General features: G+C 72.5%; 51 protein-coding genes, 1 tRNA gene, 1 pseudogene and 1 riboswitch (2 of these 54 only partly in view). Of the genes and pseudogenes, 31 read left to right on the top strand and 22 right to left on the bottom strand.

Annotated elements, in window-relative coordinates; translation table 11 throughout:
* The 5 genes from ABZ471_RS17305 to ABZ471_RS17325 form a co-directional block, all read left to right on the top strand.
* Window positions 1-121, top strand: the final stretch of a protein-coding gene (locus tag ABZ471_RS17305) for a sugar ABC transporter substrate-binding protein (protein WP_359067280.1). The gene continues 899 nt to the left of window position 1, outside the view; 121 of the gene's 1,020 nt are visible here — the last part of the coding sequence; the start codon falls outside the window, past its left edge; it ends in the stop codon at window positions 119-121.
* On the top strand, window positions 121-1,197 hold the full coding sequence (locus ABZ471_RS17310; protein ID WP_359067282.1) for an ABC transporter permease: 1,077 nt from the start codon (window positions 121-123) through the stop codon (window positions 1,195-1,197). The genes ABZ471_RS17305 and ABZ471_RS17310 overlap by 1 nt, the downstream gene beginning before the upstream one ends.
* A gap of 5 nt (window positions 1,198-1,202) precedes the next feature.
* Entirely contained in the window at window positions 1,203-2,114 is a 912-nt protein-coding gene (locus ABZ471_RS17315; RefSeq protein ID WP_359067285.1) for an ATP-binding cassette domain-containing protein, read from the top strand.
* Window position 2,115: 1 nt separating this feature from the next.
* Window positions 2,116-3,024 (top strand): sugar phosphate isomerase/epimerase, encoded by a 909-nt coding sequence (locus tag ABZ471_RS17320; RefSeq protein WP_359067287.1) that lies wholly within the window; start codon window positions 2,116-2,118, stop codon window positions 3,022-3,024.
* Window positions 3,025-3,115: 91 nt separating this feature from the next.
* Complete coding sequence (locus ABZ471_RS17325) at window positions 3,116-3,313, top strand: hypothetical protein (protein ID WP_359067289.1); 198 nt, start codon at window positions 3,116-3,118, stop codon at window positions 3,311-3,313.
* Here the strand turns inward: ABZ471_RS17325 and ABZ471_RS17330 are convergent.
* The 4 genes from ABZ471_RS17330 to ABZ471_RS17345 all read right to left on the bottom strand — a co-directional run bounded on the left by ABZ471_RS17330 (window position 3,301) and on the right by ABZ471_RS17345 (window position 6,661).
* On the bottom strand, window positions 3,301-3,450 hold the full coding sequence (locus ABZ471_RS17330) for a hypothetical protein (protein WP_359067291.1): 150 nt from the start codon (window positions 3,448-3,450) through the stop codon (window positions 3,301-3,303). The genes ABZ471_RS17325 and ABZ471_RS17330 overlap by 13 nt on opposite strands.
* 193 nt (window positions 3,451-3,643) lie before the next feature.
* Window positions 3,644-4,648 (bottom strand): Gfo/Idh/MocA family oxidoreductase, encoded by a 1,005-nt coding sequence (locus ABZ471_RS17335; RefSeq protein ID WP_359067293.1) that lies wholly within the window; start codon window positions 4,646-4,648, stop codon window positions 3,644-3,646.
* A gap of 42 nt (window positions 4,649-4,690) precedes the next feature.
* Window positions 4,691-5,479, bottom strand: a complete 789-nt coding sequence (locus tag ABZ471_RS17340; protein WP_359067295.1) for an SDR family oxidoreductase — start codon at window positions 5,477-5,479, stop codon at window positions 4,691-4,693.
* Between the two features lie 15 nt (window positions 5,480-5,494).
* A complete protein-coding gene (locus ABZ471_RS17345; RefSeq protein ID WP_359067297.1) occupies window positions 5,495-6,661 on the bottom strand; it encodes a phytanoyl-CoA dioxygenase family protein in 1,167 nt (388 codons plus the stop codon).
* 110 nt (window positions 6,662-6,771) lie between these two features.
* Here ABZ471_RS17345 and ABZ471_RS17350 point away from each other — a divergent pair, with 110 nt between their 5' ends.
* Complete coding sequence (locus tag ABZ471_RS17350) at window positions 6,772-7,803, top strand: LacI family DNA-binding transcriptional regulator (RefSeq protein ID WP_359067299.1); 1,032 nt, start codon at window positions 6,772-6,774, stop codon at window positions 7,801-7,803.
* Here the strand turns inward: ABZ471_RS17350 and ABZ471_RS17355 are convergent.
* Window positions 7,784-8,944, bottom strand: a complete 1,161-nt coding sequence (locus tag ABZ471_RS17355) for a Gfo/Idh/MocA family oxidoreductase (RefSeq protein WP_359067301.1) — start codon at window positions 8,942-8,944, stop codon at window positions 7,784-7,786. The genes ABZ471_RS17350 and ABZ471_RS17355 overlap by 20 nt on opposite strands.
* A 143-nt stretch (window positions 8,945-9,087) precedes the next feature.
* Between ABZ471_RS17355 and ABZ471_RS17360 the strand changes: the two genes are divergently transcribed.
* Window positions 9,088-10,092, top strand: a complete 1,005-nt coding sequence (locus ABZ471_RS17360; RefSeq protein WP_359067303.1) for a LacI family DNA-binding transcriptional regulator — start codon at window positions 9,088-9,090, stop codon at window positions 10,090-10,092.
* Here ABZ471_RS17360 and ABZ471_RS17365 read toward each other — a convergent pair.
* Window positions 10,082-10,426 carry a cupin domain-containing protein gene (locus ABZ471_RS17365; RefSeq protein WP_359067305.1) on the bottom strand — a complete coding sequence of 115 codons (345 nt, stop codon included), beginning with the start codon at window positions 10,424-10,426 and terminating at the stop codon, window positions 10,082-10,084. The two genes, ABZ471_RS17360 and ABZ471_RS17365, sit on opposite strands and share 11 nt — an antisense overlap.
* A 129-nt stretch (window positions 10,427-10,555) precedes the next feature.
* Between ABZ471_RS17365 and ABZ471_RS17370 the strand changes: the two genes are divergently transcribed.
* Window positions 10,556-11,071, top strand: a complete 516-nt coding sequence (locus ABZ471_RS17370; RefSeq protein ID WP_359067307.1) for a hypothetical protein — start codon at window positions 10,556-10,558, stop codon at window positions 11,069-11,071.
* A gap of 52 nt (window positions 11,072-11,123) precedes the next feature.
* Here ABZ471_RS17370 and ABZ471_RS17375 read toward each other — a convergent pair whose 3' ends face one another.
* Window positions 11,124-11,702, bottom strand: a complete 579-nt coding sequence (locus tag ABZ471_RS17375; protein ID WP_359067309.1) for a helix-turn-helix domain-containing protein — start codon at window positions 11,700-11,702, stop codon at window positions 11,124-11,126.
* 264 nt (window positions 11,703-11,966) lie between these two features.
* Between ABZ471_RS17375 and ABZ471_RS17380 the strand changes: the two genes are divergently transcribed.
* The 5 genes from ABZ471_RS17380 to ABZ471_RS17400 all read left to right on the top strand — a co-directional run bounded on the left by ABZ471_RS17380 (window position 11,967) and on the right by ABZ471_RS17400 (window position 16,061).
* Window positions 11,967-13,394 carry an MFS transporter gene (locus ABZ471_RS17380; RefSeq protein WP_359067311.1) on the top strand — a complete coding sequence of 476 codons (1,428 nt, stop codon included), beginning with the start codon at window positions 11,967-11,969 and terminating at the stop codon, window positions 13,392-13,394.
* A gap of 45 nt (window positions 13,395-13,439) precedes the next feature.
* Window positions 13,440-13,513: transfer RNA gene (locus ABZ471_RS17385), tRNA-Pro, on the top strand.
* Between the two features lie 391 nt (window positions 13,514-13,904).
* Window positions 13,905-14,333, top strand: coding sequence for a VOC family protein (locus ABZ471_RS17390; RefSeq protein WP_359067313.1), 429 nt, complete (start codon window positions 13,905-13,907; stop codon window positions 14,331-14,333).
* A gap of 62 nt (window positions 14,334-14,395) precedes the next feature.
* Entirely contained in the window at window positions 14,396-15,028 is a 633-nt protein-coding gene (locus ABZ471_RS17395) for a DUF1345 domain-containing protein (protein ID WP_359067315.1), read from the top strand.
* Between the two features lie 100 nt (window positions 15,029-15,128).
* Complete coding sequence (locus ABZ471_RS17400) at window positions 15,129-16,061, top strand: Dyp-type peroxidase (RefSeq protein ID WP_359067317.1); 933 nt, start codon at window positions 15,129-15,131, stop codon at window positions 16,059-16,061.
* Window positions 16,062-16,086: 25 nt separating this feature from the next.
* On the opposite strand, the gene ABZ471_RS17405 is transcribed toward ABZ471_RS17400, so the two are convergent.
* From ABZ471_RS17405 to ABZ471_RS17430, 6 genes are all read right to left on the bottom strand, one after another.
* On the bottom strand, window positions 16,087-16,773 hold the full coding sequence (locus ABZ471_RS17405) for a GntR family transcriptional regulator (protein WP_359067319.1): 687 nt from the start codon (window positions 16,771-16,773) through the stop codon (window positions 16,087-16,089).
* Between the two features lie 29 nt (window positions 16,774-16,802).
* Window positions 16,803-17,804, bottom strand: coding sequence for a proline racemase family protein (locus ABZ471_RS17410; RefSeq protein WP_359067321.1), 1,002 nt, complete (start codon window positions 17,802-17,804; stop codon window positions 16,803-16,805).
* Between the two features lie 58 nt (window positions 17,805-17,862).
* On the bottom strand, window positions 17,863-18,759 hold the full coding sequence (locus tag ABZ471_RS17415; RefSeq protein ID WP_359067323.1) for a dihydrodipicolinate synthase family protein: 897 nt from the start codon (window positions 18,757-18,759) through the stop codon (window positions 17,863-17,865).
* Between the two features lie 94 nt (window positions 18,760-18,853).
* On the bottom strand, window positions 18,854-20,251 hold the full coding sequence (locus tag ABZ471_RS17420) for an NAD(P)/FAD-dependent oxidoreductase (RefSeq protein ID WP_359067325.1): 1,398 nt from the start codon (window positions 20,249-20,251) through the stop codon (window positions 18,854-18,856).
* The gene (locus ABZ471_RS17425; protein WP_359067327.1) at window positions 20,244-20,546 is read right to left on the bottom strand and encodes a (2Fe-2S)-binding protein; all 303 of its coding nucleotides are present in this window, start codon (window positions 20,544-20,546) and stop codon (window positions 20,244-20,246) included. Before ABZ471_RS17425 ends, ABZ471_RS17420 begins: the two co-directional genes overlap by 8 nt.
* Window positions 20,543-21,721 carry an FAD-binding oxidoreductase gene (locus ABZ471_RS17430; RefSeq protein WP_359067329.1) on the bottom strand — a complete coding sequence of 393 codons (1,179 nt, stop codon included), beginning with the start codon at window positions 21,719-21,721 and terminating at the stop codon, window positions 20,543-20,545. The genes ABZ471_RS17425 and ABZ471_RS17430 overlap by 4 nt, the downstream gene beginning before the upstream one ends.
* 162 nt (window positions 21,722-21,883) lie before the next feature.
* On the opposite strand from ABZ471_RS17430, the gene ABZ471_RS17435 reads away from it, so the two are divergent.
* From ABZ471_RS17435 to ABZ471_RS17485, 11 genes are all read left to right on the top strand, one after another.
* Window positions 21,884-22,006 (top strand): putative leader peptide, encoded by a 123-nt coding sequence (locus tag ABZ471_RS17435; RefSeq protein ID WP_359067331.1) that lies wholly within the window; start codon window positions 21,884-21,886, stop codon window positions 22,004-22,006.
* A gap of 120 nt (window positions 22,007-22,126) precedes the next feature.
* On the top strand, window positions 22,127-23,014 hold the full coding sequence (locus ABZ471_RS17440; protein ID WP_359067334.1) for a glutathione S-transferase C-terminal domain-containing protein: 888 nt from the start codon (window positions 22,127-22,129) through the stop codon (window positions 23,012-23,014).
* Window positions 23,015-23,092: 78 nt separating this feature from the next.
* Window positions 23,093-23,203, top strand: a riboswitch (SAM riboswitch).
* A gap of 341 nt (window positions 23,204-23,544) precedes the next feature.
* Window positions 23,545-24,525: an amino acid ABC transporter permease gene (locus ABZ471_RS17445; protein ID WP_359067336.1), complete on the top strand. Its 981-nt coding sequence runs from the start codon at window positions 23,545-23,547 to the stop codon at window positions 24,523-24,525.
* A complete protein-coding gene (locus ABZ471_RS17450; protein WP_359067338.1) occupies window positions 24,522-25,358 on the top strand; it encodes an amino acid ABC transporter ATP-binding protein in 837 nt (278 codons plus the stop codon). Before ABZ471_RS17445 ends, ABZ471_RS17450 begins: the two co-directional genes overlap by 4 nt.
* A gap of 68 nt (window positions 25,359-25,426) precedes the next feature.
* On the top strand, window positions 25,427-26,452 hold the full coding sequence (locus ABZ471_RS17455; protein WP_359067340.1) for a transporter substrate-binding domain-containing protein: 1,026 nt from the start codon (window positions 25,427-25,429) through the stop codon (window positions 26,450-26,452).
* A 58-nt stretch (window positions 26,453-26,510) separates the two neighbouring features.
* Complete coding sequence (locus ABZ471_RS17460; RefSeq protein ID WP_359067342.1) at window positions 26,511-27,320, top strand: GNAT family N-acetyltransferase; 810 nt, start codon at window positions 26,511-26,513, stop codon at window positions 27,318-27,320.
* A gap of 68 nt (window positions 27,321-27,388) precedes the next feature.
* On the top strand, window positions 27,389-27,499 hold the full coding sequence (locus tag ABZ471_RS17465) for a putative leader peptide (protein ID WP_359067344.1): 111 nt from the start codon (window positions 27,389-27,391) through the stop codon (window positions 27,497-27,499).
* A 140-nt stretch (window positions 27,500-27,639) separates the two neighbouring features.
* Window positions 27,640-28,848: an LLM class flavin-dependent oxidoreductase gene (locus ABZ471_RS17470; protein WP_359067346.1), complete on the top strand. Its 1,209-nt coding sequence runs from the start codon at window positions 27,640-27,642 to the stop codon at window positions 28,846-28,848.
* Between the two features lie 19 nt (window positions 28,849-28,867).
* The gene (locus ABZ471_RS17475) at window positions 28,868-30,244 is read left to right on the top strand and encodes an NtaA/DmoA family FMN-dependent monooxygenase (RefSeq protein ID WP_359067348.1); all 1,377 of its coding nucleotides are present in this window, start codon (window positions 28,868-28,870) and stop codon (window positions 30,242-30,244) included.
* The gene (locus ABZ471_RS17480; RefSeq protein WP_359067350.1) at window positions 30,241-31,332 is read left to right on the top strand and encodes an LLM class flavin-dependent oxidoreductase; all 1,092 of its coding nucleotides are present in this window, start codon (window positions 30,241-30,243) and stop codon (window positions 31,330-31,332) included. Before ABZ471_RS17475 ends, ABZ471_RS17480 begins: the two co-directional genes overlap by 4 nt.
* Before the next feature lie 177 nt (window positions 31,333-31,509).
* Window positions 31,510-33,291 carry a LuxR C-terminal-related transcriptional regulator gene (locus tag ABZ471_RS17485; protein ID WP_359067353.1) on the top strand — a complete coding sequence of 594 codons (1,782 nt, stop codon included), beginning with the start codon at window positions 31,510-31,512 and terminating at the stop codon, window positions 33,289-33,291.
* Between the two features lie 12 nt (window positions 33,292-33,303).
* Here ABZ471_RS17485 and ABZ471_RS17490 read toward each other — a convergent pair whose 3' ends face one another.
* Window positions 33,304-35,868, bottom strand: a complete 2,565-nt coding sequence (locus ABZ471_RS17490) for a CHAT domain-containing protein (RefSeq protein ID WP_359067399.1) — start codon at window positions 35,866-35,868, stop codon at window positions 33,304-33,306.
* 185 nt (window positions 35,869-36,053) lie between these two features.
* On the opposite strand from ABZ471_RS17490, the gene ABZ471_RS17495 reads away from it, so the two are divergent.
* Genes ABZ471_RS17495 through ABZ471_RS17505 form a run of 3 tightly spaced genes read left to right on the top strand, consistent with a single transcriptional unit; the run spans window position 36,054 to window position 38,598 of the window.
* Entirely contained in the window at window positions 36,054-37,481 is a 1,428-nt protein-coding gene (locus tag ABZ471_RS17495; protein WP_359067355.1) for a S8/S53 family peptidase, read from the top strand.
* A complete protein-coding gene (locus tag ABZ471_RS17500; protein WP_359067358.1) occupies window positions 37,478-38,116 on the top strand; it encodes a sigma-70 family RNA polymerase sigma factor in 639 nt (212 codons plus the stop codon). Before ABZ471_RS17495 ends, ABZ471_RS17500 begins: the two co-directional genes overlap by 4 nt.
* Window positions 38,113-38,598: a hypothetical protein gene (locus ABZ471_RS17505; protein WP_359067360.1), complete on the top strand. Its 486-nt coding sequence runs from the start codon at window positions 38,113-38,115 to the stop codon at window positions 38,596-38,598. The genes ABZ471_RS17500 and ABZ471_RS17505 overlap by 4 nt, the downstream gene beginning before the upstream one ends.
* A 177-nt stretch (window positions 38,599-38,775) precedes the next feature.
* Here ABZ471_RS17505 and ABZ471_RS17510 read toward each other — a convergent pair.
* From ABZ471_RS17510 to ABZ471_RS17520, 3 genes and pseudogenes are all read right to left on the bottom strand, one after another.
* Window positions 38,776-38,943, bottom strand: a pseudogene (locus ABZ471_RS17510) (cytochrome P450); the annotation flags it as partial.
* Between the two features lie 77 nt (window positions 38,944-39,020).
* Window positions 39,021-39,812: an N-formylglutamate amidohydrolase gene (locus ABZ471_RS17515; protein WP_359067362.1), complete on the bottom strand. Its 792-nt coding sequence runs from the start codon at window positions 39,810-39,812 to the stop codon at window positions 39,021-39,023.
* Between the two features lie 122 nt (window positions 39,813-39,934).
* Window positions 39,935-42,154 carry an NADP-dependent isocitrate dehydrogenase gene (locus tag ABZ471_RS17520; protein WP_359067364.1) on the bottom strand — a complete coding sequence of 740 codons (2,220 nt, stop codon included), beginning with the start codon at window positions 42,152-42,154 and terminating at the stop codon, window positions 39,935-39,937.
* Window positions 42,155-42,372: 218 nt separating this feature from the next.
* Between ABZ471_RS17520 and ABZ471_RS17525 the strand changes: the two genes are divergently transcribed.
* Together ABZ471_RS17525 and ABZ471_RS17530 are read left to right on the top strand one after the other, a co-directional pair.
* The gene (locus ABZ471_RS17525; protein WP_359067366.1) at window positions 42,373-43,917 is read left to right on the top strand and encodes a M1 family metallopeptidase; all 1,545 of its coding nucleotides are present in this window, start codon (window positions 42,373-42,375) and stop codon (window positions 43,915-43,917) included.
* A gap of 111 nt (window positions 43,918-44,028) precedes the next feature.
* Window positions 44,029-47,175 (top strand): amidohydrolase family protein, encoded by a 3,147-nt coding sequence (locus ABZ471_RS17530; protein WP_359067368.1) that lies wholly within the window; start codon window positions 44,029-44,031, stop codon window positions 47,173-47,175.
* A gap of 27 nt (window positions 47,176-47,202) precedes the next feature.
* Here the strand turns inward: ABZ471_RS17530 and ABZ471_RS17535 are convergent, their stop codons facing one another.
* The 5 genes from ABZ471_RS17535 to ABZ471_RS17555 all read right to left on the bottom strand — a co-directional run bounded on the left by ABZ471_RS17535 (window position 47,203) and on the right by ABZ471_RS17555 (window position 53,330).
* Window positions 47,203-47,583 (bottom strand): VOC family protein, encoded by a 381-nt coding sequence (locus tag ABZ471_RS17535; protein WP_359067371.1) that lies wholly within the window; start codon window positions 47,581-47,583, stop codon window positions 47,203-47,205.
* Between the two features lie 149 nt (window positions 47,584-47,732).
* On the bottom strand, window positions 47,733-48,824 hold the full coding sequence (locus ABZ471_RS17540; protein WP_359067373.1) for a mechanosensitive ion channel family protein: 1,092 nt from the start codon (window positions 48,822-48,824) through the stop codon (window positions 47,733-47,735).
* A gap of 217 nt (window positions 48,825-49,041) precedes the next feature.
* Window positions 49,042-50,655, bottom strand: a complete 1,614-nt coding sequence (locus tag ABZ471_RS17545; RefSeq protein ID WP_359067375.1) for a phospholipase D-like domain-containing protein — start codon at window positions 50,653-50,655, stop codon at window positions 49,042-49,044.
* A gap of 48 nt (window positions 50,656-50,703) precedes the next feature.
* A complete protein-coding gene (locus tag ABZ471_RS17550; RefSeq protein WP_359067377.1) occupies window positions 50,704-52,272 on the bottom strand; it encodes an amino acid permease in 1,569 nt (522 codons plus the stop codon).
* Between the two features lie 65 nt (window positions 52,273-52,337).
* Entirely contained in the window at window positions 52,338-53,330 is a 993-nt protein-coding gene (locus tag ABZ471_RS17555; RefSeq protein WP_359067379.1) for a hypothetical protein, read from the bottom strand.
* Between the two features lie 302 nt (window positions 53,331-53,632).
* On the opposite strand from ABZ471_RS17555, the gene ABZ471_RS17560 reads away from it, so the two are divergent.
* Both ABZ471_RS17560 and ABZ471_RS17565 read left to right on the top strand, forming a co-directional pair.
* Window positions 53,633-55,063 carry an FGGY family carbohydrate kinase gene (locus ABZ471_RS17560; RefSeq protein ID WP_359067381.1) on the top strand — a complete coding sequence of 477 codons (1,431 nt, stop codon included), beginning with the start codon at window positions 53,633-53,635 and terminating at the stop codon, window positions 55,061-55,063.
* Window positions 55,060-56,283, top strand: partial view of an FAD-dependent oxidoreductase gene (locus ABZ471_RS17565; protein WP_359067383.1) — the 5' portion only. 180 nt of this gene lie beyond the right edge of the window; 1,224 of the gene's 1,404 nt are visible here — the first part of the coding sequence; the start codon lies at window positions 55,060-55,062; its stop codon lies off the right edge, out of view. The genes ABZ471_RS17560 and ABZ471_RS17565 overlap by 4 nt, the downstream gene beginning before the upstream one ends.

The following is a 56,283-nucleotide window of genomic DNA, read 5'->3' on the forward strand; positions in this document are numbered from 1 at the left end:
GTACAAGAACAACGGGAACTACAGCGGCGGCGGCGAGCAGCCGGTGCTCACCGGCCCGGCCTTCGTCGACAAGTCCAACGTCGACCAGGTCGCCCAGTTCGCCGAGAAGGGCACCCGGTGATGAGCATGACCCAGCAGGCTGAGCCGGCGATCGGGGGGCCGCCGGCGTCCGGACCCAAGGAGCGGGACGGCCGCACCGCCCGGCGCCCCCTGGCGCTCCGGCTGCTGGCCCGGCCCGAAGTCGGTGTCTTCCTGGGTGCCCTGGCCGTCCTGGTCTTCTTCCTGATCGTGGCGCCCTCGCTCCGCCAGGGCAGCTCGATCGCGACGGTCCTCTACCAGTCCTCGACCATCGGCATCATGGCCCTCCCGGTCGCCCTGCTGATGATCGGCGGCGAGTTCGACCTCTCGGCCGGCGTCGCCGTGATCACCTCCGCGCTCACCGCGAGCATGCTCAGCTACCAGCTGACCGTGAACGTGTGGACCGGAGTGATCGTCGCCCTCTTCCTCTCGCTCGCCATCGGCGCCTTCAACGGCTGGATGGTGGTGAAGACCGGGCTGCCCAGCTTCCTGGTCACCCTCGGCACCTTCCTGATCCTCCAGGGCGTGAACCTGGCCGTGACCAAGCTGGTCACCGGCAACGTCGCCACCGACGACATCAGCAACATGGACGGCTTCGACCAGGCCAGGAAAATCTTCGCGTCCTCCGTCGACATCGGCGGCGTCCAGGTGAAGATCACGGTCTTCTACTGGCTGGTCTTCGCGGCCCTGGCCACCTGGGTGCTGCTGCGCACCAAGTACGGCAACTGGATCTTCGCGGTCGGCGGCAACAAGGAGAGCGCCCGCGCCGTCGGTGTCCCCGTGAACTTCACCAAGATCACGCTGTTCATGCTGGTCGGCTTCGGCGCCTGGTTCATCGGCATGCACAATCTGTTCTCCTTCAACACCGTGCAGTCCGGCGAGGGCGTCGGGCAGGAGCTGATCTACATCGCCGCGGCGGTCATCGGCGGCTGTCTGCTCACCGGCGGCTACGGCTCCGCGATCGGCCCGGTCTTCGGCGCGTTCATGTTCGGCATGGTCAACCAGGGCATCGTCTTCGCCGGCTGGAACCCCGACTGGTTCAAGGCCTTCCTCGGCGTGATGCTGCTCGGCGCCGTCCTGATCAATCTGTGGGTCCAGCGCACGGCGACGCGGAGGTGACACCGATGACCACGAACGGAACCGGAACCCACGGCGCCGTCCTCAAGGACACCGCGCCCGCCCAGGACGGCCCGATCGTCGAACTGCGCGGCGCGGGCAAGTCCTACGGCAACATCCGCGCCCTGCACGGCGTCGACCTCAAGGTCCGCACGAGCCAGGTGACCTGTGTCCTCGGCGACAACGGCGCCGGCAAGTCCACCCTCATCAAGATCATCTCCGGGCTGCACCAGCACACCGAGGGTGACTTCCTGGTGGACGGCGAGCCGGTGCGCTTCAGCACCCCGCGCGAGGCCCTCGACAAGGGCATCGCGACCGTCTACCAGGACCTCGCCACCGTCCCCCTGATGCCGGTGTGGCGGAACTTCTTCCTCGGCTCCGAGATGACCAAGGGCCCGTGGCCGGTCCGCCGCCTGGACATCGCCCGCATGAAGGCCACCGCCGACCGGGAACTGCGCAACATGGGCATAGTCCTGGACGACCTGGAACAGCCCATCGGCACCCTCTCCGGCGGCCAGCGCCAGTGCGTGGCCATCGCCCGCGCCGTCTACTTCGGCGCCCGCGTCCTCATCCTGGACGAGCCGACCGCCGCGCTCGGCGTCAAGCAGTCCGGCGTCGTGCTGAAGTACATCGCCGCCGCCCGCGACCGCGGCCTCGGCGTCATCTTCATCACCCACAACCCCCACCACGCCTACATGGTCGGCGACCACTTCAGCGTCCTGCGCCTCGGCACCCTCGAACTCAGCGCCGAGCGCAGCCAGATCACGCTGGAGGAACTGACCAACCACATGGCGGGCGGCGCCGAACTCGCCGCCCTCAAGCACGAGCTGGCCCAGGTGCGCGGCGTGGACGTCGAGGAACTCCCCGAGGAGGAGGACCTCACCGCACCGGTGGCGACCCCCCAGGAAAGGACCACCTGACATGGCCAACCCGTCTCCTCTGGACCGCATCCGGGTCGGCTCGGCCCCCGACTCCTGGGGCGTCTGGTTCCCGGACGACCCGCAGCAGGTCCCCTGGGAACGCTTCCTCGACGAGGTGGCCGAGGCCGGCTACGACTGGATCGAACTGGGCCCGTACGGATACCTGCCCACCGATCCGGCACGACTGACGGACGAGCTGGTGCGGCGGAACCTGAAGGTGTCGGCCGGCACGGTCTTCACCGGCATGCACCGCGGCCCGTCCGTGTGGGAGGAGACGTGGGCCCACGTCAGCCAGGTGGCCTCCCTCGCCCAGGCGACGGGCGCGCGGCACCTGGTCGTCATCCCCTCGTTCTGGCGGGACGACAAGACCGCCGAGATCCTGGAGCCGCCGGAGCTGACGGCCGAGCAGTGGGCGCACCTGACCAAGGGCATGGAACGGCTCGGCCACGAGGTCGGCGAGACGTACGGCCTCGAACTCGTCGTCCATCCGCACGCAGACACGCACATCGACACCGAGGACCACGTCGAGCGCTTCCTCGACTCCACCGACTCCGAACTGGTCAACCTCTGCCTGGACACCGGGCACTACGCCTACTGCGGCGGTGACAGCGTCAAGCTGATCGAGACCTACGGCGAGCGCATCGGCTACCTGCACCTCAAGCAGGTCGACCCGGCGATCCTCGCCGAGGTCGTGGCGAACGAGGTGCCGTTCGGGCCCGCCGTGCAGCGGGGCGTGATGTGTGAACCGCCGTCCGGGGTCCCGGAGCTGGGTCCGGTCCTGCAGGCGGCGCAACGGCTCGGCGTGGACCTGTTCGCGATCGTCGAACAGGACATGTACCCGTGCGAGCCGGACAAGCCGCTGCCGATCGCGGTCCGGACGCGCAGGTTCCTGAGGTCGTGCGGGGCCTGAGGGTTCGGTCGGACGCGGGGCGGGAACGAACGGGGGCGTGCGGGCGTTCTGAGTTCGACGGGGGAACGCTCGCGAGGACGGGGAGGACACCATGACAGACCGTACGGAACTCCGCGAGACGCCCCAGCAGGCAGCCGAGCCGGCCGCCACCGAGCGCCACAGCCGCTTCGGGCGCCTGCCCGAGCGGATACGCCCGCAGGACATGGTGGAGACCAGGCCGGCGACCCTGCCCGACCCGGCCCGCGACCGCTACAGCGCGGACGAGTGGCTGGTGCGCTACTGCCTCTGAGCCGCACCGGGCGGGACGGTGCCGCGGTGCTCGTAGCCGGTGGCACCCTCGGTGGCGTACGACGAGGGGCTCGCGGCGTTCGCGGCGGCCGTCGTCACCACCCGGGCGGCCCCGGCTGCCGGCGCGGCCCGCGGCACGCAGGGTGCTGTCCCGCGCCGGTGTGACGAGGTCCCCCGAAGCCGTCGCCCGAGTGCTACGGGCAGTACGGCCAGGCCCGCGCAGCTCCTGGCCGGGTCCGCGCGGCTGCTGGCCAGGCATGCGCATGTCCTGGCCGGGCCGGCGGACCGATCCGCCGGCCCGGCCAGGACCCGGGCCACGTGCCGCATAGGGTCAGGCCCCGCGCACCTCCGCGAGCGTCACCGGACGGTGCTCGTGCAGGGACAGCGTGCAGGCCTCGGCGATCCAGCCGGCCTCCAGGGCGTCCTCGATGGTGCAGGGGGAGGGCCGGCTGCCCGCGACGACCTCCGTGAACGCGATGAGTTCGGCGCGGTAGGCCTCGGTGAAGCGGTCCATGAAGAAGTCGTGCGGGGTGCCGGAGGGGAAGGCCACGCCGGGCTCGACCGAGCGCAGCGGCAGCTTGTCGTCCAGACCGACGGCGATCGAGTCCTTGAAGCCGTGCAGCTCCATGCGGACGTCGTAACCGCGGGCGTTGTGGCGGGAGTTGGAGACCACCGCGATCGTGCCGTCGTCCAGTGTGAGGATCGCGCCGGTGGTGTCGGCGTCGCCCGCCTCCTTGATGGAGGCGTCGCCCCGGTTGCCGCCCACCGCGTACACCTCGGTGACCTCGCGGCCGGTGACCCAGCGGATGATGTCGAAGTCGTGGACGGAGCAGTCGCGGAAGATGCCGCCCGAGGCGGCGATGTACGCGGCCGGCGGCGGCGCCGGGTCCAGGGTCGTCGACCGGACGGTGTGCAGCGTGCCCAGCTCACCCGCCAGGACCGCGGCCCGCGCGGCGACGAAGCCCGCGTCGAAGCGGCGGTTGTAGCCGATCTGGATCGGCACGTCACTGCCCCGCACCGCCTCCAGGACCGCGACGCCCTCCGCCATGGTGCGGGCGACCGGCTTCTCGCAGAAGACGGGGATGCCCGCGTCGACGCCGGCCCGGATCAGCGCGGGGTGGGCGTCGGTCGCGGCCGCCACCACGATGCCGTCCACGCCGGCGGCCAGCAGCGCCTCCGGCGAGTCGGCGACCTCGGCCCCGAACCGCTCGGCCGCGGCCTTGGCCGCGTCCGCGAACGGGTCGGTCACGACGAGGGACCGGACGGCGTCGAGCCCGGAGAGTGTCTCGGCGTGGAAGGTGCCGATGCGGCCGAGGCCGAGGATTCCGATACGCATGGGGGTGCAGCTCCTAAGGTGCGAGGGTGCTGAAGGGGAGAACTAGTCGAGGCCGCCGAGCACGTTCTGGTCCCAGTCGATCACCGAACCGGTGACCACCCCGGACCGGTCGGAGAGCAGGAAGACCACGAAGTCGGCGATTTCGTCCGGCTGGCCGAGCTTGCCCATCGGCAGCCTGGCGGCGGCCTGCTCCCGCCAGTCGTCGCCGGCGGCGTGGAAGGCGCGCTGGGTGGCGTCCTCGCCCTCCGTCGCCGTCCAGCCGATGTTCAGGCCGTTGATCCGGATCCGGTCCCAGCGGTGGGCGTGGGCGGCGTTGCGGGTCAGCCCGACCAGCCCGGCCTTGGCGGCGACGTACGGCGCCAGGAAGGGCTGTCCGCCGTGTGCCGAGGACGTGATGATGTTGACGATCGTGCCGGGCGCCTTCCGGGCCACCATGTCGGCCACCGCCGCCTGCATCGCGAAGAACGGCCCCTTGAGGTTGATCGCGATGTGCGCGTCGAACAGCTCCGGTGTCGTGTCCAGCAGGGTGCCCCGCGAGGTCAGCCCCGCCGAGTTCACCAGGCAGTCGATCCGGCCGTACGCCTCGACCACCTCGGCCACGGACCGCTGTGCCTGCCCGGCGTCGGCCAGGTCGGCACGGACGTACATCGCCTCGCCGCCGGCCGCCGCCAGCTCGGCCACCAGCGCCCCACCGGGTTCGGGGCGGCGCCCGGTGACGGCCACGACGGCGCCCGCCCGGACGGCGGCCCGCGCGATCGCGGCGCCCACCCCCTGACTGCCGCCGTTGACGAGGACGACCTTGTCGCGCAGCAGTCCCTCGTGAAGTCCCATGATGTCCCTGCCCTTTCAGCTCTCGCGCCGCTCGGTGCCGGCCCGCAGTTCCTCCCTCAGGCGGCGCGGCGTCCACTCCTCGCGCACCGCTCGCCGCACGACGTCGGCCTGCGACGGCGGGGCCAGGCCGTCGACCGGCGGGTCGTTGTCGAGGTTGGTGGGGAAGGGGTAGCCCTCGGTGCTCGCGGCGATCACGTTCTCCAGCCAGTCCTCGCCCACGCCCTCGGCCCGCCGCTTCAGCAGCACCGGGAAGACCGCGTTCGCCACCGCCTCCCGGTCCACCGTCTCCATGGCGCGTCCGAAGGCGGAGGACACCTGGAGGAGGTTGGCCATGCGCCGGACGCCGGCGGTGCGGTTCGTCCCGGCGGCATGGAAGAGGGCGGGGTTGAAGAAGGCCGCGTCGCCCTTGGCCAGCGGGAGCTGGACGTGGTGCGCCTCGAAGTAGGCCTGGAACGCGGGGAGCCGCCAGGCCAGGTAGCCGGGCTCGTACCGCTGCGAGTACGGCAGGTACAGGGTCGGCCCGGACTCCACCGGCATGTCGCAGTGGGCGACCGCGCCCTGGAGCGTGAGCACGGGGGAGAGGCGGTGCACGGGGGCGGGGTAGGCGGCCGCGACCTCGTTGGTGAGGAAGCCGAGGTGGTAGTCGCGGTGCGCGGTCTGGCCCGCGCCGCCGGGGTTGACCACGTTGATCTGCGAGGTGACCTGGTAGGCGGGGCCGAGCCAGGCGGACGAGACCAGGGCCAGGACGCTGTTCGCGTAGTAGTCGGCGAAGGCCTCGGGATCGTACAGGGCCGCCTTCTCCAGGGCGTTCCACACCCGGTCGTTGGCGCCGGGCCTGGCGAAGTGGTCCCCCGCGCCCGCGCCCGAGGCACGCTGCTCGGCGATCAGCGTGTCGAAGACGACCGTGGCCCGGTCGACCACCGACGGGTCGGGAAAGGCGCCCTGGAGGACGACGACGCCGGGTCCGTCGGCCAGGGCGCGGAACAGCTCGGCCCGCACCTCGCGCCGGTCACCGGACGCCAGGAGCCGCTCGCTGTCGTACACGAGGACGTTCCGCTCCACCGACGAGGCGTGCGGGTAGTCCGCGAGACCGGTGCCCCGTTCGACGAGGGCACGGAAGGCATCGAGGTCGCAGTCCTGCTCGGACAGCCAGAGGGGGCCGTGTGCGGCGGTGAGGGACATCGGCGTCCTTCTTTCGGTCACGGGCGTGACGTGGTGGTGTCATTCTTGTCAGTACAAACCCCTCGAACAACCAGCAGGAAGCCATCAAAAACCCCTCAAGGAGCCGGTCCATGGGCCACCCGTTCCCCCTCCGGGAAATCGCACGTCAGGCAGGACTCAGCGAGGCCACCGTCGACCGGGTGCTGAACGGCAGGGGAGGGGTGCGGGAGAGCACCGCCCGGGAGGTGCACCGGGCCATCGCCGACCTGGACCGGCAGCGCACCCAGGTCCGGCTGGTGGGCAGCACCTTCATGGTCGACATCGTGGTGCAGGCACCCGAACGGTTCACCACGGCCGTGCGGGCCGCCCTGGAGGCCGAGCTGCCCTCGCTGCACCCGGCCGTGGTCCGCTCCCGCTTCCACTTCCGCGAGACCGGTCCGGCGGCGGAGCAGGCCGCGACGCTGGACCGGATCGCCCGCCGGGGCTCGCAGGGCGTGATCCTCAAGGCGCCGGACGTCCCCGAGGTCACCGCCGCCGTGGGCCGGCTCACCGCGGCCGGCATCCCGGTCGTCACGCTGGTCACCGACCTGCCCGCCACCGGCCGCCTCGCCTACGTCGGCATCGACAACCGGGCCGCGGGCGCCACCGCCGCCTACCTGACGGGCCAGTGGCTCGGCGATCGGCCCGGCAACGTCCTCACCAGCCTCAGCAGCGGCTTCTTCCGTAACGAGGAGGAGCGCGAGATGGGCTTCCGCAGCGTCATGCGGGTGCGGCACCCGGAGCGCACGCTGGTGGAGATCGCCGAGGGACAGGGCCTGGACGCCACCCAGTACGATCTCGTCCGCGCCGCCCTGGAACGCGACCCGGAGATCCGGGCCGTGTACTCCATCGGTGGCGGCAACAACGCCACCCTGCGCGCCTTCGCCGACCTCGGCCGCGACTGCGCGGTGTTCGTCGCGCACGACCTCGACCACGACAACACCCGCCTGCTGCGCGAGCACCGCCTGTCCGCCGTCCTCCACCATGATCTGCGCCACGATCTGCGCGAGGCCTGCCACGAGGTGATGCGCTTCCACGGCGCCCTGCCGCCGGCCGGCCCGGTCCTGCCGTCCGCGATCCAGGTCGTCACCCCCTACAACATGCCTACGACACCGGCAGGTTGACCCACGTCCCGGTCCCGGCCGACACCGTCATCGCGTCGAGCACGGCCGCGCTGTGCACCGCGTCGGCCAGGGTGGCGCCACAGGGCCTGCCCTCGGCGATGGAGCGCAGGAAGCGGTACGCCTCGATGACCTTCAGGTCGTCGTAGCCCATCGCGTTGGCCGCGCCCGGCTGGAACGCGGCGAACTCGCCGTCGCCCGGGCCGACGTACACCGTGCTCACCGGCTGGTCCTGGTACGTCGTACCGCGGCTGACCGCCAGCTCGTTCATCCGGCGGAAGTCCCAGAACACCGCGCCCCGGGTGCCGTGCACCTCGAAGCCGTAGTTGTTCTGCTCGCCGACCGAGACCCGGCAGGCCTCCAGGACACCGCGGGCGCCGGAGGCGAAGCGCAGCAGGCAGCTGACGTAGTCCTCGTTCTCGACCGGGCCCGGCTCGCCGCCGGAGGCCAGCGCATGACCTGCGGTGGCGCCCGTCGGGCGGGCCCGCTCCGGGACGAAGACCGCCGTGTCCGCGGTCAGGGAGGCGATGTCGCCGAGCAGGAAACGGGCCAGGTCGGCGCCGTGCGAGGCCAGGTCCCCGAGCACCCCGCTGCCGCCGCGCTCACGCTCGTACCGCCAGGTCAGGGCGCCGTCGGGGTGGGCCGCGTAGTCGCTGAACAGACGGATGCGGGCATGCGTGACCGTGCCGATCTCCCCGGCGGCGATCAGGTCGCGGGCGGCCTCCACGGCGGGTGCGTTGCGGTAGTTGAAGCCGACCGTGCCCTGCACGCCGGCCCGGGCGACCGCGTCGGCCACCGCCCGCGCGTCCGCACCGGTCAGGCCCACCGGCTTCTCGATCCAGAGGTGCTTGCCCGCCTCGGCCATCGCGACACCGATCTCCCGGTGCAGGAAGTTGGGCGCGGTGATGCTGACGGCCCGCACCCGCGGGTCGGCGGCCACCTCGCGCCAGTCGCGGGTGGCGGAGGCGAACCCGAACTGCTCGGCGGCTTCCTCCGCGCGGTCCGGCACCTCCTCGGCGACCGTCACCAGCTCGGGACGCAGGGGCAGCCGGGGAAAGTGGTGCCGGACGCGGGCGTAGGCCTGGGTGTGCACCCGCCCCATCCAGCCGAACCCGACGACGGCGACACCGAGCGCATCCACCATGACAGCCCCTCTTTGGACCGGTCCATATTTCTTCCGGGCCACCTTTGTACTGACATAGCTTGCCCGTCAACCCCTCGGCGAGGGGGAATGGTGTCGTGTCAACCCTTTGACAGTCCGGCCCGTCACATGGAACGGTCCACCCCATGAGACCGCCGACGATCCGTGACGTGGCCGAACGTGCCGGAGTGTCCAAGTCGCTGGTCTCGCTGGTGCTGCGCGGCTCGGGCCAGGTGCGCGCCGAGAAACGGGACGCCGTCCTGAGGGCCGTACGGGAGCTGGGCTACCGGCCGAACACGGCCGCCCGCAGCCTCAGTGAACAGCGCACCCGTACCGTCGGCGTTCTCCTCGACGACCTGCGCAACCCCTGGTTCGTCGACCTGCTCGACGGCCTGAACTCCCTGCTGCACGCGGCCGGCCTGCACATGCTGCTCGCCGACGCCCGCCTGAACCGGCGGATGGGCCACGACCTCGCCGAACCGTTCCTGGAACTGCGTGCCGACGGCCTCGTGGTCGTGGGCACGGTCCCGGGTGCGGGCGGGCTCGGCGCGCTCGCGCAGCGGATACCGGTGGTCGTGGCGGGCGCCCGCGAGCCGCAGCCGCCGGGCGTGGACGTCGTCGCCGGGGACGACGAGCACGGGGCCCGACTGGCCACCGAGCACCTGCTGGGCCTCGGCCACCGCCGGATCGCCCACCTCGCGGGGCACGGCGCCGTCGGCGAGCTGCGGCGGCGCGGCTTCGAGACGGCCATGCGGGCACACGGCGCCGAGCCGCTGGTCGAGCCCGGCGACCTGACCGAGGAGGGCGGCTACCGGGGCACCGTACGGCTGCTCAGCCGCCCCGACCGGCCCACCGCCCTCTTCGCCGTCAACGACATGGCCTCCGTCGGCGCGCTGTCGGCGGCCGGGGAGCTGGGTCTGCGCGTGCCGTACGACCTTTCGGTGGCCGGATACGACAACACCAGCATCTCCCGGCTCCGGCACGTCTGGCTGACCACCGTCGACACCGCCCCGCACGAGGTCGGCCGGCGCGCCGCCCGCTGTCTCCTCGACCGCTTCGAGACGCCCGGGGGAGCGGGCCGGGTCCACCTCGCCGTACCCACGCTGGAGATCCGGGGCACCACCGCGGCGCCCCCGGCCCTCACAGGTTGATCGCGTAGGCCTTGCGCAGTGTCTCGTGCACGGTCCACGTCGTACGGTCGCCCGCGCGCAGCACCGCCATGTCACCGGGTCCCACCCGGAGCGTCGGCCCGCCCTCGACCTCGATCGTCGCCGAACCGCTGACCACCACGAACAGCTCGTCCGCCTCGGTGTCGGTGACCACGCCCGGCGTGATCTGCCAGATACCGCGGACCTGTCGGCCGTCCGCCGACTCCCAGACCACCTTCCCGGTCACCTCCGGGTTCCCGGAGACGATCTGCTCCGGGTCGAGGGGCTCGGGTTCGAGGGCGGCGTCAGGGATGTGGAGCGCGAAGCTGTGCGTCATGGGGCGACCCTAACCAGCGTCGGCGCCGCCTCGCCGTCGACAGAGTGTGCGGCATCGGGCCTGGTGGGAGGACATGTCGTCGGGTCGCGCGGACTGGCGGCGGCGTGGGGCGCGGGTGATCGTGGGTGCATGGCTGAGTCCACGGCGGCCGCGGCCGAGCCGCACCGGCAGCACGACACGCACGAGGCCGTCCTGTTCGGCGGGGTCTACGGCGCCGTCCTGGCCAGTTCGATGGTCGCCGCCCTCACCCAGTACGGGCACAGCTCCGCCGCCAGCCGCCGCTACGACGCCCTCTGGCTGCTGGTCACCGCATGCGCCTCCGCCCTGGCCCACGGCTACGCCCACTACATCGCCGAGCGGGGGCCGCACCGCCGCTGGGACGTCGTGCACACCCTCGTCGACGAGTGGCCGCTGGTCACGGCCGTCCTGCCGACGGTCTTCCTGCTCTTGGGCGCGGGCTGGGGCTGGTGGCCCCCGAACGGCGTCGAGTATCCGGTGTTCGCCCTGAACATCACCCTGCTCTTCGCCCTCGGGCTGGTCACCGCCCGTCGGTCGGCGCGCAGTTGGCCGGCCGGCGTCCTCATCGGGCTGATGGACGCGGTGCTCGGGGTGGTCGTGGTGGTGGCCAACGCGCTCATCAAGTAGGCGACCGGGGTGCGGCCGGGCAGGGGGTCGGTGTCCGGCTGGAGGGCCGGACTCAGCGGACGGTGCGCACCCCGTCCAGCGCGATGGACAGCACGCGGTCGCGCTGGGCGTCGTCGTCGAACGCCGTCGCCGTGATGCCGGAGACCATCCGCAGCAGGTCGCCGATGTCCATGTCCGCCCGGGCCACGCCCGCCTCCTGGGTGCGCTCCAGCAGCGGGCCGCCGGCCGCGAACATCGACTCGCGGCAGGCCATGAAGATGTCCGACTCGTCGTTCAGCGCCTCGCGGACCGCGCGCTTGGTGACCATGTAACCGGCGAACCGGTCCAGCCATGCGGTGAGCGCCTCCCACGGCTCCCGGCCGGCCAGCTCGACGGCGGCCTGGCACAGAGCGTTCACCTCGTCCGCGTAGACGGCCTCGAAGAGGTCGCGGCGGGTGGGGAAGTTCCGGTACAGGGTGCCGATGCCGACGCCCGCGCGGCGGGCGATGTCCTCCAGGGAGGCTTCCGCGCCGTGCTCGGCGAACGCCTCGCGGGCGGCCACGAGCAGGGCGTCGTAGTTACGGGCGGCGTCCTTGCGGTGCGGCCGGCGGGTCGCGACGATCTCGCTGACGGGGAACGGCGTGGCCGTCACAGCTGCCTCCCGGAAGGGAATCGGTTGAACCGGAGGGGTGCCTCCGCTACAGTGGAGGGGTACCTCCACTTTAGCAGTGCGGGGGTGGCTGCGCCGCGGACGGACGCGTCCGGGCGCCGGCCTCCCGCACCCCTGTGAGCACGGGCCCTGCGCAGCACGCACCGCCCGTCCCCTCCTCAAGGCGTCCAGCGCTCCACATCCCGCCCTTCACGTCCCACCCCTTCACGTCCCACCCTCCGCGTTCCGATTCCGGAGAGGCTCTTCATGCCCCGCACCTCCACCCGCCTCACCTTCGCGGTCCTCGCGACCGGTGCCGGCGTGTTCTCCATGCTGCAGTCGCTGATCGCGCCGGCCCTGCCGACCGTCCAGCACGCGCTGCACACCTCGCAGTCCACCGCGACCTGGGTGATGACGGCGTACCTGCTGTCCGCCTCGGTGTTCACCCCGATCCTCGGCCGCGTCGGCGACCTCGTCGGCAAGAAACGCACCCTCGTCGCGGTTCTCGTGGCCGTCCTGGCCGGCTGTCTCGTCGCCGCGCTCGCCCCGTCCATCGGCGTGCTGATCGTCGCCCGCGTCGTCCAGGGCGTCGGCGGCGCCCTCTTCCCGCTCTCCTTCGGCATCATCCGGGACGAGCTCGCCCCGTCCGAGGTGAGCGGCTCCATCAGCAACCTGTCCGCCGTGATCGCCGCGGGCGGCGGTGTCGGCATGGTGGCGGCCGGACCCATCGTCGCCGCCCTCGACTACCGCTGGCTGTTCTGGATCCCGGTGGCCATCGTCGCCGTGACCGTCCTGATCGCCCTGCGCTACGTCCCCGAGTCGCCCAACCGCGCCCAGGGCAAGGTCAGCTGGCTCGGTGCCGTCCTCCTCTCCGCCTGGCTGGTGGCCCTGCTGCTGCCGCTGAGCCAGGCCGGTCAGTGGGGTTGGGGCTCGGCGAAGGTACTCGGCCTGTTCGCCGCCGCCGCAGTGCTGTTCGCGCTGTGGCTGGCCACCGAGGCCCGCTCCCGCAGCCCCCTCATCGACCTGCGCGTGATGCGTCTGCCCGCCGTGTGGACGACCAACGCGGCCGCCCTGCTGTTCGGCGCGGGCATGTACGCGATCTGGTCCTTCCTGCCCGGCTTCGTCCAGACGCCGTCCGCGGCCGGCTACGGCTTCGGCGCGAGCGTCACCGCGTCCGGCCTGCTCATGCTGCCGATGCTGCTCGCGATGTTCGTCTCGGGCGTCCTGTCCGGGCGGCTCGAACCGCGCGTCGGTGCCAAGGCGTTGCTCACGACGGGCGCCGCGCTCGGCGCCCTTGCCTGCGGCTTCCTGACCCTCTGGCACGACGCGCAGTGGCAGATCGCCGTCGTCGCGGGCCTGTTCGGTCTGGGCATCGGACTCGCCTTCGCCTCCATGGCCAACCTGATCGTGGGCAGCGTCCCGCCCGAGCAGACGGGCGCGGCCACCGGCATGAACGCCAACGTCCGTACGATCGGCGGCTCCATCGGCGCCGCGCTCACCAGTGTCCTGGTCACCGGCCGCCTGCAGCCCTCCGGTCTGCCCTACGCCTCCGGCTACACCCACGGCTGGGCCCTGCTCGCCCTCCTCTGCCTGGCCGCGGCCGGCGCCGCCCTCCTCGTCCCGGTCCGCCGCACGAGCCGTTCGGCGGGCTCCGTTCCGGCGGAGGCGACACGGGAACCCGTGCGCGTGCGGTAGGGTTGACCTGCGTGATCACGCGGAATGCCCCGCGTGAGACCGCACCGGGACGTGGCGCAGCTTGGTAGCGCACTTGACTGGGGGTCAAGGGGTCGCAGGTTCAAATCCTGTCGTCCCGACTGGTGAAGTCACAGGTCGGAGGCCGTGTCGGAGTGATCCGGCACGGCCTCTTGATCATTCTTGGTGTGCCTGATGGGCTGTCGGCCGTAGCGGATCGCGTTCGTGGCGAGTTCGCTCTTTGGCCCGATCAGCTGCCGGGTCCTCCGGGAACGGCGTTGCCCCGGCCCGTGGTGATCACTAAAATCGGTCGGGTGACTGCCGGGTCGGCCTTGGGCCATGCACGAGTGAGGGTCCCGGCCTCGGCGTGAGCCCGGTGGGGGTCCCCCCGCTCGAGCGAAGCCGAGAGTGGGGGAGGGCAAGAGGCCCGCCCTCTTCTCCGCGTCTTTCCTCCCGGCGCCCCGTAGCGGCGCCCCGTCCCAGCGGATCCCAAGACCCGGAGACACCTCACTCATGTCCTATGACCAGCAGTACCCGCACGAATCCGAGCCGCCGACGGCCGCCGTCCACCTGAACCACACCGCCGTCTACGCCAGCGACCGGCACCTGTCCGCCGAGTTCGTCGCCGCGATCCTGGGCCTGAAGGTCGGCGCCCCGTTCGGGCCCTTCCTGCCCGTCGACCTCGGCAACGGCGTGACGCTCGACTACTACGAGAAGCGCGACGAGCCGATCCAGTCGCAGCACTACGCCTTCCTCGTGCCCGACGAGCAGTTCGACGCCATGATCGCCCGGCTGGAGGCGGTCGGGGTCACCTACTACGCCGACCCCGGCCACACCGAACCCGGCCGGATCAATCGTCTGTTCGGCGGTCGAGGCGCCTACTTCGACGACCCGGACGGCCACAACATGGAGATCATGACCCGGCCCTACGTCCGCCCCTAGGGCCCGTCCGGCGGCGCGTTCCGGCGGGACGGGAGACGGTGACGGAACTACCCTGGTGGCGCATGAGCACCTGGTTGCCGCTGGACGCCGTGCCCCGTCTGGCCGGAGCGGTCGCCCTCGGAGCCGTGGTCGGCACGAGCGTCGGGCTGACGACCCGGCCGCCGCTGGGAGCGCTGGCCGGGATCGCCGCGACGCAACTGGCCTTCGTGCTGGCGGGCTGGCTCGTGCTGTGGCCCATGGACGCCGCGGCCACCCACCGCAACGTGCGGCGTGAGGACCTGCGGCCCCTCCTCGAGGAACTGGTGGTCGTGGCGGTCGCTGCCTGCGGACTGCTCGCCATCGTGCTGCTGCTCCTGATCGGCAGGTCCGACACGGGCCACATCGGCGCCGCGACCGCCCTGTTCGGGGTGTTCATGGCCTGGGCCGCCCTGCACCTGATGTACGCCACCCGCTACGCCTACGTCTACTACGCCTCCGGGGGCGGCATCGACTTCAATTCCGACCAGCCGCCGGCGTACCGCGACTTCTTCTACTTCAGCTACAACCTCGGTATGACCTACCAGGTCTCCGACACGAACGTGTCCAGTACGGCCCTCCGCTCGATCGTGCTGCGGCACACCCTGCTGTCGTACGTCTTCGGCACCGGCATCCTCGCCACCGCCATCAGCCTCGTCGCGCAGTTCGTCAGCGGCTGACGTCCTCGCGCGGTTTCGCTCCGGACACAGCAGGATGGGCACAGGGACGGACGGTCCCCCGCGTGGCGGAGGTTGCCGCATCTCATGAGGAGGCCGGGTCGTGCCCCAGTCGCAGGCCGTGATCGTCGAACCCGCCCGAGCCACCGTGTTCCTCGTGGTCACCGTCGCTCCCGGTGGCGAGGAGACCGTCCGCGACCTGCTGGAGGACTTCTCCGGGCTGTGCCGCTCGGTCGCCTTCCGCGCACCCGACGACCGGCTCACCTGTGTCGTCGGCATCGGCTCCGCGGCCTGGGACCGTCTCTTCGGCGGACCGCGCCCGCGGGCCCTGCACCCGTTCGTGGAACTGAACGGTGAACGCCACCGGGCCCCGGCCACCCCGGGAGACCTCCTCTTCCATGTGCGGGCCCGCCGCATGGACCTGTGCTTCGAACTGGCCCGGCTGGTCACGCGGCGGCTGGGCGGCGCGGCCACGGTGGCGGACGAGGTGCATGCCTTCCAGTACTTCGACGAGCGCGACCTGCTCGGGTTCGTCGACGGCAGCGAGAACCCCGGGGAACGACGCGCGGACGACGCGGTGTTCATCGGGGACGAGGACCCCGGCTTCCGCGGGGGCAGCTATGTGGTGGTGCAGAAGTACCTGCACGACCTGACGGCCTGGGACGCCCTGCCGACGGAGGAACAGGAGAAGGTCATCGGGCGGACGAAGCTCGCCAACGTCGAACTTCCTGACGACGTCAAACCCGCCGACTCCCACGTGGCGCTCAACACCGTCACCGACGAGGACGGCGACGAGCGCAAGATCGTACGCGAGAACATGCCGTTCGGCACCCTGGGAGCGGGCGAGTTCGGCACGTACTTCATCGGCTACGCGCGCACGCCGGACGTCACCGAACACATGCTGAGGAACATGTTCCTCGGCGACGGGAAGGCCCCGCACGACCGCATCCTCGACTACTCGACCGCCGTCACCGGGTGCCTGTTCCACGTGCCGACGACGACCTTCCTCGACGACCTTCCCGACCCTCCCGGCTGAGCTCCGCAGCCGTCGGGACGCCTGGTCAGTCCCGGGCCGCCCAGAGACCGCGCACATGTCCCAGATGCCGGGTCATGATCTCCTGCACCGCCTTCTCGTCGCGCTCCAGCAGCGCGTCCAGGAGGTCCAGATGCTCCTCGGCCGAGGCCAGCAGACGGCCCGCCTCGACCAGGGCGGTCAGTCCGTAGAGGCGAGAGCGCTTGCGCAGGTCCGCGACCACCTCCACCAGGTGCGCGTTGCCGGCCAGCGCGAGCAGGCCCAGATGGAAGCGGGTGTCGGCCTCGACGTAGGCGATCAGGTCGCCGGCCACCGCCGCGGTGACGATCTCCCGGGCCGCCGGCCGCAGCGCCTCCAGGGAGACCCGGTCCGCCGTGCGGGCCAGGTCCGTCACCGTGGGGATCTCGATGAGCGCACGGATGTTGGTGTACTCGTCCAGTTGCCGGTCGGAGACGGCGGTGACCCTGAAGCCCTTGTTGGGCACGGTGTCGACCAGGCCCTCCTTGGCCAGGTCCAGCATCGCCTCCCGCACCGGCGTCGCCGAGACGCCGAAGCGGGCCGCGAGCGACGGCGCCGAGTAGACCTCGCCCGGCAGCAGCTCGCCCGCGATCAGCGCGGCCCGCAGCGCGTCGGCGACCCGCTCGCGGTAGCTGCTCCGCCGTCCGCCGAGCCGGGGGAGCGCGGGTGCGTTCGCCTGCTGCGGTTTCTGTGCCATGTCACGCATCATCGAAGTCTAATCGGAGTCTAGAGGACGAAGCCCTCGGGGAACGGATCGGTCGGATCGAGCAGGTACTGGGCCGTGCCGGTGATCCAGGCGCGGCCGGTGAAGCTCGGCAGGACGGCGGGGATTCCGGCGACCTCGGTCGTGCCCAGCAGCCGCCCGGTGAACCGCGTACCGATGAAGGACTCGTTCACGAACTCGGTGTGCAAGGGGAGTTCGCCCCGCGCGTGCAGTTGCGCCATGCGCGCGCTCGTACCCGTCCCGCAGGGCGAGCGGTCGAACCAGCCGGGGTGGATGGCCATCGCGTGCCGGGAGTGGCGTGCGGTGGCGCCGGGCGCGTACAGGTGGACGTGGTGGCACCCGCGGATGGACGGGTCCTCCGGGTGGACCGGCTCCTCCTCGGCGTTGATCGCCTCCATCAGCGACAGCCCGGCGGCGAGGATGTCGTCCTTGCGGGCACGGTCGAAGGGCAGGCCGAACTCGTCCAGCGGCAGGATGGCGTAGAAGTTGCCGCCGTAGGCGAGGTCGTACGTCACCGTCCGCCCGTCGGCGAGCACCGCCGTGCGGTCCAGTCCGGCACTGAAGGAGGGCACATTGTGCAACGTGACGTTCGTGGCGGCACCGTCCTCGACCGCGACCTCGGCGACCACGACCCCCGCCGGCGTGTCCAGGCGGACGGTGGTCACCGGTTCCACGACCTCCACCATGCCGGTCTCGACGAGCACGGTCGCCACGCCGATCGTGCCGTGCCCGCACATCGGCAGATAGCCCGAGACCTCGATGTAGATCACCCCCCAGTCGCAGTCGGGGCGGCTGGGCGGCTGGAGGACCGCGCCGCTCATCGCGGAGTGCCCGCGCGGCTCGTTCATCAGCAACTGCTTGACGTGGTCGCGGTGTTCACGGAAGTACAGCCGCCGCTCGTTCATCGTCGCACCGGGTACGGTGCCGATCCCGCCGGTGATCACCCGGGTCGGCATGCCCTCGGTGTGCGAGTCGACGGCGTGCAGGACGAGCTTGCTGCGCATCTGCGGTCCCCTTTCCGTGGTCCGTTGCTCGGTGGTCCGTTGCGCGGTCCGGCGTCCGTTACGCGAGGCCCGCGGCCACGGCCTTCTCGGTGGCCGCGCGGACCGCGGCCTCCTGCTCGGGCAGCAGCGGGACGCGCGGCGGGCGCACGGGGCCGCCGTACCGGCCGACCACGTCCATGGACAGCTTGATGGCCTGCACGAACTCCGTCTTCGAGTCCCAGCGCAGCAGCGGGTGCAGCTGCTGGTACAGGGGAAGCGCGGTGGTGAGGTCCCCGGCCACGGCGGCACGGTACAACTCGGCCGAGGCCCGGGGGAGCGCGTTGGGGTAGCCGGCCACCCAGCCCTTGGCGCCGGCCACGGCCAGCTCCAGCAGGACGTCGTCGGCGCCGATCAGCAGGTCCAGCTCCGGGGCGAGTTCGGCGATCCGGTAGGCGCGGCGCACATCGCCGGAGAACTCCTTGACACCGTGGATGTGGCCCTCGCCGTGCAGCCGGGCGAGGAGTTCGGGTACGAGGTCCACCTTGGTGTCGACCGGGTTGTTGTACGCCACCACCGGCACGCCCGCCCTGGCGACCTCCGCGAAGTGGGCGAGCACGGACCGTTCGTCGGCGCGGTAGGCGTTGGGCGGCAGCAGCATCAGGGCTTTGCACCCCGCCTCGCCCGCCTGTTCGGCCCAGCGCCGGGCCTCCGCCGAGCCGTACGCGGCGACGCCCGGCATGACGCGCGCGCCGCCGATCGCGGCCACGGCCGTCTCCACCACCCGGGCACGCTCCTCGGGCGTGAGTACCTGGTACTCGCCGAGGGAGCCGTTGGGTACGACGCCGTCGCAGCCGTTCGCCACCAGCCAGGCGCAGTGCTCGGCATAGCGGTCGTGGTCGACGGAGAGGTCGTCGCGCAGGGGGAGTGCGGTGGCGACGAGGACACCGTGCCAGGGGCGGTTCTCCGGGAGGGTCATGAGCGGTCCCCAATCCAATAGCGTGTGACATGTTACTGAGCAGCCAGAGGTGTGGTGCGCGCCTTCGGCACGGGTCAGCCGGGCTCCTGGCCGGTCATTCGGGCTTCTGTTCGGGCAGTGCCGCGAGCACTCCGAGCGGCACCGGCCGGGCGAACGGCCGACGCCCGGGGGTGAAGGGGCATCCGGCCAGCCCGGCCACCGCGGGCCCGCACATCCGGCCCTGGCACCAGCCCATCCCGGCCCGGGTGAGCAGCTTCACGGTGCGCAGGTCCCCGGCCCCGAGCGTGTCGACGGCCGTACGGACCTGGCCGGCGCTCACCTCCTCGCAGCGGCACACCACCGTGTCGTCCGTGATCCGGCCGGCCCAGTCGGCCGGCGGGGTGTACACCGCGTCGAGTACCGCGTAGAACTCCCGCAGTCGGGTGCGGGTCCGGGCGGCCGCGGCCCATCTGCGCGGGTCGGGTGCGGTGCCGTGCAGCCGGGCGGCGACCGAGCGGCCGGCGATGTGCCCCTCGGCGAGCGCGAGAGCCGCACCGCCGATGCCGGTGGTCTCGCCGGCCGCCCAGACGCCCGGCACATCGGTGCGCTGCTCGCCGTCGACCCGGACGTCCGTCCCCGAGAGGGTGCAGCCGAGGGTCTCGGCGAGGTCGGTGTGCGGCAGCATGCCGTGCCCCACAGCGAGGGTGTCGCAGGGGATGCGGCGGGCGCCGGCGGGCCTGGGCCGCCCGTTCCGGTCGAGCGCGACGACGGTGACCGCCTCCAACCGGTCGGAGCCGTGTGCCTCCACGACGGTGTGCCGGGGCAGGGTGCGGACGCCCCGGCGCAGCAACAGGCCCGCGTACCAGGCGCCTTCGGCCAGCTTCCCGGGGTGCGCGGCGAGCGCCGGCGCGTGTCGCAGCAGGGCCCCGGACCCGGCGGACTCGACCAGCGCGGCCACCTGGGCGCCCGCCGCCGCGAGTCCGGTGGCCACGGGCAGCAGCAGGGGTCCGGTGCCGGCGACGACGGCCCTGCGGCCCGGCAGCACCAGGCCGCCCTTGAGCATGGCCTGGGCGCCGCCCGCGGTGACGACACCGGGGAGTGTCCAGCCAGGGAAGGGCAGCACCCGCTCGTAGCCGCCCGTGGCGAGCAGCACGGCGTCGGCGCGGACGGTGACGCCCTCCTCCTGCAGAGGGCCGTGCAGCGCGTGCACCGCGAACGACCCCGAGCCGGCGTCCACGCACCAGACATGGTGATCCGTCAGATGCGTGATCCGTCCGGCGGTGACGTGCCGGTCGAGCCCGTCCCGTAGCCGTACCCAGGCGCGCCACTGGTGGTGCAGGGTCTGGGGGCGGCGGGCGCCGAGGGCGGCGGCGGGCTGCCGGTAGAACTGCCCGCCCGCCTGCTCGGCCGCGTCGAGGAGGGTCACGCGCACGCCGCGCGCGGCCGCCGCCAGCGCCCCGGCGAGTCCCGCCGGACCCGCCCCGACGACGGCGAGATGCGGTCGCTCAGTCATCGTCCCGGCCCGTCCCCTCCTGTGTGCGGATCACATCGCCCGGCCGTACGGGGACCAGGCAGGCCCGCTGGTTCGGGCGTCCGTTGACGGTCACCAGGCAGTCGAAGCACACCCCGATCCCGCAGAACACCCCGCGCGGGCGGCCGGCCTCGCGCGTACTGCGCCAGGAGGTCACCCCGGCCGCCCACAGCGCGGCCGCGACGGTCTGGCCGGGCAGCGCCCCGACGGGCCGTCCGTCGAAGGTGACGGTGAACGCGGCACCCGGCCGGGCTCCGGCCAACTCCAGTGGATTCATGGGGTGTTGCCTCCGATCGCTTCGGGCCCCGCAGGCGTTTCGAACCGCTCCGGGCGAAAGGGCGCGAGATCCAGGTCCGCGGCCCTGCCGGTCAGTGCCTGGGCGATCAACTGCCCGGTGCCGGTGGCCAGTCCGATGCCCGCTCCCTCGTGGCCGCAGGCGTGATACAGCCCGGGCACCCGGGGATCGGGGCCGATCGCCGGGAGGTGGTCCGGCAGATACGGCCGGAAACCCGCGTACGTCCGCAGCGCGCGCACCCGCTCCAGGAAGGGGAACAGCCCGATCGCCCCGGCCGCCAGCGCCCGGACCGCCGGCAGCGACAACGAGCGGTCGAAGCCGACCCGTTCACGGGTCGCCCCGATCAGGACCGGCCCGGCGGCCGTGCCCTCGACCACCGGCGAGGTTCTGAGCGCGGCCGAGTCGCTCGCCACGTCGGCCACGTAGTCCGCGGCGTACACCTTGTGCCGGACCATGCACGGCAACGGCTCGGTGACCAGGACGAAGCCGCGCCGGGGGAGGACCGGGAGGCGTACGCCCGCCAGTGCGGCGAGGTCACCGCCCCAGGTGCCGGCCGCGTTCACCACCGCCGGCGCGTGGATGTCCCCCTGGCCGGTGCGGACGCCGAGCACCGCGCCGTGGGGCGTGCGCAGCACCCCGGTCACGGCCCGGCCCGTGTGCAGACGGGCGCCGGAGACGCGGACCAGATGGGCGGCGGCCAGCGCGGGCATGACCTGCGCGTCCTGCGGATAGCGGACACCGCCCGCCATGCCGGGGGCCAAGTGCGGTTCCAGCTCGCCGAGTTCGTCCGGGCCGACGGGTTCGGCCGTGACGCCGGCGGTGCGCTGGCCGGCGACGAACTCCGTCAGTGCGTCCAGTGCACGGGAGGTCGACGCGACCACCACACCGCCCTTGGACTCGTACTCGACCGACGGCCCCAGGTCCTCGGCCAGCTCCGCCCACAGGCGGGCCGACAGCAGGGCGAGTTCCAGCTCGGGGCCCGGCTCCTTGTCGGAGACCAGCAGGTTGCCCTCGCCGGCGCCGGTGGTGCCGCCGGCCACCGGGCCACGGTCCACCACCCTCACGTCGAGGCCGGCGCGGGCGGCGTACAGGGCACAGGCCGCGCCCGCCATGCCGGCTCCGACGACCACGACATCGCAGGTCAGTAGCTTCGCCACGGCAGTACTATGTCACATATCGCTGATTTTGAGGAGACCCCCGAACCCGCTCGTCGCCCGTCTGTCGCCCGCCCGGAGTCCCAGGCGTGGACACCCTCTTGACGTCGCACGACGCCGGATCGACACTCCAGGGAGGGAATCCTAGTGAACGGGTAGGGAAACATGGTGCGCCTCAGGACGGTCGTCGGCCGAGCGGGCCGTACGCCGCTGCGTGCACCTCTGCTCACCTCACGCCTTCACATCGACCTGCTCCGCGTCTGCAGCGCGATCAGCCCTCGGGGCTGAGTCCGGCCTTCCGGGCCCGGCCGGGCCGCCCTTGCGCCGAGCCGAGCACGTCCCGCACCCACCGACCGACGACCCATCTGCCGCGCGTACGTCCGTGCGCGCCCGCACCAGGGGAGACGCATGTCCACCACTCCGCTCGCCGCCGTCCCGTCCGCCCACCGCACCGCGCCCGCCTTCCGGGGCCGGATCGGCCGGGACGCGCGCAGCGGCCACTACGCCGTGCCGCACCGCTACCGGCTGCATCTGTCCACGGCCTGTCCCGACGGGCTGCGCCTCGCCGTCGGGTACAGCCTCCTGGGCCTCGACGGCAGCTGTCCGGTCACCTTCCTGCCCGCCCTCCCGGACGGTCCCGGTGACGGCCACTCGGCCCTGCGTCCGCTGTACGAGGCGAGCGCGCACCACTACACCGGGCCGGCCCTCGCGCCGGTGCTCAGCGACGACTGGTCCGGACGCATCGTCAGCACCCATGCCCCCGACATCCTGCGGGACCTGGACCGCTTCCCGAAGGACGGCCGTGCCTCCCTGTATCCGTGCGGGACGGAGAGTCAGATCGAGGCCGTCGAACGACTCTGTGCCGAGGGCATCGAGGAGGCCGCGCAGCGCGCCGGACGGGCCGGCGCCGACCCCGCCGAGCGGACGGCGGCCCTCGACGTGCTGCTGGACACGCTGGGCAGGCTGGAGCGGTACCTGCAGGGCGAGCGGTACCTCCTCGACGACAGGCTCACCGCCGCCGACATCGAGTTGTGGGTGACCCTGGTGCAGCTGGACACCGTGCACCGCTGCCACCTCGACGCCTCCGCCGTGCACCGCATCGCCGGCCACCCGTCGCTGTGGGCCCACGCCCGCCGGCTGGCCGCCCACCCCGCCTTCGGTGCCCACCTCGACCTCGACGGCATCGCCCGACGCCACCACGGCCGCTGCCAGGGCCTGGAGGCCGCCGGAGCCGCGGTCCAGATCCTGGACTGGACGAGCCACGCCGCGGACGCCACGGACACTTCGCGCAGGTGAGAGCGGGCCGAGCAAGGTCCAACCCTCGGACACTCGTTGACAATCGAACGGCCGGCTGACTTACTTACCGATCAGAACGGTCATGAGCGTCAGCGCCAAGCCCTGGCTCGCTGACCGGCAACCCTCCCCTCACGGTGGGGTGCCCCAGGTGACGACCGGACCGGACGACGTTTTCGGTAAGCGCGAGGGCCCCGCGGGGCCGGAACAGTGACAGGTGACGCCATGTACGCAGCTCCCAGGACGGCCGCCCGCCGCCCTCAGGGCTGCGTACGCTCGTCCGCGAACCTGCTGGTCGCCAACCGCGCCGTCGATCTGCTCCGCGTGAACAGCGCACTGTGTACCGCACCGGGCCGCGCCCGCTGTCGGGGCTGACACCTCCCCGCAGCCCCGCACTCCCTGACGAACACCGCCCGCGCGGTGTGCCGTTGCCCTCCCCGCCCCCGGTGCCCCCGCACACCCGTGCGCTGAGCATGCCGCCGTAGCGCACGGCTGCCGTGGCCCTGGGGTGTCCGACTCCGCCGGAGCCCACCATGAGTGAACCCCCAGGCACCGCAGTGTCCCTCGCCGAGGCACCGCCCGCCGACGCCCCGTCAAAAACCCTCGCTGCGCAGCGAGTTCTGCCGCTCAGGCGACCCGGACGCTGGATCGCCACCGCCGTCGTCCTGGTCCTCGTGGCCCAGTTCGTCCACGGCCTGACGACCAACCCCTTCTACCAGTGGGACCGCTTCGGGTACTGGTTCCTGCGGCCGACGATCCTCGACGGCCTGTTCATCACCCTCGAAGTGACCGCGTACAGCGCGGTGCTGGGCCTGCTCGGCGGCGTCCTCCTCGCGCTGGCCCGGCTCTCGAGGTCCCCGGTCCTGCGTGCGGTCAGCTGGACCTACGTGTGGGCGCTGCGCTCCGTCCCGCTGATCGTGGTGCTGCTCTTCCTCTACAACTTCAGTGCCCTGTACAAGACGTTGAGCGTCGGCGTCCCCTTCGGGCCGGCCTTCTTCTCCTTCGACGAGTCGAAACTCGCCACCGACATGGTCATCGCCGTCATCGGCCTCAGCCTCAACGAGGCGGCCTACGCGGCCGAGGTCGTCCGGGGCGGCATCCTCTCCGTCGACCAGGGCCAGCACGAGGCGGCGGCCGCCCTCGGCCTGCCGAAGAGCTACCAGTTCACGAAGATCGTCTTCCCGCAGGCGCTGCGCTCGATCACCCCGAACTACGTCAACCAGCTGATCGGCCTGGTCAAGAGCACGTCGCTGGTCTTCTACGTCTCGCTCCTCGACCTGTTCGGCACCGCGCAGACCATGGGCGCCACCTACCCCGGCGACATCGTGCCGCTGCTGCTGGTCGTCACCGTCTGGTACCTGATCCTGACGAGCGTCGTCTCCGTCATCCAGTTCTACGTCGAGCGGTACTACGCCCGGGGCGCAAGCCGCAACCTGCCGCCGACGCCGTTGCAGCAGCTCCGTACAGGTCTCACCGACCTGCGAGCCCGCATCCGCAGGGAGGCCGCCGTATGACCGCGAAGACACTCGAGCCGTCGGCGGACGTCGAGGCCGCCACCGTCGAGGTGCACGACGTGCACAAGTGGTACGGCACCCACCGGGTGCTGAACGGCATCGACCTGACCGTGCGTCCGGGCGAGGTGACCGTCGTCCTGGGCCCGTCCGGCTCCGGTAAGTCCACGCTGCTGCGGGTCATCAACCACCTGGAGAAGCCGGAGATCGGCTACGTCAGCGTCAACGGCGAACTGATCGGCGTGAAGCGGCAGGGCGACCGAAGGGAGGCGGAAGTCCCCCCGGCCGAGGGCAGGGGGAGGCTGAAGGAGCTGAGCGAGCGCGCCATCCTGGCCCAGCGCAGCCGGATCGGGTTCGTCTTCCAGAACTTCAACCTGTTCCCGCACCTGACGGTCCTGGACAACGTGGCCGCCGCCCCGGCCGCCATCGGCAAGCTCGGCAAGCCCGAGGCGCAGGAACTCGCCCGCGCACTCCTCGGCCGGGTCGGCCTCGCCGACAAGTCGGACGCCTACCCGCGGCAGCTGTCCGGCGGCCAGCAGCAGCGCGTCGCCATCGCCCGCGCCCTCGCTCTGCGCCCCGGCGTCATCCTCTTCGACGAACCCACCTCCGCCCTCGACCCCGAACTCGTCGGTGAGGTCCTCGCCGTCATCAAGGACCTGGCGTCCACCGGCACCACCCTCGTCATCGTCACCCACGAGATCGGCTTCGCCCGCGAGATCGCCGACCGGGTCGTCTTCATCGACGGCGGAAGGATCGTCGAACAGGGCCCGCCCTCCGAGGTCCTCGACAAGCCTCGGCACGAGCGGACCAGGGACTTCCTCAGCAAGGTCCTGTGACCCACCGCTCCCCACGACCTCCCCCCACGCCACCGCTCTCATCACCCTCTCAGCGACAAGGAACGGCCATGTCTACCCACTTTCCCCGACGCAGCCTGATACGCGGCATCACCGCGGCGACCGCCGTCGCCACCCTCGCCACCGGGCTCGCCGCCTGCGGTGGTGACAGCGACGCCGCCACCAGGACCGACGATGCCGCCTCCGGGAGCGTGAGCGTCGGGCAGCTGTCCAACGGCGCGGCCGAGGAGACCGCCCTCAAGGTGTCCGAGGTGAAGGCGATCAGCGCCGAACTGCCCGACTCCGTGAAGAAGAGCGGCAAGCTGGTCATCGGCATCGGCGCCCTGCCGTCCGGGTCCGCGCCCCTGGTCTACGTGGGCAGCGACCAGAAGTCCATCACCGGATCCGAGCCCGACTTCGGCCGCCTCGTCGCCGCCGTCCTCGGCCTGAAGCCGGAGATCAAGAACTTCACCTGGGAGAACCTCTTCGTCGGGCTCGACGGCGGCAAGGTGAACGTGGCCTTCTCGAACGTCACCGACACCGAGGAGCGCAAGAAGAACTACGAGTTCGCCTCGTACCGGCAGGACAACCTCGCCTTCGAGGTGGCGAAGTCCAGCAAGTGGAACTTCGACGGCACCTACGAGAACCTCGCCGGCAAGACCGTCGAGGTCGGCTCGGGCACCAACCAGGAGCGCATCCTCCTGGAGTGGCAGAAGAAGCTGCAGAGCGCGGGCAAGAAGCTCACCATCAAGCACTTCCCGGACAGCAACGGCACCTACCTGGCGCTCAACAGCGGCAAGATCGACGCCCACTTCGGCCCCAACCCGACCATCGCCTACCACATCACCCAGACGGCGAAGACGCCCAACGCCACCCGCAACGCCGGCACGTACTCAGGCGCCGGCTCGAGCCTGCAGGGCCTGATCGCCGCCACCGCGAAGAAGGACAGCGGTCTCGCCAAGCCGCTCGCCGACGCCATCAACTACCTGATCAAGAACGGGCAGTACGCGAAGTGGCTGGCCGCCTGGAACCTCTCCAACGAGGCCGTCGCCAAGTCCGAGGTCAACCCGCCCGGGCTGCCGCTGACCGACTCCTGATCAGTCGTCACACCGGCAGTGAGCCATGCAAGGTGAGTGAAGAGAGGACCCCGCCTCCGTGACCCGCCGGACCGACCTCCACGGAGGCGGAGCCCTGTCCCTGCCCGCTGCCTCCGTCCTGGACAACGCCGTCTGGGCCGCCCTCGACGGCCCCCACGCGCACCTGGCCGAGCGGTTCGGGCGCGCGGCCCGCTACCGGCCCGGCGTCTACGCCTACGCGGCCCTCGCCGACCCGGCCGACCCGGCCGCCTGGGCCGACCTGCACGCACTCGTCGGGCCGGGGACGACAGTACGGATCAAGCCCGTTGACCAGGTGCCCGACGGGTGGGAGGTCATCGGCGGTGGGGAGGGTATCCAGCTCGTCGGCACGGCGCTGCGGGCCGAGCCCGCCCCGGAGGCGGTACGGCTAGGACCCGCCGACGTGCCGGAGATCCTCGACCTGGTCGCCCGTACCAGGCCCGGCCCGTTCCTGAAGCGGACCGTCGAGATGGGCACCTACCTCGGCATCCGGCACGAGGGCCGGCTGATCGCGCTGGCCGGGGAGAGGCTGCGGCCGCCCGGCTGGACGGAGATCAGCGCCGTGTGCACCGACCCGGAACACCGCGGCAGGGGGCTCGCCACCCGGCTGGTCCGCGCGGTCGCCGCGCGCATCAGGGAGCGCGGGGACACCCCGTTCCTGCACGCCGCGGCGGACAACACGCCGGCGATCCGGCTCTACGAGTCGATCGGCTTCACCCCGCGCCGACGCTCGCGCATCCTGCGGCTCCGCAGCCCCGGAACACAGCTTTGCAGCCCGGGAACACAGCTTTGCAGCCCGGTCACACAGCTCCGCGGTCCGGGAACATCCGGCGCCACCCGGGCGTTCTGACTCATGACGAGATCCGCCAGGCGGACGCCGACCCGGCCCGCCGCGCCCGACGGACGGAGGTGTGGGCCGTGACCCGTGTACTCCCGCTGCGCGTCCCGCAGCCGTACCGCTCCGTCCGCCTGCACTCCCGTCCGCACATAGACCTCCAGCGCGTGGCCGGCGCACTCTGTCGCCGCTGACTTCTCCCCGGACTCGAGGCTTCCTGTCGTAGCAGGGCCCGGGTTTCCCCCTGCCGCGCTCGCCCGTCGCCGAAACCCCGTCGTCGCGAGCCGGTGTTCTCGTACGCACATCCAGTACGGACATCCAGGAAGGCACCCACGTGTCGTCAACTCCCTCCCCTTCCCTGCACCTTGCCGTCGCCCTGGACGGCACCGGCTGGCACCCGGCCTCCTGGCGCGAGCCGGTGGCCCGGCCCCGGGACCTGCTCACCGCCGGCTACTGGGCCGACCTGGTCGCCGAGGCCGAGCGCGGCCTGCTCGACTTCGTGACCATCGAGGACGGCCTCGGCCCGCAGTCCTCCCGCTTCCTCGAACCGGACGACCGTACCGACCAGGTCCGCGGCCGCCTGGACGCCGTGCTCATCGCCTCCCGCGTCGCCCCGCTGACCCGGCACATAGGAGTGGTGCCGACGGTGGTGGCCACCCACACCGAGCCGTTCCACATCTCCAAGGCGATCGCCACCCTCGACTACGTGAGCGCCGGCCGTGCCGGACTGCGCGTGCAGATCACCGCCCGGCCGAACGAGGCCGCCCACTTCGGCCGCCGCACGATCCCCCTGATCGACGCCTACGACAGCCCCTCAGCCCAGGAGCTGGTCACCGAGCTGTTCGTCGAGGCGGCCGACCACGTGGAGGCTGTACGCCGGCTCTGGGACAGCTGGGAGGACGATGCGGAGATCCGGGACGCGGCCACGGGCCGCTTCGTCGACCGGGACAAGCTGCACTACATCGACTTCGAGGGCCGCCACTTCAACGTCAAGGGCCCCTCGATCACGCCCCGTCCGCCCCAGGGACAGCCGGTAGTCACCGCACTGGCCCACGACACCGTGCCCTACCGGCTCGTCGCCCGCCAGGCCGACATCGGCTACGTCACCCCGCACGACACCGATCAGGCCCGCGCGATCGTCGCCGAGATACGCGCCGAACAGGCCGCGGCCGGCCGCGCCGACCAGACCCTGCACGTCTTCGGCGACCTCGTCGTCCTCCTCGACGACGACCCGGCCGAGGCCGCGGCCCGCCGCGAACGCCTCGACGCCCTCGCGGGGGAGCCGTACACCAGCGACGCCCGGATCTTCGCCGGCACGCCCGCGCAACTCGCCGACCTGCTGGAGGAGTTCAGGGAGAGCGGCCTCACCGGTTTCCGGCTGCGACCCGCCGTACTCGGCCACGATCTGCCCCGGATCACCCGGCAACTCGTGCCCGAACTGCAGCGCCGGGGCCTGTTCCGGCACGCCTACGAGTCCGGCACCCTGCGCGGCCTGCTCGGTCTCGCCCGCCCCGCCAACCGCTACGCCACAGCCGACGCCTGAGCTGGAGGAACGCACGATCATGAGCAAGCCGCTGAAGCAGATCCACCTGGCCGCCCACTTCCCCGGCGTCAACAACACCACCGTGTGGAGCGACCCGGCCGCCGGCAGCCACATCGAGTTCAGCTCCTTCGCGCACTTCGCCCGCACCGCCGAACGCGCCAAGTTCGACTTCCTGTTCCTCGCCGAGGGGCTGCGGCTGCGCGAACAGGGCGGGAAAATATACGACCTGGACGTCGTCGGCCGCCCCGACACCTTCACCGTGCTGGCTGCGCTGGCCGCGGTCACCGACCGGCTGGGCCTGACCGGCACCATCAACTCCACCTTCAACGAGCCCTACGAGGTGGCCCGCCAGTTCGCCAGCCTCGACCACCTCTCCGGCGGCCGCTCCGCCTGGAACGTGGTCACCTCCTGGGACGCCTTCACCGGCGAGAACTTCCGCCGCGGTGGCTTCCTGCCGCAGGAGGAGCGCTACTCCCGGGCCAAGGAGTTCCTCGCCACGGCGCACGAACTGTTCGACTCCTGGCGCGGCGACGAGATCCTCGCCGACCAGGCCACCGGCACCTTCCTCGGCGACGCCAAGGCCGGCGCCTTCGTGCACCAGGGGCAGCACTTCGACATCCACGGCCGCTTCAACGTCCCGCGCTCCCCGCAGGGCCGTCCGGTGATCTTCCAGGCCGGCGACTCCGAGGAGGGCCGCGAGTTCGCCGCGTCGAGCGCGGACGCGATCTTCAGCCGGTACTCCACCCTGAAGGAGGGCCAGGCCTTCTACACGGACGTCAAGGCACGCCTCGCCCAGTACGGCCGCCGGCCCGACCAGCTGCTCATCCTGCCCGCCGCGACCTTCGTCCTCGGCGACACCGACGAGGAGGCCGCCGAACTCGCCCGCGAGGTGCGCCGGCAGCAGGTCAGCGGGGCCACCGCCCTCAAGCACCTGGAGTTCGTCTGGAACCGCGACCTGTCGGCGTACGACCCGGAGGGCCCGCTGCCCGACGTCGACCCGCTGGTCGGCGAGGAGCACATCTCCCGCGGGCGCGCCCAGGTGCGGATGTACCGCGACCCGATCGCCATCGCCCGCGAGTGGCGGGAGCTGGCCGCCGCCAACGGCTGGTCCATCCGCGACCTGGTCATCAACACCGGCAACCGGCAGACCTTCGTCGGCTCCCCGGCCACCGTCGCCCGGACCATCAACGAGTTCGTGCAGGCCGACGCCTCCGACGGGTTCATCCTCGTCCCGCACATCACCCCCGGCGGCCTCGACGGCTTCGCCGACAAGGTCGTCCCGCTGCTCCAGCAACAGGGCGTCTTCCGCACCGAGTACGAGGGCACCACCCTGCGCGACCACCTGGGCCTCGCCCATCCCGACGCCGGCTCCCCGGCCGAGCGGGCCGCCTCGTGAAGTTCCTCGCCATCACCCTGATCGTGCACCGACCGGACCCGGTCACCGGCATACAGAAGCCGACGCACGACCGTTTCCGCGGGGTCCTCGACAACGCGTTACTGGCGGAGGAACTGGGCTTCGACGGATTCGGCGTGGGGGAGCGGCACGAGCGGCCGTTCATCTCCTCCTCGCCCACGGTGCTGCTCAGCCACATCGCCGCGCTCACCCGGCGCATCCGGCTCTTCACCGCCGTCACCACGCTGAGCCTGCTCGACCCGGTCCGCGCCTACGAGGACTACGCGACGCTGGACCATCTCTCGGGCGGGCGGCTGGACCTGATCATCGGCAAGGGCAATGGCGCCGCCCAGCGTGAGCTGTTCCACGTCACGCCCGAGGACCAGTGGGACCGCAACGCCGAGAGCTACGAGGTGTTCCGGCGGATCTGGCGGCAGGACAGGGTCACCGCCGACACCCGCTTCCGTCCGCCGCTGACGGACGCCGAGGTGTGGCCGCGGCCGTACCAGCAGCCCGTCCGGGTCTGGCACGGCAGCGCGACCAGCAAGGAGAGCGTGGACCTCGCCGCCCGCTACGGCGACCCGCTGTTCTCGGCCAACGTCACCAACCCGATCGAGCCGTACGCCGAACTGGTCCGCCACTATCGGGAGCGCTGGGAGCACTACGGCCACGACCCCGCGGACATCGCGGTCGGTGCGGGCTCGGCGGGCCTGTACGTGGCCCGCACCTCGCAGGAGGCGCTGGACGTCTACCGGCCGGTCTTCGAGAGCAACCTGGCGTTCCAGAAGAAGGCAGGGCTGCCCGTCGTCTTCGAGACGCTGGAGGACTTCGTGGAGCGCAGCTCGGCGCTGATCGGCAGCCCTCAGCAGGTCATCGACAAGGTCCACCGCTACCACGACCGACTCGGACACACGGTGCTGCACGTGCACGCGGAGGCGGGCGGACTGACCGACACCCGGCACCGGGAGTCGCTGGAGCGGTTCCAGGGCGAGGTCGCGCCCGTGCTGCGCCGCGAGATCCCGGACCCGCCGTTCGACTGGGGCCCGGTACCCGCCGAGCCCTCCTCGCCCAGAACCGCCGGCTGCCATTGACACCACGGCATGGCCGAGGGACGTCTCCCTCCCCCGAAGGTGACGTCCCCCGACCGCTCCCCCGGTGCCGGACAGTGGCCTGGATCGCCAGACTGGCGCCTGCGGGCGCCTGACGCCTGAGTCGGGAGCTACTCAAGTCGCCCTGTATCAAACCTGAGTAGGCGGACTCCAGTTTGTGTGACGACTTACGAGCAGGAAGCCAACACCCTGGAACTGCCCTGGCCGTTCACCGGACGGGAGGACGAACTGGAGGCGGCGCGCAGGTCGCTCGCGGCCGGGCGGCCCGGCATCGCGGTGACCGGACCGGCGGGCTGCGGCAAGACCCGGCTGATCACGGAGGCGGTCCGGGGCACGGACTGCGCCCGGGTGACCGGGACGCCCGAGACCCGCGGACTGCGCTTCGCCGCCTTCGCACACCTGCTGCCCGACACCGTCTCGCTGCACCACGCGGTCCACCTCCTGTCCGGCGTACGGCTCCTCGTCGTGGAGGACGCCCAGCTGCTCGACCCGGCCTCCGCCGCCCTCGTCCACCAGCTCGCCGCGCACGGACGCACCCGACTGGCCGTGACCGCCACGGACGGCGCACCTGCGACGCCGGGAGCGGTGTCCCGGCTGTGGACGGGGGAGCTGCTGCCCCGCCTGGCGCTGGAGCCGCTGCCCCGCGAGGACACCGCTCAACTGCTCGCCGTGGCCCGTCTGGAGCCGCTCACCGCGGACCGGCTGCACCGGACGTGCCGGGGCGATCTGCGGCTGCTGCGGGACCTGCTGGGGGCGCTGCGCCGGACCGGCGCCCTGACCCGTGTCCCGGGCGGCGACGAATGGGCGTGGCGCGGCCCGGTCCCGGTCACCGCGACCGTCCGCGACCGCCTGGTCCCCGTCCTGGAACGGCCGGGACCCGGCGAACGCGAGACACTCGACCGCCTCGCCTTCGCCGAGCCCCTGCCGCTCGACCTGGGCGACCTCGACCTGGACGTCCTCGAACAGCTGGAGGCCGACGGCCTGATCCACGTCGACGACCGCGGTTCCGTCACCCTGGACCACCCCCTGCACGGCCCGGCGCTGCGCGCCACCGCCGGCCGGTTGCGGGCCCGCCGGCTGGCCCGCACACCGGACCGGTGCGGACCGGCCCTGGAGGCCGAACAGGCAGCCCTGGAGCACGGGCTGGAGCAGCAGGACGTGCGGGCCGTGCCCACCCCGGTCGGGGACTGGCTGCTGTCCGAGGGGCTGCCCGTCCCCGCCGGGTACGCGGCCGTACGCGCCCGGTACGCCCGGCTGCGCGGAGACCTGCGCGAGGCGGCGGCATGGGCACGCGAGGGCCTGCGTGCGGCACCGGACGACGCACACTGCACAGATGAACTCGGCTTAGCCGAAGGCCAGTTGGGTGAGACGACGGGAGCGGGCCGGTGGGCCGCGGCGGCCCGTGGCGACCTCCCGGGCGCCCTGGCCGCGATCACCGGGGACGACGTGTTCGCGCGCTACGACGCCGTACGCCTCGGTGCGCCCGACCGGGCCGCCGGACTGCTGCCGGCCGACGGTGTGTTCGCCCGGCACGCCGAGGCGCTCGCCCGGGGCGACGGGCCCGCCCTGGACCGGGTCGCCGAGGCGCTGGAGGGGCGCGGCTTCGTGCTGTTCGCGGCCGAGGCACACGCCCAGGCCGTACGCGCCCACCGCGACCCGCGCGCCGCCCGCCTCTCCCGGACCCGCGCGGTCGCGCTGGCCCGCCGCTGCCAGGGCGCCCGCACTCCCGCCCTTTCCGGGCTGGTCCTCGGCGAACTCACCGCTCGGCAACGGCAGATCGTCACCCTCGCGGCCGCGGGCCTGAGCAACCGGCAGATCGCCGAGCGCCTGACACTGTCCGTGCGGACCGTCGGCAACCATCTGTACAGCGCCTACACCCGGCTGGGTGCGAGCGACCGTGGTGCTCTGCCGTGGCTGAGCGACCTGGCCGAGCCGGCGTAGCCGGTCACCCCCTCACGCCGCCCCGAACGCCGCGAACGCCCAGCCCGTCGCCTGGTGGACCGGGTCCCCGGGCTGGGCGGCGCGGGCGTCGCGCAGGGCCTCGGCCAGACCGAGGCCCGCGTCGAGGCCCTTGTGCAGGGCGAGCATCAGCGGCACCACGGCGGCGTCGTTGACCGGCGCACTGCTCGCCACCACCCCGGCCGTGCCCAGCGGGAGCAACGCGGTGACCAGGCCGAGGAGTTCGTCGGCACCGACCGAGGCGAGGCGGGCGGTGTCGCAGCTGGAGAGGATGATCCGGTACGGGCTGCGGGCCAGGCGCTCGAAGTCGTGCACGATCAGCGGGCCGTCGGCCATCCCCAGCGCGGAGAACAGCGGGCTGTCCGCACGGAACGTGCCGTGCGCGGCCAGGTGCGCGAGGGCCGCGCCGTCGAGTTCCTCCAGCACTCGGGGGACCTGTGCCGCCTCGCCCTCCAGGACCGTCGCCGTGCCGTACCGGTCCGCCAGTTCGGGGACCTCTGCGCCGCCCGTGGCGAGGCCGGGCCCGCGCACGAGGACGTGCCGGCCGCCGGGCGGCGGCTCGGTCTCCCGGGCCCGCAGCCAGCTGCCCGCCGACGGCGACACGCTGAGCACCCGATCCCGCAGCGCCGGCAGCAGCGCCCACGGCACCCGGTGCAGCGCCCCCGGTGGCACGATCACCACCGGCCCGGACCCGAGGTGCGCGGCGGCACCGCCCAGCAGCAGTTCCTGGAGGCGACGGCCCGCCGCCTCCACCAGCGGCAGCCGCGCCTCGCCTCCCGGATGGGCGAGCCGCCGCAGCCCGGCCTGCACATGCTCGGCCTCGGCCACCGCCTCCGCCAGCGCCCCGCCCGCGAACCGCCGTACCCGGCCCTGCCCGCACAGCAGGACGTGCACCCGCCCGTCCACCACGGCGAGTTCGACCAGCAGCGACCGGCCGAGCCGGTCCAGCAGGCGGCCGGCGTCGAAGCGGTCGCCGTCGCCCGGCGCATCGCCGCGTATGTGGTGGGTGCGGGAGCGGATCTCCCGCTCCAGCCGCCGCTGTTCGCGTTCCAGGGCCGGGACCGGGCGGCCCTCCCGGCGTGCCTCCGTCGCGCGGGCCGCTATCTCCCGGTAGGCGGTGAGGCTGCCCAGCAGGGCCGGGTCGGCGGGCGGCCGGGCGGGCGGCGCGGACAGCACGGTCGCCCGCCAGCGCTCGCTCCACTCCAGCAGCCGCCGCGGGCCCCCGCGCGCGAGGCTCACCTCCTGGGCGAGCGCGGCCAGTTCGGCGCCCTGCGCGGTGGCGCGGGCCCGCAGCTCGGAGGCGCCGAGCGTCATCCGGTGGTCGTCCAGGACGTCCAGGCCGCGCCGGCACGCCTCCAGCACGCCGCGCCCGGAACCGGCCGCCCGGGCCCGCAGCGCCTGCGCCGCCCAGCCCGTCATGCGGGCCGGCGGCGGCCCGGCGTGCCGGCTGCGCGCGGCGACCGCCAGGTGCCGCTCCGCCTCCGCCGTCCGGCCGAGCGCGAGCGCGATCCGGCCGGCCAGCAGCGAGGCCTCGGGCGCCGCGGGCGAGCCGAAGGCGGCCAGCCGCTCGGCGACCGCCGCCGCGTCCGCGACCAGCCGCCCCGACCTGCGCCCGGCCGCCGCCCGGGCCTCGATCAGCACCAGCCGGGCGTGCGCCTCCCACCAGCTGCGCCGCTGCCCCGCGAACAGCCGTACGGCGACGGCGGCGCGCGCGATGGCGGTGTCCGGGTCCCCGGCCGAACGGGCGGCCCGCGCGCCTGCCAGCAGCAGCTCCGCCTTGCGGGTGGACTGCCCACCCATCCGGTCCAGCAGCGCGATCGCCGCGTCCGCCTCCGCGAGCGCCTCCGGGGCGAGCCCCGCCGCCATCAGCACCTCGCAGCGCCGGATCGACAGCATGAACGTGGGCGTGCCGAGCTTGCCGTACCGCTCCTCGGCCTCGTCCAGCAGCCGCAGCGCCGCCGGGATGTCCCCGGACCGGAACGCGGCCAGGCCCCGGCTCTCCACCGCGTCCGCCTTGTCGTGCTCCTGGCCGGTGGTCTCCCACAGCCGCTCCGCCGCCGTGAAGTCCGCGACCGCCCGGTCCACCGCGCCCAGCGCCAGATGCACCGTGGCCCGCAGGGTCAGCGCCCGCGCGGTCCAGATGCCGTCACAGGCCTGCCGCAGCACCGGAAGCGCCCGCCGGACGTCCTCCAGCGCCTCCCGGTGATGTCCCAGCACCCACCACACATAGGCCCGTCGGTACAGCACCCGTGCCCTGGTGTGTCCGCTGCCCCGGGCGACACCGTGCTCGAACGACGCGAGCCCCTGCCGCGTGCGCCCCGCGTGCACCAGTGCGACCCCCAGCGTCGCGAGCACGTCGGCCTCCCGCTCGGCCGACTCGGCGCGCGCGGCGAGGTCCCGGGCCCGGCGCAGATGCCGCAGGGCGATCCGCAGATCGCCGAAGTCCCGCTGCCAGATGCCCAGTACCTGGTGGGCGACGCTGGCGTGCAGCGGCGACGGATCGGTGTGCAGTACCTGATCCGCGCGTGCCCGGGCCTCGCCGGGATCGGCGAACACCATCGGCAGCAGCTCGAGGACCGACTCGCTTCGCGCTGTCACCCCTCGTATGGTAGTGGCCTGCGCAAACTCATCACACGGGTTCTCCGTGGTCTCCTCGGCCTGTACCGGGCGTACGCGCGGGCTGTATCAATCGGTCGTCGGGCGACTCTGACTGTCGGACACCGTCTCAGGGGGAGGACACACCCATGGCACCACAGCGATTCCACGAGCAGTTCGACCACTTCCAGCGCTCGATGCCCGACATCCCCCTGGCCATGGGGCCGGACGACGACGCCCACTTCCTGTACGAAAAGGGCGTCGTCCTCGCCCGTGACGGGGAGGAGGCCCTCGCGGTCGAGGACGCCGTGCGCACCCACTTCACCGACACCCAGGGCCTGGTCCCCGACCATGTACGCCGGGCGGGCCCGGAGACCAACCGCACCGGCGTCACCCGCATCCGGGTCGGCGACCCCGCTCAGGGAGACGACGTCGTCCCGCACGCCCTGCGGGCCCTGCGGGAGGCGGAGGGACGCCGGGGCCGCCGGCTGGTCAGGCGCAACCACGTGGTCCACATCGCCCCGGTCAACGCGTGCCCCGGCGACGAGCCCGTACCCGCGCCGCGCAGCGAGCCGGCCAACCCGGCGGCGCAGGAGGGCCTCCACGACCCGGACACGGCCGTCGGCGTCCTCGTCATCGACACCGGCCTGACGCACGACTACCGCTCCTACCCGCTGCTCGCCCACACCGTCGGCGACCCGCAGGTGACCGAGACCGGTTCCGACGGAGTGCTCCGCCAGTACGTGGGCCACGGCACGTTCATCGCCGGGATCGTGGCGTCCGTCGCGCCCAACACCGACGTCACCGTGCGCGGCACGCTCAACGACGTGGGCGCCATGCTGGAGTCGGAGTTCGGCGCGAAGCTCTTCGAAGCGGTGGACCAGGCCGGCTGGCCCGACATCATCAGCCTCTCCGCGGGCACCTCCACCGGCTCGGGCGAAGGCCTGATCGGACTGGAGGCGTTCATGCGCGAACTCCGCGAGCAGCGGACGCTGTTGGTGGCCGCGGCGGGCAACAACGGCAGCGACACCCCGTTCTGGCCGGCCGCCTACGCGTCCCTGCCGGAGTACGCGGACAGCGTGTTGTCGGTCGGCGCGCTGCGGGGGGACGGCGAGTCCGCCGCCTGCTTCAGCAACCACGGCCCCTGGGTGCACGTCTACGCCCCCGGCGAGCGGCTGACCAGTGCCCTCACCGGCTTCGACACGCCCGTGCCGTACGTCTACCAGCACTCCACCTACGACACCTGCCGGTTCGGCTCCACCTACGCCTGCACCTGCCGGTACCCCCGCCACACGGGCGTGCTGAGCGAGGCGCGCGAGAGCACCGCGGCCAAGCCCGACCAGGTGATGTTCGACGGACTTGCGCACTGGAGCGGCACCTCGTTCGCCACCCCGGCCGTCGCCGGGCTCGTCGCCGCCCACATGACGGCGCACAAGGAGTGCGACCCGCGGGTGGCCCGCGCACAACTGCTGGGCTCCGTCACGGAATCCGCCGAGGTGCGCGGGGACCGGGTCCCTGCGCTCCGGCCGCCCACCTGGCGCCCGGTTTCCGTCGTGATCCCGGCTCAGCCCGTATGAGGGCCGGAACCCTCCACTCCGCGGCGTACGATGACGTGCCGTACACGAGGGGTGGAGCCGTGGACCGAACAGAGGTCGGCGCACTGGTCCGGTCTGCCGTCGACGGCGACGCCGCGGCCTGGAAGGCACTGGTGGAAGGGATGAGTCCGCTGGTGTGGTCGGTCGTGCGCGCACACCGGCTCTCGGACGCCGACGGACACGAGGTCTACCAGACCGTGTGGTTCCGCTTCGCCCAGCACCTGGGCCGGCTGCGGGAGCCCGACAAGGCGGGCGCCTGGCTGGCCAGCACGGCCCGGCACGAGTGCCTGAAGGTGCTCCGGGGGCTGACCCGGCTGACGCTGACGGACGACCCGCAGGTACTGGACCGGGCCAGCGAGGAGCGGACGCCGGAGCAGTCGGTGATCGACGCCGAGGAGGAGGCCGACCAGGCCGAGCGGGTCCGCCGGCTGTGGCAGGAGTTCGAGGGACTGGGCGAGCGGTGCAGGCAGTTGCTGCGCGTGCTGATGGCCTCGCCGCCGCCCAGCTATCTGGAGGTGTCGTCCGCGCTCGGCATAGCGGTCGGCAGCATCGGACCCCTGCGCCAGCGCTGTCTGCGCCGGCTGCGGGCCCGGTTGGACGCACGGGGGGCGGCATGAGCGACGTGAACGGGAACGGATTTCCCGAAGAGGACTTCGACGACACGGAGTTCGACGGCGACCTGCTGGAGGAGGAGCTGCGCCAGGCGGCCGCCGTCCTGGACCCCGTCCCCGCCGGACTGCGCCAACTGGCGCTGGACGCCTATGCGTTGCACGACCTGGACGCCCGGATCGCCGAGCTGACCTTCGACTCGCTGGTGGACGCGCTGCCGGTCAGGGGAGTGCCGGACGCGCCGCGGATGCTGACCTTCCGCGCGGGCGAGCTGACCGTCGACGTCGAGGTCACCGGGGAGGGGCTGATCGGACAGGTGCTGCCGCCGCAGTCGGCGCGCATCGAGGTGCTGGGCGGCCCGCAGACGACCCGGCCCGTCACCGTCGACACGCTGGGCCGTTTCACCAGCGAGGAGCCGCCCGCCGGCCCGTTCGCCCTGCGGCTGCGGACCGGCGGCCAGGTGATCGTCACGGAGTGGCTGCGGGCCTGACCCGGGCCACCAGGTGACGGGCAGCGTCCGCGGCCTGTGGATCTTCGTCCGCGGCGCACCTGCCCGGGCGGCACCGCGAGGCGCAGCCCGGGCAGCCGGTCCAGCAGCGGGTCCGCCAGCAGCTCGGTCTGCAGCCGGGCGAGGACGGCGCCCGTGCAGTGGTGCGGGCCGTTGCCCCAGCCACGCCCACCCCTCGCCGAACGGCAGCCGGATCCGGGTCGGCGGGCCCTCGCGCATCAGGCCGGCGAGGACCGGGTCGAAGTCCGTACCGTCCTGGTCGAGCAGCGGCCGGTCCCGCACGGGCGGCGGGGCCCGGCCGGTGAGTGTGGTGGTGTCGTCGGTCATGACCCAACCCTCCGACGCGCCCCCCGCTGTCCTGCGGGAGTGCTCCGGCCGGAGGGCGCGGGCCTGCCGGACGGGCCCTAGACGGCGTCCGCGAGGGCGGCCAGGGCGGTGGCGAGGCGGTCGAGGCCCGGACCGGCCGGACCGCCGGGCTCGGCCATGTACGTGTCCCGCCGGATCTCCACCATCAGTGCGCTCACCCGCCGGTCCCGCCCGTAGTACTCCAGCGGCACATAGGTCCCGCTGAACGGACTGTCCAGCCCTGTCTCCCCGCACCCCGCGAACGCCGCCCGCGCGGCCTCCCTCAGCCCCGGCGGCGTGTGGAAGGCGTCCGTGCCGAGACACACGGGCGGTCGCGGCCCCTCCCCGTGCAGCTCGTACGGCAGCGGCTCGCTCGGATAGGAGTGCACATCGATCACGACGGCCCGACCGGTCGCGGCGAGCCGCCCGGCCACCGCCTCGGTCATCGCCCGCGCGTACGGCCGGAAGTACCGCTCGACGAGCGGCTCCGGGTCGGTGTCCGCGGGCCGCAGCCCGTCCCGGTGCGTGGTCCGCGTGTACACGGCTCCCATGCCCGCGGCGAGCATCTCCTCCCGCTCGTCCGGAAACCGCTCCGGATCCACGACCAGCCGCGACAGCCGGTTGACGAACCGCCAGGGGGTGAGTCCGGCCAGCCCGGCCGCCCGCTCGGCGATCCGGTCGGTGTGCGCGTCGGTGATGTGGTCCAGCTCCGCTCCGAGCGCCGCGTCGTCCAGCAGGATCCCCTGGCGCACGTCCCCCGGTATCGCCCGCGCGGCGTGCGGCACATGCAGCAGCACGGGCGACTCGGCGGCACCGGGCAGAAGGTCGAACGAGGACGAGGACGCGGTCACGGGCTGCTCCGGGGGCGTTGTCGGGGGCGTGGTGCTGGATCGGGGCGGACACACCTCCGCCCCGGTCGGGGCACGACCGGGGCGGAGGTTCACTCACGGCTGCGGCTGGAGTGCCGCGGGCGTCAGCTCAGGGACGCAAGGGCCCCGTTCCACGTGGCCGACGGGCGCATGACCGCGTCCGCCTTGGCCTTCTCCGGCTGGTAGTAGCCGCCGATGTCGGCCGGGGAGCCCTGGACGGCGACCAGCTCGTCGACGATCGTCTGCTCGTTGGCGGAGAGCGTCTCGGCAAACGGCGCGAACGCCTTCGCCAGGCCGGCGTCGTCGGTCTGCCTGGCCAGCTCCTGCGCCCAGTACAGGGACAGGTAGAAGTGGCTGCCGCGGTTGTCGATGCCGCCGACGCGACGGGTCGGGGACTTGTCCTCGTTGAGGAAGGTCGCCGTGGCGCGGTCGAGGGTGTCGGCGAGGACCTTGGCGCGCGTGTTGCCGGTGGCCGCCGCGTACTGCTCGAAGGCGGGGACGAGCGCGAAGAACTCACCGAGCGAGTCCCAGCGCAGGTAGTTCTCCTTGACCAGCTGCTGGACGTGCTTCGGCGCGGAGCCGCCGGCGCCCGTCTCGAACAGGCCGCCGCCCGCCATCAGCGGGACGACCGACAGCATCTTGGCGCTGGTGCCCAGCTCCAGGATCGGGAAGAGGTCGGTCAGGTAGTCACGCAGCACGTTGCCGGTCACCGAGATGGTGTTCTCGCCGCGGCGGATACGCTCCACCGACAGCTTGGTGGCCTCGACCGGGGACAGGATCTTGATGTCCAGGCCCTCGGTGTCGTGCTCCGGCAGGTACTGCTTGACCTTGGCGATGAGCTGCGCGTCGTGCGCGCGGTCCTCGTCCAGCCAGAACACGGCCGGGTCGCCGGTGGCGCGGGCGCGGGTGACGGCGAGCTTCACCCAGTCCTTGATCGGCGCGTCCTTGGTCTGGCAGGCCCGGAAGATGTCACCGGCGGCGACCGGCTGCTCGATCACGACGTTGCCGGCCGCGTCGACCAGGCGGACCGTGCCGGCGGCCGGGATCTCGAAGGTCTTGTCGTGGGAGCCGTACTCCTCGGCCTTCTGCGCCATCAGGCCCACGTTCGGGACCGAGCCCATGGTGGACGGGTCGAGGGCGCCGTGGGCGCGGCAGTCCTCGATCACGGCCTGGTAGACACCGGCGTAGGAGGAGTCCGGGATGACGGCGAGGGTGTCGGCCTCCTGGCCGTCCGGGCCCCACATGTGGCCGGAGGTGCGGATCATGGCCGGCATCGAGGCGTCGATGATGACGTCCGACGGCACGTGCAGGTTGGTGATGCCCTTGTCGGAGTCGACCATGGCGAGGGCCGGGCCCTCGGCGATCTCGGCGTCGAAGGAGGCCTTGATCTCGGCGCCCTCGGGCAGGTTCTCCAGGCCCTTGAGGATGCCGCCCAGACCGTCGTTCGGGCTCAGGCCGGCCGCCTTGAGGGTCTGGCCGTACTTCGCGAACGTCTTCGGGAAGAAGACGCGCACCACGTGACCGAAGATGATCGGGTCGGAGACCTTCATCATCGTGGCCTTGAGGTGCACGGAGAAGAGGACGCCCTCCTCCTTGGCGCGGGCGACCTGCGCGGCCAGGAAGTCGTTGAGCTGCGCGACATGCAGGACGGAGGCGTCGACGACCTCGCCCTCCAGGACCGGTACGGACTCCTTGAGCACGGTGGTGGTGCCGTCCTCGCCGACCAGCTCGATCTTCAGCTTGCCGGCCTCGGAGATCACGGCGGACTTCTCGGTGGAGCGGAAGTCGTTCTCGCCCATGGTCACCGCGTTGGTCTTGGAGTCGCTGCTCCAGGCGCCCATGCGGTGCGGGTGGGTCTTGGCGTAGTTCTTGACCGAGGCGGGGGCCCGGCGGTCCGAGTTGCCCTCGCGCAGGACCGGGTTCACGGCGGAACCCTTGACCTTGTCGTAGCGGGCGCGGATCTCGCGCTCCTCGTCGGTCTTCGGGTCGTCCGGGTAGTCCGGCAGCGCGTAGCCCTTGCCCTGCAGCTCGGCGACGGCGGCCTTAAGCTGCGGGATCGAGGCCGAGATGTTCGGCAGCTTGACGATGTTGGCCTCGGGCGTCTTGGCCAGCTCGCCCAGCTCGGCCAGGGCGTCCGGGATGCGCTGGCCTTCGTTCAGGTACTCCGGGAAGTGGGCGATGATGCGCCCGGCCAGCGAGATGTCGCGGGTCGTCACGGGCACACCGGCCTGCGAGGCGTACGCCTGGATCACCGGCAGGAACGAATGCGTCGCCAGGGCCGGGGCTTCGTCTGTGTAGGTGTAGATGATGGTCGAGTCAGTCACCGGGTGCTCCGCTCCACGTCTGCAACATTGCTCGACATCAAGATATCTCGTGATCGAGGCGGGCTCGACAGGGGTCGTGTCTCGAAAAGGTGCCGGGCGGGTGCAACCGACTCCGCCGACCTTGTGGTCATGACAAACGATCGCCCACCGACCATGCGCGATCGCCCACCGACCGGCGGCCGGCTCCGACCGTCCGGCCGCCCGAGCGAAGGCGGACCATGAGATATCGCACCAGAGTGACGGCCCCCGCGGCCGTTCTGACGGGTACGACGGCTGCACTGACCCTAGGCTCCACGGCCCGGGCGACGGCGGACGGGAACACGGGGGACCCGGGCCCGGAGACCCTCGGTGACCCCGTCTTCCCGGCCCTCGGCAACGACGGCTACCGCGTGTCGGCGTACCACCTCGACCTCACATACGACCCCACGACCGGACTGGTCGACGCCACCGCCACCCTGCGGATCCGCACCGCGCGGGCGCTGACCCGCTTCTCCCTCGACGCGCTCGGCCTGGACATACTGTGCATACAGGTCGGCGGTCGCACGGCCGTCTGGGAGCAGGCCGACGAGAAATTGCGCATCACGCCCGCCCGGCCGCTCCCCGCGAAGGCGGTCGCGACCGTCCGGGTCGAGTACCGCGCCGACCCGCGCCGCACCCTCGCGCACACCGCCTGGGTGCCCACCCCGGACGGCTTCGCGATCTGCCCGCAGCCGAACTCCGCGCACACCGTCTTCCCGTGCAACGACCACCCCTCCGACAAGGCGGACTTCAGCTTCCGCATCACGGTCCCGAACGGGCTGCGCGGCGTGGCGAACGGCCTGCTCACCTGCACCGAGGAGGTGGACGGCGACCGTACGGCGTACTCGTACCGCTCGCTTTCGCCCATCGCCACCGAACTCGTCCAGATCACCGTGGGCGACTACGTGATCAAGGACCGCGAGGGCCCGCACGGCCTGCACCTGCGCGATGTCGTCCCCACCGCCCGCGCCACCGCCCTGGAACCGGCCCTCGCCCTCACGCCCGGCCTGGTGACCTGGCTGGAGGACCGCCTGGGCGCCTTCCCGTTCGAGACGTACGGCCTGCTGCCGTGCAACTCCGACAGCGACAAGGCCTTCGACTTCACCGGCCTGGAGACCCAGACCCTCACCCTGTACAAGCCGAACTTCCTGCTCCAGGAGGAGAAGAAGATCGGCTCGCACATGATGCACGAGCTGGTCCACTCCTACTTCGGCAATCTGGTCAGCCCCGCCACCTGGGCCGACCTGTGGCTGAACGAGGGCCACGCCGACTTCTACGGGCTGCTCTACCGCTACGAGCGCGGCTGGGCCGACTCCCTGGGCCTCACCACGCTGGAGGCCCGGATGAAGGACACCTACGCCAAGGGCGACCAGTGGCGCCACGACTCGGGCCCGGTGGCCGCGCCCGACGCGGTCGACCTCTTCGACAACCAGCGCTACCTGGGCGGCGTACTCGTCCTGTACGCCTTCCGGCAGCTGGTCGGCGAGGACGTCTTCCACGCGGTCGAGCGCACTTTCCTGGACCGCTTCCGCAACTCCTCGGCGTCGACCGACGACTACATCGCGGTCGCCTCCGCAGTGTGCGGCCAGGACCACTCCGGCTTCCTGCGCGACTGGCTCTACGGCACCAAGACCCCGCGGATGCCCGGCCACCCCGACTGGACGGTCACCCCGGTCGGTTCGTCCCCCGCGGCCCCGCACAGCCTGCGCGGCGGCCACTGGCACGAGAACTCGGCCACCCTCTGACCGGAACGTGGCGGGCGCCGCCGCGCGCTCCGGCTCCGCCCGCCACGTACCGCCCGGCCGCTCGTTGCACTCGTCGGACCGGGTGTTCGTGCGGGCGGGAGGGACGACGACATGGGTTTCGGCTTCGTCAGCCGTCGGGGGTTCCTGGAGGCCTCCGCAGCCGGAGTGGCCGCGGCCGCGTCGCCGGCGCCGGCCTCCGCCGCGGGCCGGCGAGCCGTCCGCGAGGGGCAGCAGATCCTCACGTACCACGAGACGACCGGCGGATCGGTCACCGCCTGCCGGGGCGGCTCGTTGCTGATCGCGGAGGTGCAGGGCGTCCTGTGGCACGTCCCCCGCGACGGCGGGACGGCACGGCAGCTGACGGACTGGTCGCTCGAGGCGACCCGCCCCGCGCTGTCGCCGGACGGTGAGCGGCTCGCCTTCTGCGGATACCGCGGCGGCACCTTCCACCTGTGGTCGATGCGGCCCGACGGCAGCGAGCTGCGGCAGCTGACCGACGGGCCGTGGGACGACCGCGGGGCGGCCTGGTCACCGGACGGGACGCGCATCGCCTGCTCCTCCGAGCGCGGCGGAGACGCCGTGACCGGCACCTCCTTCGGCCTGTGGACCCTGGACGCGGACGGCGGCCGACTGCTGAGGGTGACCGGCGGGGACTTCGAGGACTTCGATCCGGCGTGGTGGCCGGACGGCCGCTCCCTGGTCTGCGTGCGGGCCGCGCACCGGCCGGACGGTGGGAACGACGGCGGCCCGGCCCTGGTCCGCGTGCCTGCTTCCGGCGGCCCGGCGGAGGTGGTGTACACGGTGGCGGAGGGCAGGCTCCAGTGCCCGTCCGTCTCGCCCGGCGGGCGGATCGCCTGTCTGCACTTCTCCGGGACGGGCGACTCGCCGTCCCTGCCACCCTCGCGTACGGCGCTGATGGTCGACGGGCACGTCGTCACCGCGGACGAGGACCTGGCGGCGGCCCCGCCGTGCTGGCTGGACGAGGACCGGCTGCTCTACGTCGCGGACGGACGCATCCGTATCCGCACCCTGGCCGAACCCTCCGTCGCGGACGTCCCGTTCACCGCCCGGATGCCGGTGCCCAGGCCCCGGTGGCGGCCCAGGACCCCTGCCCTCGGCACCCCGGCGCCGGACCCGGTGCGCGGTATCCACCTGCCGGCCCTGTCACCGGACGGGCGACAGGTGGCGTTCGTGGCACTCAACGCGCTGTGGCTGCTGCCCGTCGACGGCGCACCGCGCCGACTCCTCCAGGGCGAGCCCGCCCACTACGTGCAGATGCCCGCCTGGGAACCCGACGGACGCAGCCTGCTGTACTGCACCGACCGGGACGGCCTGGTCGCGGTGCACCGGATCGGCCTGGCGGACGGCAGTGAGGGACCGGTCGCCGGGGGCGGGCGGCTGCACCCGGCCGTCTCGCCCGACGGTTCCCGGCTGGCCTGCCACGACATCGCGGGCAATCTCCTGCTGCGGGACCGGGCGAGCGGGCAGGAGCGGGTGGTGGCCCGGCCGCTGGCCACCGACGGGCCGCCCGGCGCCCCGACCTGGTCGCCGGACGGCCGGTACGTGGCCTTCTGCGACCGCAACCGGCTCAACCACCGCTTCCGCGAGGGCTACAACCTGATCCGCGTCGTCGACACCCGCACGAGTACGGAGCAACGCCACCTGCCCGGGCCGCACCAGTCGCTGTCCGACCGTGTGGCGGCCGGACCGGTGTGGTCACCCGACGGCCGCTGGATGGCCCTGGTCGCCGAGTCGGCCCTGTGGCTGCTGCCGGTCGCCGCCGACGGCACGCCCACGGGTCCGGCCCGGCGGCTCACCGACGAGCCGGCCGACCACCCCAGCTGGGCCGGCGACTCGCGCACCCTGCTGTACCTGTCCTGCGGACGGCTGCGCCTCATGACCCTGGACTCCGCGGCCGCGGCCGAGGGCGTACGGACCCTGTCCGCCGGAGTGCCGACCCGCCCCCGTACGACGGTGGCCCGGGAGAAGCTGCGGATCCACGCGGGACAGCTGTGGGACGGCACCGGCGCCGCTCCCCGCCGGGACGTCGACATCCTCATCAGCGGCGACCGCATCACCGCCGTGGAACCCCACCGGACGCGCCGCCCGGGGCACCGTACCGTCGACGCCTCCGAACAGACCGTGATCCCCGGCCTGTTCGACAGCCACACCCACCCCTACAACGCCACCTACGGCGCCCGGCAGGGCCTGACCGCGCTCGCCTACGGCATCACCACCACCGCGTGCCTCGGCGGACCGCTGTACGAGGCGGTCCGGCTGCGCGAGTCGGCCGCCACCGGACGCTCCCTGGGACCGCGTCAGCTCGCCTGCGCGGAACTCATCGACGGCTCCCGCACCGCCTACAGCATGGGGCGGGCCCACCGCACCCCGGCCGGCGTCGCTCGCACCCTGCAGCGGGCCACCGCCCTGGACGTCGACTTCGTCAAGACCTATGTGCGCGCCCCGGGGCAGGTCATGGCACAGGCCGCCGAGGCGGCGCACCGGCTGGGCGTGCCCTGCGGCAGCCACCTGTGCTCACCCGGCCGGTCGGCCGGCCAGGACCTGACGACCCATCTGCAGGCCACCCAGCGCCTGCCCCACGGGCACGCCAGCACCCCGCTCGGGCACATCCACCAGGACCTGGTACAGCAGTACGCCGACGGCTCCTACTGCCTCGTCGCCACCCCGTTCACCGCGCAGTGCCTCCTCGGCGACGATCCGGGACTGGCCGACGACCCCCGGGTGACGCACCTCATGCCGCCGTGGGACGTCGCCGCCGTCCGCGACCGGGCCGACGCCGCGCCCACCGCGCCACAACGGAGCGCCCTGGCCGTGGAGATGGCCGGCTACCGACGGCTGGCCGCCCAGGGCGCCGTGCCCGCCCTGGGCACGGACTCCCCGCTGGTTCCCGTCGGCCTGTCCCTGCACCTGGCCCTGCGTGCCCTGCACGCCCACGGCTTCACCGTGGCGCAGGCCCTGCACTGCGCCACGTCCGTCCCGGCCCGTCTCTTCGGCCTCGGCAGCGACCTCGGCACCGTCCAGGAGGGCAGGATCGCCGATCTGACCGTCGTCAACGGTGATCCGTTCACCGACTTCACCACCCTCGTCGACACGCCCCTGGTGGTGCGGGACGGCATCCTGCACCACCAGAGCGACCTGACAGACGCTCATCAGCGCCGCGACCACCTCGCACCCCGGGGCGCCACCTGGCTCGAGGTCGCCCACGGCCTGCGGCGCGGCTCGTGCTGCCACACGTAGAGGGTCCCGCGGGGTGACCGATGAGCATCAGAGGGGGTTGAGGCGGGCCTTGAGCAGGCAGAACTCATTGCCTTCGGGGTCGGTCAGGACATGCCACTGCTCCTGCCCTGTCTGACCGATGTCGGCCGGGCGCGCACCGAGCTTCAGAAGGCGTTCGAGCTCGGCGTCCTGATCGCGGTCGGTGGCGTTGACGTCGATGTGCAGCCGGGACTTGCCCGGCTCCGGCTCGTCCCTGCGACTGAGGATGATCGTCGGCTGCGGACCACCGAACCCTTCGCGCGGCCCGATCTCCAGCGTGCCGTCGTCCTCGCGGTCGAGCACGACGAAGTCCAGGACCTCGCACCAGAACCGTGCCAGCAGCTCAGGGTCGCGGCAACCGAGCACGAGCTCACTGATACGACATGCCATGGACGAAACCTACTCTCGACGTGGGGACTGCCGGGGCGACCACGCGCGGAACTCTTGGGCTCCCAGCAGTGAAAACAATCCCGCGACCGTACCGGACGAGGCGACCACGGCGAAAAGATTTTCGGACCGCCCCTGTCCGGGCACACGGCCTAGTCGGCCACGGCCGAACCCGACGGCATGTCCTCCCCGCTGCGCTGCTGCGGAATCACCACCGCGCCCTGCTGCAGCGCCACCGTCCGGGTCGGGGCCGGGATGCGGATGCCCTCCTCGCGGTAGCGGCGGTGCAGGCGCTTGATGAACTCGTGCTTGATGCGGTACTGGTCGCTGAACTCGCCGACGCCGAGGATCACCGTGAAGCCGATGCGCGAGTCACCGAAGGTGTGGAAACGGATGGCCGGTTCGTGGTCCGGGACGGCGCCGGTGATCTCGGCCATGGTCTCGGCGATGACCTCGGTCGTGACGCGCTCGACGTGGTCCAGGTCGCTGTCGTAGCTCACGCCCACCTGCACCAGGATCGTCAACTGCTGCTCAGGCCGGGTGTAGTTGGTCATGTTGGTCTTCGCGAGCTGGCCGTTGGGGATGACCACCAGGTTGTTGGACAGCTGGCGGACCGTCGTCTGGCGCCAGTTGATGTCCACCACATAGCCCTCCTCGCCACTGCTCAGGCGGATGTAGTCGCCCGGCTGGACGGTCTTGGAGGCGAGGATGTGGACGCCCGCGAACAGGTTGGCGAGGGTGTCCTGGAGGGCGAGGGCCACGGCCAGACCGCCGACGCCGAGGGCGGTGAGCAGGGGCGCTATGGAGATGCCCAGCGTCTGCAGCACCACCAGGAAGCCGATCGCCAGGACCAGCACCCGGGTGATGTTGACGAAGATGGTCGCCGAGCCCGCCACGCCCGAGCGGGACTGGGTGACCGAGCGGACCAGACCCGCCACGACCCGGGCCGCTGACAGGGTCACCACGAAGATCAGCCATACCTGGAGGATCTGGTCGGTGTGGTGCTGGACGGTGTGGGTCAGCGGCAGCACCGCCGCGGCCGCCGCGGCACCGCCCGCGATCGCCGCCCAGGGGACGACGGAGCGCAGTGTGTCCACGATGACGTCGTCACCGCTCCACTTGGTCCGCTTGGCGTGCTTGGCCAGCCAGCGCAGCAGCGTGCGCGACAGGAAGGCCAGCACCAGGCCCGCGGCGAGGGCGATGCCGGCGAGGACGAGGTCGTCCAGGGTCAGCGCGCGGTTCACCGGTCACCCCCGGGGCGCAAAGCTGCTGCGCAGAGCCTGATGTGAAGTCTCGTCACGTTGTCACCTGCTCGATGTCCGGAATGTGCGATCGCGCCGCCCGCCCGGTCACCGGCGGTCGGCGCGATCGTTCATCCTGCCGTATCCGGCACACCGGTTCGCACCATGGTCCCGGACCGAGCGGCGCTTGTCCGTGGACTCCCCCGGGGACGGCGGACCGTCAGATCCGGCAGAGCCCCCGCTCGTAGTCGACCGTGGCGGACTCCTTGGAGTAGGCCCACTGCGGGCTCAGCAACTGGGCGTCGAGCTGCTGGGCGGCGCCGGGGCTCTCCACGATGTACCCGAAGTCCTGCAACCACGCCGGGTAGAGGTTCTTCGAGCCGATGTAGAACGCGGAGCCGTCGACCGAGACCAGCTTGTGGTGCTGGGCATAGGCGTGTCCGTCGGCCCACTTCGCGCTCGGGGAGCTGCGGAAGGAAGCGAGCTGCAGGTGGGAGCAGAGCGCCGCCGTGGCGCTGCGCTCGTCGCCGGTGACCCGGACGAGCCGGCTGCGCAGTACGTCGCTGATCTCGGAGAGGGACCTGATCTGCGAGTAGCCTCCGCTGCCGACGGCGCCGCGGTTGGCCGGGTCGCTGACGACGATGCGTACCTTGACGCCGGCGGCGAGCTTCGCGGCGAGGGCGTCGTAGACGCGGGTGTCGTAGCGGGGCAGCGGCGGGCAGGTCGCGTTGAGGTCCTGCTGCGAGATCTCGATGTGGTCCCTCGCGCTGGAGATCAGTGACCGCAGCGCGCTCTCCTCGGGGTTGACCGTGTCGTAGTCGCGGTCCCCGTTGGTGTTGTCGTGCAGCCCGACCACGCACCGGGTGCCGGACGTGTCCGGCAGAGCCGGACGCCAGGTGGAGGCGGGATCGGCGTCCTCGATGCCCACGCCGAGCCCGCCGACGGCGATCACCGGTACATCGCCGGTGGCCGGGACGGCACGGGGGTTCGTGTCGCGCTCCATGGTGGCCATGCAGTCCGCTCCGCCGGAGGAGGCGTACCAGACGGCGGCGATGTTGCTCCTGTTGCGGCAGGTCCAGGTCCACAGCCGGTCCAGGTACCGGCCGGCCGAGCCGGCGGCGGGGCCGGTCAGGGCGAGGTCGACGTCGGTGACCGGGTGGGCGGTGTCGAGGTAGTCGCCCTTCCAGTTGTTGATGCCGCCCGTGACCGCGGACTCCCCGTCGACGACCAGGAGTTTGGAGTGGTTCCACGAGAAGGCGGTCTTCGACGTGGTCATCGAGGCGACGTCGAGCGTGATGGCGTCGGCCGCCGGGCCGAGCCTGCTGCGCAGGTCGTCCCGGTACTTCGAGGGCAGCACGGTCATGTGGTAGACGGGCGCGGCCCCGACGAGGACCCGGACCTTGAGCTTGTGGCCCGAGGCCACGGAGGACTTCAGGCCCGCGACGACGGCATCCTGGAAGGCGCCGTCCGGGAAGGGCGCGAGACTGGAGATGTCGACGGTCCGCGTCGCCCGGGAGATGTTCTCGGTCATCTTGGCCAGCAGTCGCTCGGTGCCGGGGCGCTGCGTGCAGCCGGCGTCGCCCCAGCAGCCGGGCGTCTGGAGCAGCCAGCCGGAGGGGTCGTCGGCCGTGGCGTCGAGCCGGTTGCCGCTCGTCCGCTCCCACACGTCCCCCTCGAGGCCGGGCGAGACCTCACGCAAGGTGCTTTCCACGGCGTCGAGATGGGGGGTCGCCGAATCGGCGGCGCCGGCGGGCGCGGCGGGCAGCACGGCCAGGGCGAGGGCGGATATCAGTGTGGCGCGCGCCGTACGGTCTAAGCGGAGCGAAAAGATCATCCGCAGAAGTTACCAGGCAGTATCTTCGGGTTCGAAGAAGGCTTCCGATCAGACGATGCCCTCCGCGAGTTCGGCCTGGTCGCGGTCGCTTCCGTAGGCGGCGGTGGTGGGCGTGCCGTACGAACGGCGGGCCACGTACCACCAGACGCTGGCCAGGACCAGGACGACCGCGAGGGCCACGGCCGCGTAGTTCATCGTGTCGACGGTGACCGGCGAGGACTGCGGCAGGCAGAACAGGACCGTCACACAGGCCACCCAGACCACGGCGATCCAGCCGATCGGCCTGCTCCACCGGCCCAGGTGCCAGGGGCCCGGCCGGAAACGGTCGCCCGCGCGCAGCCGCAGCAGGACGGGGATGGCGTAGGCGGGGGTGATGCCGATGACGTTGATGGCGGTGACCGCGCCGTACGCCGTCGCCGAGTACAGGGACGGCAGGGCGAGGACGCCGGCGACGATCACCGACAGCCATACGGCGGCGACCGGGGTCTGGGTGCGGTCGCTGACCTTGCGCCACAGGTGCGAGCCCGGCAGGGCGCCGTCCCGGCTGAACGCGAACACCATGCGGCTGGCCGCGGCCACCTCGGCGTTCCCGCAGAACAACTGGGCGACGATCACGACCAGGAGCAGCGCGCCGGCCCCGTCGGTGCCGAGGCCGTCGAGCAGGATCTGCGCGGGCGGCACACCGGTGTCGGTGCTGCGCGTGGCGTCGTAGTCCTGGATGGCGAAGGTCAGTCCGGCGAGCAGCACGAAGCCCGCGATCCAGGACACCCAGATGGACCGTACGATGCCCTGCGCCGCCGACACCGAGGCGTTGGAGGTCTCCTCGGACAGGTGCGCGGAGGCGTCGTAGCCGGAGAACGTGTACTGGGCGAGCAGCAGGCCGATCGCGGCCACGTACAGCGGGCTCGACCAGCCGGTCTCGTTCACGAACTCGGTGAACACGAAGGACGGTGACTGGTGGTGGTCCGGGACGATCGCCAGCGCCCCGACGATCAGCGCGACACCGGCCAGGTGCCACCACACGCTGACCGAGTTGAGCAGGCTGACCAGCCGGACGCCGAACAGGTTCAGCACCGCGTGCAGCAGGAGGATGGCGCAGAAGATCAGCATGGTTCTGCCGGGGGTCGGCTCGAAACCCCACTGGAGGTTGGCGAACGCGCCGGCGAACAGGGCCGCTCCGTAGTCGATGCCGGCGATCGCGCCGAGCAGACCGAGCAGGTTCAGCCAGCCCGTGTACCAGCCCCACCGTCTGCCGCCGAGCCGGTCGGCCATGTAGTACAGGGCGCCGGAGGTCGGATAGGCGCTGGTGACCTCGGCGAGCGCGAGGCCCACGCACAGCACGAACAGGCCGACACCCGCCCAGCCCCACAGCATCACGGCGGGCCCGCCGGCGCCCAGACCGAAGCCGTACAGGGTCATGCAGCCGGACAGGATCGAGATCACCGAGAAGCTGATCGCGAAGTTGCCGAACCCGCCCATGCGGCGGGCCAGCACCGGGCGGTAGCCCAGCTCGCGCAGCCGCTGCTCCTCGTCGTGCTGGGGGTGCGCGGATGCGGGGGACGGATCGGGAGCGGGCGACGGATCCGATGCGGGGGAGCGGTCGGGTGCGGGGGACATGCGGAAACCTCCGGGGGCGTAGGGGGCGTAGGGGGCGTAGGGGGAACAGGGGAGCCCGAGGGGAGTCAGGGGGTGGTGCCGGAGTCCTCGACGGCGGCTCGGCTACGGTCCCTGGCCTGCAGGAAGACCTCGACGGCGCGGCCGCGGTCGGGGGTGCGGTACATCCAGGGCGGGGGCGTGAAGTACGGGCCGATCGCCTCGAACACGCGGGCCGCGTCGGGGAACCGGAGGGCGCCCCACAGGGCGTGCGCCAGGTGGTTGAGGTCCAGCAGCGACTGCTCGGCCCGGGGCGCGTGCTCGAACCAGGAGTGCAGCGCCCGCCGCGCCTCGCGGGTCGCGTCCTCCGCCACCCAGTGCAGGTCGAGCGCCGCGTCGTGCCCGCTGCCGCGCCGGTAGCGCTCGACCCGGACGTACAGCGGCAGCAGATGCAGCGCCGACCCGGGCGGTGCCGAACCGGCGGCCCACTGGGCGTAGCCGGTGGCCTCGGCGAGCCGGTCCGAGGACCCGATCGCGTACAGGAACTGGAGCATCCGGTGGTGGGCCTCGCGGTTGTGCGGGTCGCGCCGGCCCGCCTCCGCCAGCAGCCCCCACGGGCCCGGCGGCAGCGTGGGCTCCGGCGGCTGCTCCCGGTGCTCGTCCCAGCGCCGCGCCGGATCCAGCTGGGCCAGCGCGAGCAGACACACCCAGGGCACCGGGTCCTGTGGGGCGGCCTCGGTGGCGGACTGCGCGGCGTCCCACGCCTCGATCCACAACTCGTGCGTCCGGCGGTGCCGTTCGCGTTGCGCCCGCAGGGCCCGCTCCACGCCGACCCGGGCGTGCATCACCGCGGCCGGCACACTGCGCGGCTCCTCCGCGCGCCAGGCCCGCACCACGTCGGTGCCGGCCGCGGCGGCCGCGAGGATCTGGGTGCGCTGGGTCCACTGCCACCAGCTCGTGGTGTCCGCGAGCAGGGCGCGCATCGCCATCCAGCGCCCGGTGCGCAGATCCTGGAGGGCGGTGCGCAGGGCGCCGTCGTGACCGGCGGGGTCGTAGGAGGGGCGTGCTCCTTCTCTGGCCATCAGCCGCCCGTCCCGGTCCGCACGCGGACGGGCAGGGTGGCGGGATGAGGTCGCAACAGCCCTCCTCTGGGCGGTCGTTGAACGATTCTGATCGGCGGTTGAACGATCTCGCACGGGTCGGCGGTCACTATAGGGGCGTCGTTTCCGCCTTGCCATTGTTGTCAACTCAACTACCTGGCAGGGAAGTTGCTCGATGCGGGCGGGAGTCGATCGGTCGGCGGCCGTGCTTGACGCCGGACGAGGCCCGACGGCAGGCTGTTCGCTGATCTTCGAATGTCCGGACGAGGGTGCGGGAGGGTGCGATGCCGGGGCCGGTGCTCGCCGTCGACCAGGGCACGTCCGGCACCAAGGCCCTCGTGGTCTGCCCCGAACGCGGCGTCCTCGGCACCGGGTTCGCCGCCGTGACGCCCCGCCACCTGCCCGGCGGTCTGGTCGAGGCGGATCCGGCCGAGCTGTACACCTCGGTGCTCGACGCCGGTCACCGCGCACTCGCCGAGGCGGGCGAGGACGTCGTGGCGATGGGCCTGGCCAACCAGGGCGAGACCGTCCTCGCCTGGGACCCGGCGACCGGCCGCCCGCTGACCGACGCCCTCGTCTGGCAGGACCGGCGCGCCGAGACCGTGTGCGCCGAACTCACCGAAGAGGCCGAAGAGTTGCGGCAGCTCACCGGCCTGCCCCTCGACCCGTACTTCGCAGCACCCAAGATGGCCTGGATCCGCCGCCATCTCACCCGCGAGGGTGTCGTCACCACCTCCGACGCCTGGCTGGTCCACCGTCTCACCGGCGCCTTCGTCACCGACACGGCCACCGCCGGCCGCACCCAGCTCCTCGACCTGGACCGCGCCGAGTGGTCGCCGCAGGCACTGGAGACCTACGGGCTGTCCGGCGAACAGCTCCCGCAGCTGGTCGACAACGCCCAACTCATCGGCACCACCCGCGCGTTCGGTCCCGAGATCCCGCTCACGGGCCTCGCGGTCGACCAGCAGGCCGCCCTCCTCGCCCAGCGCATCACCGGGCCCGGCGCCGCCAAGTGCACCTACGGCACAGGCGCGTTCCTGCTCGCGCACACCGGCGGCACCCCCCGGCGCGGCACCTCCGGCCTGGTCAGCTGTGTCGCCTGGCGGCTCGCCGGAGATACCAGCTACTGCCTGGACGGGCAGGTGTACACGGCCGCCTCCGCGGTGCGCTGGCTCACCGACCTCGGCGTCATCTCCTCCGCCGCCGACCTCGACCCGGTCGGCGGCGCCGTCCCCGACAGCGGCGGCGTCACCTTCGTCCCCGCCCTCGCCGGGCTCGCCGCCCCCTGGTGGCGCGGCGACCTGCGCGGCTCCCTGACCGGGCTCGGCCTCGACACCCGACCCGGACACCTGGTCCGCGCCCTGTGCGAGGGCCTGGCCGCCCAGGTCGTCGAGCTGGCGGACGCGGCCGCGGCCGACCTCGGCACCCCGCTCGACGCGCTCCGCGTCGACGGCGGCCTGACCCGCTCCGCCCTGCTCATGCAGACCCAGGCCGACCTCCTGCAGCGCCCCGTCGAGGTGTCCGCGCTCCCCGACGCCACCGCGCTCGGCGCCGCCACCCTCGCCCGGCTCGGCACGGACCCTGCGCTGGGCGTCGAGGACGCCCTGCCCGACTGGAAGCCCGCCGCCGTGTACGAACCCCGCATCCCGGCCGACCGGGCCGCCGAACGCCTCGCCGGCTTCCGCACCGCCGTCGCCGCCCTGCTCGGCTCATGACGGTCACCGCCGAGGGGCCCCTGCCCGGGCAGACCTACGACGTGGCGGTCGTCGGCGCCGGAGTCGTCGGCTGCGCCGTCGCCCGGGAACTCGTCCGTCACCCGCGCCTGCGCATCGCCCTGGTCGAGGCACAGGGCGATGTCGGCCAGGGCACCTCCAAGGCCAACACCGCCATCCTGCACACCGGCTTCGACGCGACCCCGGGCTCCCTGGAGGCCCGGCTGGTCCGCGAGGGCTCCCGGCGCCTCGCCGCCTACGCCGCCGAGTCCGGCATCCCCGTCGAACGGGTCGGCGCCCTGCTCGTCGCCTGGGACCAGGAGCAACTCGCCGACCTGCCACGGCTGGCCGAGAAGGCCGAGCGCAACGACTGCCCGGACACCCGGCTCCTCGGCGCCGACGAACTGTACGCCCGCGAGCCGCACCTCGGCCCCGGCGCGCTCGGCGCCCTGCACGTGCCCGGCGAGAGCATCATCTGCCCGTGGACCACGACCCTCGCCTACGCCACCCAGGCGGTCCGTACGGGCGCCGACCTGCACCTGAACACCCGTGTGGACGAGGCGCACCAGGGCGACCAGGGGCACCTCCTGACCACCTCCAGGGGCACCCTGCGCGCCCGCCACCTGGTCAACGCGGCCGGACTGCACGCCGACACCCTCGACCGGGCGCTCGGCCACGACGACTTCACCGTCACCCCGCGCCGCGGCCAGCTCATCGTCCACGACAAGCTCGCCCGCTCCCTGGTCCGGCACATCCTCCTGCCCGTCCCGACCGCCCTCGGCAAGGGCGTCCTGGTCGCCCCCACCGTCTACGGCAACGTCCTGCTCGGCCCCACCGCGGAAGACCTGCACGACAAGCGGGCCACCAACTCCACCGCCGAGGGCCTGGCCCTGCTGCGGGAGAAGGGCGGCCGCATCCTGCCGGCGCTGCTGGAGGAGGAGGTCACCGCCGTCTACGCCGGGCTGCGCGCGGCCACCGAGCACGACGACTACCGCATCACCGCACACGCCGGGCAGGCGTACGTCACCGTCGGCGGGATCCGCTCCACCGGCCTGACCGCGTCCATGGCCATCGCCGTCCATGTCGTGGGCCTGCTGGGCGAGGCGGGGCTCGACCTCGGCCCGACCCGGGAACCGGACCCCGTGCGCATGCCCAACCTCGGAGAGGCCTTCCCACGCCCGTACCAGCGCCCCGAACTCATCGCCGGCGACCCGGAGTACGGC

It is taken from the genome of Streptomyces sp. NPDC005728, from assembly GCF_040630895.1.
Lineage (GTDB): Bacteria > Actinomycetota > Actinomycetes > Streptomycetales > Streptomycetaceae > Streptomyces.

Bases quoted from the DNA above. Each gene is read 5' to 3' on its own strand.
- ABZ471_RS17435 (WP_359067331.1), top strand. From the start codon at position 21,884: ATGGTGCGCCTCAGGACGGTCGTCGGCCGAGCGGGCCGTACGCCGCTG.
- ABZ471_RS17445 (WP_359067336.1), top strand. From the start codon at position 23,545: ATGAGTGAACCCCCAGGCACCGCAGTGTCCCTCGCCGAGGCACCGCCC.
- ABZ471_RS17545 (WP_359067375.1), bottom strand. From the start codon at position 50,655: ATGATCTTTTCGCTCCGCTTAGACCGTACGGCGCGCGCCACACTGATA.
- ABZ471_RS17455 (WP_359067340.1), top strand. From the start codon at position 25,427: ATGTCTACCCACTTTCCCCGACGCAGCCTGATACGCGGCATCACCGCG.
- ABZ471_RS17405 (WP_359067319.1), bottom strand. From the start codon at position 16,773: ATGGCACAGAAACCGCAGCAGGCGAACGCACCCGCGCTCCCCCGGCTC.
- ABZ471_RS17350 (WP_359067299.1), top strand. From the start codon at position 6,772: ATGGGCCACCCGTTCCCCCTCCGGGAAATCGCACGTCAGGCAGGACTC.
- ABZ471_RS17370 (WP_359067307.1), top strand. From the start codon at position 10,556: ATGGCTGAGTCCACGGCGGCCGCGGCCGAGCCGCACCGGCAGCACGAC.
- ABZ471_RS17440 (WP_359067334.1), top strand. From the start codon at position 22,127: ATGTCCACCACTCCGCTCGCCGCCGTCCCGTCCGCCCACCGCACCGCG.
- ABZ471_RS17410 (WP_359067321.1), bottom strand. From the start codon at position 17,804: ATGCGCAGCAAGCTCGTCCTGCACGCCGTCGACTCGCACACCGAGGGC.
- ABZ471_RS17315 (WP_359067285.1), top strand. From the start codon at position 1,203: ATGACCACGAACGGAACCGGAACCCACGGCGCCGTCCTCAAGGACACC.
- ABZ471_RS17335 (WP_359067293.1), bottom strand. From the start codon at position 4,648: ATGCGTATCGGAATCCTCGGCCTCGGCCGCATCGGCACCTTCCACGCC.
- ABZ471_RS17345 (WP_359067297.1), bottom strand. From the start codon at position 6,661: ATGTCCCTCACCGCCGCACACGGCCCCCTCTGGCTGTCCGAGCAGGAC.
- ABZ471_RS17355 (WP_359067301.1), bottom strand. From the start codon at position 8,944: ATGGTGGATGCGCTCGGTGTCGCCGTCGTCGGGTTCGGCTGGATGGGG.
- ABZ471_RS17380 (WP_359067311.1), top strand. From the start codon at position 11,967: ATGCCCCGCACCTCCACCCGCCTCACCTTCGCGGTCCTCGCGACCGGT.
- ABZ471_RS17310 (WP_359067282.1), top strand. From the start codon at position 121: ATGAGCATGACCCAGCAGGCTGAGCCGGCGATCGGGGGGCCGCCGGCG.
- ABZ471_RS17325 (WP_359067289.1), top strand. From the start codon at position 3,116: ATGACAGACCGTACGGAACTCCGCGAGACGCCCCAGCAGGCAGCCGAG.
- ABZ471_RS17550 (WP_359067377.1), bottom strand. From the start codon at position 52,272: ATGTCCCCCGCACCCGACCGCTCCCCCGCATCGGATCCGTCGCCCGCT.
- ABZ471_RS17390 (WP_359067313.1), top strand. From the start codon at position 13,905: ATGTCCTATGACCAGCAGTACCCGCACGAATCCGAGCCGCCGACGGCC.
- ABZ471_RS17365 (WP_359067305.1), bottom strand. From the start codon at position 10,426: ATGACGCACAGCTTCGCGCTCCACATCCCTGACGCCGCCCTCGAACCC.
- ABZ471_RS17420 (WP_359067325.1), bottom strand. From the start codon at position 20,251: ATGACTGAGCGACCGCATCTCGCCGTCGTCGGGGCGGGTCCGGCGGGA.
- ABZ471_RS17490 (WP_359067399.1), bottom strand. From the start codon at position 35,868: ATGGTGTTCGCCGATCCCGGCGAGGCCCGGGCACGCGCGGATCAGGTA.
- ABZ471_RS17395 (WP_359067315.1), top strand. From the start codon at position 14,396: ATGAGCACCTGGTTGCCGCTGGACGCCGTGCCCCGTCTGGCCGGAGCG.
- ABZ471_RS17450 (WP_359067338.1), top strand. From the start codon at position 24,522: ATGACCGCGAAGACACTCGAGCCGTCGGCGGACGTCGAGGCCGCCACC.
- ABZ471_RS17505 (WP_359067360.1), top strand. From the start codon at position 38,113: ATGAGCGACGTGAACGGGAACGGATTTCCCGAAGAGGACTTCGACGAC.
- ABZ471_RS17360 (WP_359067303.1), top strand. From the start codon at position 9,088: ATGAGACCGCCGACGATCCGTGACGTGGCCGAACGTGCCGGAGTGTCC.
- ABZ471_RS17495 (WP_359067355.1), top strand. From the start codon at position 36,054: ATGGCACCACAGCGATTCCACGAGCAGTTCGACCACTTCCAGCGCTCG.
- ABZ471_RS17425 (WP_359067327.1), bottom strand. From the start codon at position 20,546: ATGAATCCACTGGAGTTGGCCGGAGCCCGGCCGGGTGCCGCGTTCACC.
- ABZ471_RS17475 (WP_359067348.1), top strand. From the start codon at position 28,868: ATGAGCAAGCCGCTGAAGCAGATCCACCTGGCCGCCCACTTCCCCGGC.
- ABZ471_RS17415 (WP_359067323.1), bottom strand. From the start codon at position 18,759: ATGACCCTCCCGGAGAACCGCCCCTGGCACGGTGTCCTCGTCGCCACC.
- ABZ471_RS17530 (WP_359067368.1), top strand. From the start codon at position 44,029: ATGGGTTTCGGCTTCGTCAGCCGTCGGGGGTTCCTGGAGGCCTCCGCA.
- ABZ471_RS17320 (WP_359067287.1), top strand. From the start codon at position 2,116: ATGGCCAACCCGTCTCCTCTGGACCGCATCCGGGTCGGCTCGGCCCCC.
- ABZ471_RS17525 (WP_359067366.1), top strand. From the start codon at position 42,373: ATGAGATATCGCACCAGAGTGACGGCCCCCGCGGCCGTTCTGACGGGT.
- ABZ471_RS17555 (WP_359067379.1), bottom strand. From the start codon at position 53,330: ATGGCCAGAGAAGGAGCACGCCCCTCCTACGACCCCGCCGGTCACGAC.
- ABZ471_RS17535 (WP_359067371.1), bottom strand. From the start codon at position 47,583: ATGGCATGTCGTATCAGTGAGCTCGTGCTCGGTTGCCGCGACCCTGAG.
- ABZ471_RS17340 (WP_359067295.1), bottom strand. From the start codon at position 5,479: ATGGGACTTCACGAGGGACTGCTGCGCGACAAGGTCGTCCTCGTCAAC.
- ABZ471_RS17560 (WP_359067381.1), top strand. From the start codon at position 53,633: ATGCCGGGGCCGGTGCTCGCCGTCGACCAGGGCACGTCCGGCACCAAG.
- ABZ471_RS17500 (WP_359067358.1), top strand. From the start codon at position 37,478: ATGAGGGCCGGAACCCTCCACTCCGCGGCGTACGATGACGTGCCGTAC.